General features: G+C 47.7%; 45 protein-coding genes (2 of these 45 running past the window's edge). 9 read left to right on the forward strand and 36 right to left on the reverse strand.

What is annotated here, in order from left to right:
- The 15 genes from AC50YO_RS17460 to AC50YO_RS17530 all read right to left on the reverse strand — a co-directional run.
- Nucleotides 1–453: the 5' portion of a Fur family transcriptional regulator gene (locus AC50YO_RS17460; protein ID WP_494849105.1), read on the reverse strand. It extends 27 nt beyond the left edge of the window; 453 of the gene's 480 nt are visible here — the first part of the coding sequence; the start codon lies at nucleotides 451–453; its stop codon lies beyond the left edge, outside the window.
- Between the two features lie 51 nt (nucleotides 454–504).
- Nucleotides 505–1,374 carry a 5'-3' exonuclease gene (locus tag AC50YO_RS17465; RefSeq protein ID WP_494849108.1) on the reverse strand — a complete coding sequence of 290 codons (870 nt, stop codon included), beginning with the start codon at nucleotides 1,372–1,374 and terminating at the stop codon, nucleotides 505–507.
- A gap of 26 nt (nucleotides 1,375–1,400) precedes the next feature.
- The gene (locus AC50YO_RS17470) at nucleotides 1,401–2,609 is read right to left on the reverse strand and encodes an aminotransferase class I/II-fold pyridoxal phosphate-dependent enzyme (RefSeq protein ID WP_494849261.1); all 1,209 of its coding nucleotides are present in this window, start codon (nucleotides 2,607–2,609) and stop codon (nucleotides 1,401–1,403) included.
- A gap of 7 nt (nucleotides 2,610–2,616) precedes the next feature.
- Nucleotides 2,617–2,979 carry an arsenate reductase family protein gene (locus AC50YO_RS17475; protein WP_494849110.1) on the reverse strand — a complete coding sequence of 121 codons (363 nt, stop codon included), beginning with the start codon at nucleotides 2,977–2,979 and terminating at the stop codon, nucleotides 2,617–2,619.
- Between the two features lie 620 nt (nucleotides 2,980–3,599).
- Nucleotides 3,600–4,547, reverse strand: coding sequence for an RluA family pseudouridine synthase (locus AC50YO_RS17480; protein WP_494849112.1), 948 nt, complete (start codon nucleotides 4,545–4,547; stop codon nucleotides 3,600–3,602).
- A complete protein-coding gene (locus AC50YO_RS17485) occupies nucleotides 4,544–5,116 on the reverse strand; it encodes a cob(I)yrinic acid a,c-diamide adenosyltransferase (RefSeq protein WP_494849114.1) in 573 nt (190 codons plus the stop codon). Before AC50YO_RS17485 ends, AC50YO_RS17480 begins: the two co-directional genes overlap by 4 nt.
- 215 nt (nucleotides 5,117–5,331) lie before the next feature.
- Nucleotides 5,332–6,546: an aminotransferase class I/II-fold pyridoxal phosphate-dependent enzyme gene (locus AC50YO_RS17490; protein ID WP_494849263.1), complete on the reverse strand. Its 1,215-nt coding sequence runs from the start codon at nucleotides 6,544–6,546 to the stop codon at nucleotides 5,332–5,334.
- A 13-nt stretch (nucleotides 6,547–6,559) separates the two neighbouring features.
- A complete protein-coding gene (locus AC50YO_RS17495; protein WP_494849116.1) occupies nucleotides 6,560–7,051 on the reverse strand; it encodes an Lrp/AsnC family transcriptional regulator in 492 nt (163 codons plus the stop codon).
- A 107-nt stretch (nucleotides 7,052–7,158) separates the two neighbouring features.
- Nucleotides 7,159–7,557, reverse strand: coding sequence for a spore coat protein (locus AC50YO_RS17500; protein ID WP_494849118.1), 399 nt, complete (start codon nucleotides 7,555–7,557; stop codon nucleotides 7,159–7,161).
- Nucleotides 7,558–7,581: 24 nt separating this feature from the next.
- A complete protein-coding gene (locus AC50YO_RS17505; protein WP_494849120.1) occupies nucleotides 7,582–7,806 on the reverse strand; it encodes a hypothetical protein in 225 nt (74 codons plus the stop codon).
- 100 nt (nucleotides 7,807–7,906) lie between these two features.
- The gene (locus AC50YO_RS17510) at nucleotides 7,907–9,058 is read right to left on the reverse strand and encodes a Ger(x)C family spore germination protein (protein WP_494849123.1); all 1,152 of its coding nucleotides are present in this window, start codon (nucleotides 9,056–9,058) and stop codon (nucleotides 7,907–7,909) included.
- A complete protein-coding gene (locus AC50YO_RS17515; protein ID WP_494849125.1) occupies nucleotides 9,055–10,515 on the reverse strand; it encodes a spore germination protein in 1,461 nt (486 codons plus the stop codon). The genes AC50YO_RS17510 and AC50YO_RS17515 overlap by 4 nt, the downstream gene beginning before the upstream one ends.
- Nucleotides 10,512–11,627 (reverse strand): endospore germination permease, encoded by a 1,116-nt coding sequence (locus tag AC50YO_RS17520; RefSeq protein ID WP_494849127.1) that lies wholly within the window; start codon nucleotides 11,625–11,627, stop codon nucleotides 10,512–10,514. The genes AC50YO_RS17515 and AC50YO_RS17520 overlap by 4 nt, the downstream gene beginning before the upstream one ends.
- A 123-nt stretch (nucleotides 11,628–11,750) precedes the next feature.
- On the reverse strand, nucleotides 11,751–12,419 hold the full coding sequence (locus AC50YO_RS17525; RefSeq protein ID WP_494849129.1) for a DUF2642 domain-containing protein: 669 nt from the start codon (nucleotides 12,417–12,419) through the stop codon (nucleotides 11,751–11,753).
- A 102-nt stretch (nucleotides 12,420–12,521) separates the two neighbouring features.
- Complete coding sequence (locus AC50YO_RS17530; protein ID WP_494849131.1) at nucleotides 12,522–13,334, reverse strand: hypothetical protein; 813 nt, start codon at nucleotides 13,332–13,334, stop codon at nucleotides 12,522–12,524.
- Nucleotides 13,335–14,118: 784 nt separating this feature from the next.
- Between AC50YO_RS17530 and AC50YO_RS17535 the strand changes: the two genes are divergently transcribed.
- Complete coding sequence (locus AC50YO_RS17535) at nucleotides 14,119–15,186, forward strand: CotH kinase family protein (protein WP_494849133.1); 1,068 nt, start codon at nucleotides 14,119–14,121, stop codon at nucleotides 15,184–15,186.
- A 657-nt stretch (nucleotides 15,187–15,843) separates the two neighbouring features.
- On the opposite strand, the gene cysK is transcribed toward AC50YO_RS17535, so the two are convergent.
- The 5 genes from cysK to AC50YO_RS17560 form a co-directional block, all read right to left on the reverse strand.
- Nucleotides 15,844–16,758, reverse strand: a complete 915-nt coding sequence (gene cysK, locus AC50YO_RS17540; protein WP_494849135.1) for a cysteine synthase A — start codon at nucleotides 16,756–16,758, stop codon at nucleotides 15,844–15,846.
- A gap of 16 nt (nucleotides 16,759–16,774) precedes the next feature.
- Nucleotides 16,775–18,076 (reverse strand): MFS transporter, encoded by a 1,302-nt coding sequence (locus AC50YO_RS17545; protein ID WP_494849136.1) that lies wholly within the window; start codon nucleotides 18,074–18,076, stop codon nucleotides 16,775–16,777.
- A gap of 127 nt (nucleotides 18,077–18,203) precedes the next feature.
- Nucleotides 18,204–18,716: a hypothetical protein gene (locus tag AC50YO_RS17550; protein ID WP_494849139.1), complete on the reverse strand. Its 513-nt coding sequence runs from the start codon at nucleotides 18,714–18,716 to the stop codon at nucleotides 18,204–18,206.
- Nucleotides 18,717–18,833: 117 nt separating this feature from the next.
- On the reverse strand, nucleotides 18,834–19,250 hold the full coding sequence (locus tag AC50YO_RS17555; RefSeq protein WP_494849142.1) for a DUF350 domain-containing protein: 417 nt from the start codon (nucleotides 19,248–19,250) through the stop codon (nucleotides 18,834–18,836).
- Between the two features lie 47 nt (nucleotides 19,251–19,297).
- Nucleotides 19,298–21,664 (reverse strand): endonuclease MutS2, encoded by a 2,367-nt coding sequence (locus AC50YO_RS17560; protein WP_494849144.1) that lies wholly within the window; start codon nucleotides 21,662–21,664, stop codon nucleotides 19,298–19,300.
- A 163-nt stretch (nucleotides 21,665–21,827) separates the two neighbouring features.
- Between AC50YO_RS17560 and AC50YO_RS17565 the strand changes: the two genes are divergently transcribed.
- The 3 genes from AC50YO_RS17565 (at nucleotide 21,828) to AC50YO_RS17575 (ending at nucleotide 23,567) form a co-directional block, all read left to right on the forward strand.
- Nucleotides 21,828–22,187, forward strand: coding sequence for a phage holin family protein (locus AC50YO_RS17565; RefSeq protein WP_494849146.1), 360 nt, complete (start codon nucleotides 21,828–21,830; stop codon nucleotides 22,185–22,187).
- A 154-nt stretch (nucleotides 22,188–22,341) separates the two neighbouring features.
- Nucleotides 22,342–22,719 (forward strand): cupredoxin domain-containing protein, encoded by a 378-nt coding sequence (locus AC50YO_RS17570; protein WP_494849148.1) that lies wholly within the window; start codon nucleotides 22,342–22,344, stop codon nucleotides 22,717–22,719.
- Nucleotides 22,720–22,886: 167 nt separating this feature from the next.
- A complete protein-coding gene (locus tag AC50YO_RS17575; protein ID WP_494849149.1) occupies nucleotides 22,887–23,567 on the forward strand; it encodes an SDR family NAD(P)-dependent oxidoreductase in 681 nt (226 codons plus the stop codon).
- Between the two features lie 65 nt (nucleotides 23,568–23,632).
- Here the strand turns inward: AC50YO_RS17575 and AC50YO_RS17580 are convergent, their stop codons facing one another.
- The 4 genes from AC50YO_RS17580 to AC50YO_RS17595 all read right to left on the reverse strand — a co-directional run bounded on the left by AC50YO_RS17580 (nucleotide 23,633) and on the right by AC50YO_RS17595 (nucleotide 31,018).
- Nucleotides 23,633–26,527 carry a hypothetical protein gene (locus tag AC50YO_RS17580; protein ID WP_494849150.1) on the reverse strand — a complete coding sequence of 965 codons (2,895 nt, stop codon included), beginning with the start codon at nucleotides 26,525–26,527 and terminating at the stop codon, nucleotides 23,633–23,635.
- 155 nt (nucleotides 26,528–26,682) lie between these two features.
- Nucleotides 26,683–29,127, reverse strand: a complete 2,445-nt coding sequence (gene pheT, locus AC50YO_RS17585; protein WP_494849152.1) for a phenylalanine--tRNA ligase subunit beta — start codon at nucleotides 29,125–29,127, stop codon at nucleotides 26,683–26,685.
- 23 nt (nucleotides 29,128–29,150) lie between these two features.
- Entirely contained in the window at nucleotides 29,151–30,182 is a 1,032-nt protein-coding gene (gene pheS, locus AC50YO_RS17590; RefSeq protein ID WP_494849154.1) for a phenylalanine--tRNA ligase subunit alpha, read from the reverse strand.
- Nucleotides 30,183–30,568: 386 nt separating this feature from the next.
- Entirely contained in the window at nucleotides 30,569–31,018 is a 450-nt protein-coding gene (locus AC50YO_RS17595; protein WP_494849156.1) for a DinB family protein, read from the reverse strand.
- Nucleotides 31,019–31,219: 201 nt separating this feature from the next.
- On the opposite strand from AC50YO_RS17595, the gene AC50YO_RS17600 reads away from it, so the two are divergent.
- From AC50YO_RS17600 to AC50YO_RS17610, 3 genes are all read left to right on the forward strand, one after another.
- Nucleotides 31,220–31,744, forward strand: a complete 525-nt coding sequence (locus AC50YO_RS17600; RefSeq protein ID WP_494849158.1) for a hypothetical protein — start codon at nucleotides 31,220–31,222, stop codon at nucleotides 31,742–31,744.
- 145 nt (nucleotides 31,745–31,889) lie between these two features.
- Nucleotides 31,890–32,441 (forward strand): TetR/AcrR family transcriptional regulator, encoded by a 552-nt coding sequence (locus tag AC50YO_RS17605; RefSeq protein ID WP_494849160.1) that lies wholly within the window; start codon nucleotides 31,890–31,892, stop codon nucleotides 32,439–32,441.
- The gene (locus tag AC50YO_RS17610) at nucleotides 32,441–32,812 is read left to right on the forward strand and encodes a DMT family transporter (RefSeq protein ID WP_494849162.1); all 372 of its coding nucleotides are present in this window, start codon (nucleotides 32,441–32,443) and stop codon (nucleotides 32,810–32,812) included. Before AC50YO_RS17605 ends, AC50YO_RS17610 begins: the two co-directional genes overlap by 1 nt.
- Nucleotides 32,813–32,910: 98 nt before the next feature.
- Here AC50YO_RS17610 and AC50YO_RS17615 read toward each other — a convergent pair whose 3' ends face one another.
- The 3 genes from AC50YO_RS17615 to AC50YO_RS17625 are packed head-to-tail and all read right to left on the reverse strand — an operon-like array spanning nucleotide 32,911 to nucleotide 39,325.
- The gene (locus AC50YO_RS17615; RefSeq protein WP_494849164.1) at nucleotides 32,911–35,940 is read right to left on the reverse strand and encodes an Npt1/Npt2 family nucleotide transporter; all 3,030 of its coding nucleotides are present in this window, start codon (nucleotides 35,938–35,940) and stop codon (nucleotides 32,911–32,913) included.
- Nucleotides 35,941–35,989: 49 nt separating this feature from the next.
- The gene (locus AC50YO_RS17620) at nucleotides 35,990–36,493 is read right to left on the reverse strand and encodes a GNAT family N-acetyltransferase (protein WP_494849265.1); all 504 of its coding nucleotides are present in this window, start codon (nucleotides 36,491–36,493) and stop codon (nucleotides 35,990–35,992) included.
- A gap of 48 nt (nucleotides 36,494–36,541) precedes the next feature.
- Entirely contained in the window at nucleotides 36,542–39,325 is a 2,784-nt protein-coding gene (locus AC50YO_RS17625) for an adenylate/guanylate cyclase domain-containing protein (RefSeq protein ID WP_494849167.1), read from the reverse strand.
- Between the two features lie 135 nt (nucleotides 39,326–39,460).
- Between AC50YO_RS17625 and AC50YO_RS17630 the strand changes: the two genes are divergently transcribed.
- Together AC50YO_RS17630 and AC50YO_RS17635 are read left to right on the forward strand one after the other, a co-directional pair.
- On the forward strand, nucleotides 39,461–39,895 hold the full coding sequence (locus AC50YO_RS17630; RefSeq protein WP_494849168.1) for a DUF4280 domain-containing protein: 435 nt from the start codon (nucleotides 39,461–39,463) through the stop codon (nucleotides 39,893–39,895).
- A gap of 1 nt (nucleotide 39,896) precedes the next feature.
- On the forward strand, nucleotides 39,897–41,696 hold the full coding sequence (locus AC50YO_RS17635) for an MORN repeat-containing protein (protein ID WP_494849170.1): 1,800 nt from the start codon (nucleotides 39,897–39,899) through the stop codon (nucleotides 41,694–41,696).
- A gap of 62 nt (nucleotides 41,697–41,758) precedes the next feature.
- Here AC50YO_RS17635 and AC50YO_RS17640 read toward each other — a convergent pair whose 3' ends face one another.
- The 9 genes in view from AC50YO_RS17640 to AC50YO_RS17680 are tightly spaced (at most 37 nt apart) and all read right to left on the reverse strand, a layout consistent with a single transcriptional unit that may run on beyond the window.
- On the reverse strand, nucleotides 41,759–43,417 hold the full coding sequence (locus AC50YO_RS17640; protein ID WP_494849173.1) for a hypothetical protein: 1,659 nt from the start codon (nucleotides 43,415–43,417) through the stop codon (nucleotides 41,759–41,761).
- 36 nt (nucleotides 43,418–43,453) lie between these two features.
- The gene (locus AC50YO_RS17645; RefSeq protein WP_494849175.1) at nucleotides 43,454–45,532 is read right to left on the reverse strand and encodes a phage tail protein; all 2,079 of its coding nucleotides are present in this window, start codon (nucleotides 45,530–45,532) and stop codon (nucleotides 43,454–43,456) included.
- 37 nt (nucleotides 45,533–45,569) lie between these two features.
- The gene (locus AC50YO_RS17650; RefSeq protein WP_494849176.1) at nucleotides 45,570–47,828 is read right to left on the reverse strand and encodes a putative baseplate assembly protein; all 2,259 of its coding nucleotides are present in this window, start codon (nucleotides 47,826–47,828) and stop codon (nucleotides 45,570–45,572) included.
- A 21-nt stretch (nucleotides 47,829–47,849) separates the two neighbouring features.
- On the reverse strand, nucleotides 47,850–50,936 hold the full coding sequence (locus AC50YO_RS17655; protein WP_494849177.1) for a baseplate J/gp47 family protein: 3,087 nt from the start codon (nucleotides 50,934–50,936) through the stop codon (nucleotides 47,850–47,852).
- A gap of 25 nt (nucleotides 50,937–50,961) precedes the next feature.
- Nucleotides 50,962–51,381 carry a GPW/gp25 family protein gene (locus AC50YO_RS17660; RefSeq protein ID WP_494849266.1) on the reverse strand — a complete coding sequence of 140 codons (420 nt, stop codon included), beginning with the start codon at nucleotides 51,379–51,381 and terminating at the stop codon, nucleotides 50,962–50,964.
- A complete protein-coding gene (locus tag AC50YO_RS17665; RefSeq protein WP_494849178.1) occupies nucleotides 51,381–52,112 on the reverse strand; it encodes a phage baseplate assembly protein V in 732 nt (243 codons plus the stop codon). Before AC50YO_RS17665 ends, AC50YO_RS17660 begins: the two co-directional genes overlap by 1 nt.
- The gene (locus AC50YO_RS17670; protein ID WP_494849180.1) at nucleotides 52,109–53,197 is read right to left on the reverse strand and encodes a phage late control D family protein; all 1,089 of its coding nucleotides are present in this window, start codon (nucleotides 53,195–53,197) and stop codon (nucleotides 52,109–52,111) included. Before AC50YO_RS17670 ends, AC50YO_RS17665 begins: the two co-directional genes overlap by 4 nt.
- Before the next feature lie 4 nt (nucleotides 53,198–53,201).
- Nucleotides 53,202–53,828, reverse strand: coding sequence for a CIS tube protein (locus AC50YO_RS17675; protein WP_494849182.1), 627 nt, complete (start codon nucleotides 53,826–53,828; stop codon nucleotides 53,202–53,204).
- Nucleotides 53,829–53,854: 26 nt separating this feature from the next.
- Nucleotides 53,855–57,671, reverse strand: partial view of a hypothetical protein gene (locus AC50YO_RS17680; protein ID WP_494849183.1) — the 3' portion only. The gene runs 674 nt beyond the window's last position; only the last 3,817 of its 4,491 coding nucleotides appear in the window; the start codon falls outside the window, past its right edge — the gene reads right to left on this strand; its stop codon occupies nucleotides 53,855–53,857.

Consider the following 57,671-nt stretch of genomic DNA (forward strand, 5'->3'; position numbering starts at 1 on the left):
ACATCTGCCTTTTCGGCATTTATGATACTTGCCAGTGAAATCAAGGCGATGATCCAGCACCTTGAAGCCTAGCTCGCGTTCAAGGCGTTCCTCAAGCTCCTGCAGCCAGTCCTCTTCTATTTCTTGCAATGAACCGCATACTTGACAGATTAGATGATGATGCATATGTTCATGATTGGCATCACGAAGATCAAATCGCGCGACGTTGTCGCCAAAATTCATTTTGGCGACAATTTGCAGCTCTGCCAGCAGCTCAAGCGTACGATAGACCGTAGCGAGGCCAATCTCCGGATACTTCTCTTTGACCAGCATATATACATTCTCAGCGCTAAGATGCTCCTCGGCATGCTCGAGCAGCACGCTTACTATTTTTTCCCTTTGGGTTGTGAGCTTATATCCATTGGCGATCAGAGACCGATTGATCCGCTCTAGTTCTGAAGCTAAATTCATCATCCAGTATTCCTCCTTAATGAGGCGTGGCATTCCATATCAATCATAGCTTGTTTAACTGATCAGCTTGAGCAGGCTTTCGAATTCAAGCTCTTTGAACCTTTTCTCGGCTGACTCTCGGCTGATTTGAAGAACGCATTCATGCAAGTTGCAGCTTACTGGCGTATCTTGCTTGATTGTAGCCAATGCTTTCGATAGAATAAGCATCTCTCTATCTGCTTCTATCTTCTTCCTAACGGATGGAGAAATCAAGTCCAAATTATCAAGAACCTCTTCCACCGTAGCAAACTGCTGCAATAGCTTGAGTGCTGTTTTCTCCCCAATACCGCGCACGCCAGGATAATTATCACTCGTATCTCCCATAAAGCCCTTCAAATCTATCATTTGAGCAGGGGTTATCTGCTTCTCTTCCCATAATAGAGCTGGCGTATACAAGCAATAATTCGATCTGCCTTTTTTCATAATCGATACCGATACTTGATCCGATAACAATTGAAGCATGTCATGATCACCTGTCAATATAACAACTTCCGATTCCCCGCTAATAAGAGCCGCCAAGGTACCAATGCAATCATCAGCTTCATAATGATGTAGACCCAAGTTGGAAATCCCTAATGAGGTAACGACATCCTTAACCAAGTCGAACTGTGAAATCAGCTCTTCAGGAGGTGCCACTCGATTCGATTTGTATTGATCAAACAACTCGCTGCGGAAGGTCTTGCTTCCCATATCCCAGCAGCAAATAATATGAGTCGGGCTATATTCTTTAATGGCATCAAATAAATATTGAATAAAGCCATATACCGCGTTTGTAGGCAGCCCGGTTGCTGTCTTTCTAATATATCCGCCATAGGAGGTTGCATAAAATCCCCTAAATAAAAGAGCCATCCCATCGACGATCAACGTTTTCTTTGGTTCTATCATATAAGCTCACTCTCCACATTCTATAACTAACACCCTCTAATGAAGCTTCCAATCCGTCTTGCTGCTTCGAGCAGCCTTTCCTCATCTTCAACCAATGCAATCCTGACGTAGCCTTCTCCTTCACTGCCGAAGGCTTCTCCAGGAATGACAGCAACCCCGATTCGTTCGAGCATTTCCTGGGAAATTCGACGGGAGGTCCATGGCTCAGACAAGCTCCACGCCATATTAGGCAAGGCGGCCCATATGAACATCGTGCCCTTTGGCTTTGCAACCTCCCAGCCCTCTTTACGAAGCGCCTCGATAAATAAGTCCCGCCGGCGCTCATATAAATGTCCTGCCTTCGGAGGCTTCTCTTTGTCCGACATAGCTTCTTTCAACGCAACGACTCCAGCCTCTTGAATAGCCGCGAATACGCCGTAATCAATGTTGCCTTTCAGCTCCCGCAGCGCACCTACAGCTTCTCGATTACCCGCTAGAAAACCAATACGGCAGCCTGCCATATTAAAGCTTTTTGACAACGAATGAAATTCAACAGCACCATCCAGAGCACCTGGCACTTCTAATATACTAGGCGGCTCAACACTATCGAATGCCATTTCGGAATAAGCCGCATCATGAACCACCAGCACGCCATGCTCACGAGCCTTGACCAGAACCCGCTCGAAAAAGCTCAAATCCGCAATAGCAGATATAGGATTGCCCGGATAGTTCAGCAAAATAAATTTGGCGCGATCCCAGACTTCATCCGGAATCCTATCCAAATTCGGCAAATAATCATTGTCCGCTCTCAGCGGCATCAAATAAGGCTCTACTCCAGCAAGGGCAAGCGCTGCTGTATAGATGGGGTAACCAGGATCAGGAACAAGCGCAATATCACCTGCATTGCATAATGCCATAGCCAGATGGGCCAATCCATCCTGAGAACCCATAAGCGAGACTATTTCCTCTACGGGATCTACCTTTACTCCGAACCGATAATCCATCCAAGCGGCAGCTTGCTCACGAAAAGCCTTGCTTCCATGTGAACCCGGATAAGCATAGACATCAGAGCGAAGAGCAGCATCACTAAGCGCCTTTCTTACAGCAGCGGTAGGCGGCTTATCAGGGCTCCCGATACCAAGATCAATAATATCTGCTCCTGATTGAATCGCCTGCTGCTTCCACTGCGCCACCTCTGTAAAAATAGAAGAGCCTAGCTGCGATAACCGATCGGAACGCCATTGCTTCGCCTGCATGACTGAATCACCCATTCCACTCTTGTTCAAATTGTTCTTCCTTGTATCCAACAGTCACTTTTGTACCGTCTGTCACGATAGGGCGCTTGATAAGCATGCCATTGGATGCGAGCAATTCATACTGCTGATCTTCACTCATCGTATCCAGCTTGTCCTTCAGCCCCAGCGAGCGGTATACATCACCAGATGTATTGAAAAATTTCTTCCGATCCAATCCGCTCTTAGCTACCAGCTGCTTCAGCTCATCCGCAGTAGGTGTCTCCTCAACAATATGCTTCAGCTCAACCTCATTGCCCTTCGCTTGCAATGATTTCACTGCTGATCGGCATGTGCCGCATTTGGGATATTGATAGATCGTTACTTTACTCATCTCTTATGTTCCTCCTCCAAAGCTTTGTAGTGCATAACTGACTTCATGAGCTTGCACTTCGTTTTGCTGAATATCATTCAGCCCGTGTAGTTTCTATATAGCTTTACTGTGGAAATTCACTATTTAATGTTAGCCTTATCGACACAACTGCATGAATCTATCAAATTTTAGTGTAAGTCACTAGAGATACTTCTGCGAATCTATTTCACCATTTAGAGTAATCCATAAGTGCTAGACGACTCACAGTAATGATAAAAGATATCTGTGATTCGTTTTCACGGATTAGTGAAGACAGCTTCACATAACCAACTGTTTTACGGCCTTCAATGACGGATAGCGTAACCAGGGCCCATTATTCAAGATGTGAGCTTCTCCAAACATGAACCTAGACTCACTATTGCTCCTTTTCACCTGCAAATCCAGACAAATAGAGAAATTCACTTCACTTATTAGAGAAAGACTTCGCCATCTTACTAGCCGAGTATTTGAATGCTCACTCTTACTGCTCAATTGCTTGTCTAATCCAAGCTGATTAGTCAGTTCTATCCGTTGTCGGCTGATTAGTCAACTAATTGACAGCTAATAATAAGCTCAGTGAACTCTGACATTCCAAGTCCAAATTATAGTGACACACTGCCCAAAAGCTGCTCAAGGTTAACAAGCTCCTTCGGCAGGCTAGCCGTCCACTCCATCCATTCCTTCGTAATAGGATGCGTAAGCCCTAGCGTCTCCGCATGCAAGGCTTGGCGGCCTACTGCCGCTTCCCATGCTGGTGCCTTCACCGAATCCGGCGCATACATTCCGTCACCGATCAATGGACAGCCAATATGCAGCATATGGACCCGTATCTGATGGGTTCGTCCGGTTTCCAGCTTCACCTTCACCATCGCTGCATCGCCGTTGCCGAATACAGCCGCAGTCTTATAATGAGTCACTGACGGGTAGCCTATTGGTGTAACGATTCGGACATGCGGCTGGTCTGGATCACGATCAATAGGGGCATCCACTGTCCCTTCCATTCGTTCGGGGCTGCCGTACACATAAGCACGATACAGCTTCATAATTGTACCTGCCTGCAACTGATCAGACAGCTGCTGATGAATATAAGGGTTTTTGGCGATAGCTACGAGGCCCGATGTATCTTCATCCAAACGATGCACTGGCCTGAATCTCACGCGTTCACCCTTTGCTTTCCAATGCTGTACCACTCCATTAGCCAGTGTACCTGTATAATGACCATGCGTAGGATGAACGACAATACCAGCAGGCTTGTTCACAATCAACAAGTACTCATCCTCAAAAACGATATCAATCGGAATAAGCTCAGGCAAAATGTCCTCAGACGTTTCCTGCTCCATCCGAATAACAATCTGATCCCCTTCAGCAACCTTAGCTGACGTATAGGCTCTTACCCCATTGACGGTAATACCTTCCTCAGTCAGCTTGAGACGGGACATCAACGTTCGTGATACACCAAGTCTGCGCTTGAGCAAAGTCCTCACCTCAAGTCCTTGCTCCTCAGCGCCAACATCTATAACAAGCGGTCTATAATAGCGATCCTCTGTCATTTTTTCGGTTTGCGGAACACTTCCGCGCTCCTTACATACTCCGTATCGGGAACGCCAAGCTTGGCGTTCGCCACTCTTGCAGCTGCGAAGAAAAAGTCCGAGAGCCTGTTCAAATATTTACTTACTTCAGCATTAACCGGATGCTCTGCCATAAGCGTTACAACCCGTCTCTCCGCACGTCGACATACCGTACGACATACATGCAAAAGAGCGGATACACTACTCCCGCCTGGGAGAATGAAACGGGTTAGCTCAGGCGCCTCAGCGATATATTGATCGATAATCGTCTCGAGCTTCAACGCTGGCTCCTCCGTTACCTTAAGTGGTGCTCCTGGTACCGCATAAGCCAGATCCGAGCCGCAATCAAACAATTCTTGTTGAATATCGATTAGAAGCTCGGTCAGCTCCTTAAGCTCCTGATGCTTGGCCGCCTCCGCTGCTGCTTGACCAACGAAACAGTTCAGCTCATCAATGGTGCCATAGGCTTCAACGCGAATATCATCCTTACGGACACGTCCGCCGATCAATGAGGTTTGACCGCTGTCACCTGTTCGAGTATATAATTTCATGGGTATTCCACTCCCCGTTAGTTACTTCATAATCATTTATGATACTACTATAACACAAATAAGTGCTTTCTCTCGCCATTGCCTTATACTTTCCAACTGTTGTGACCCCAGAGTTTTCTTGAAGAATCTCGAATGAAATCAGCCATTCCCACAAAAAAATCAGCAAGCTTGCAGGAAAGGAGATCCTACTGGCTTGCTGACTGATTATAAGAGTCCTACTTCAGCTTATGCACGAATTGTCCAATTCTATCTAGCGCTTCCGTTAGCTGAGTTATTGATGTTGCGTAGGAGCAGCGCAGATGTCCCTCGCCGCCAAGGCCAAATACATCGCCTGGCACTGCCGCAACATTGCCCTCTTCAAGAAGACGCTGTGCGAACTGCTCGGAGGTCAGACCCGTTGACTGAATGGAAGGAAAAGCATAGAACGCGCCTTCCGGCTCATGGCAATCGAGGCCGATCTCGCGGAATCCTTGTACAACAAGACGCCGCCGCTGATTGTATGATTCCATCATTTTGTCCTTCTCTTCCAGTCCATGCGGAGTCAGAGCTTCCAAAGCAGCATATTGCCCCATAATCGGAGCGCACATAACTGTATATTGATGAACCTTCAGCATCGCGCCAATCAGTTCAGGATGACCGCATGCATAGCCCATGCGCCAGCCTGTCATCGCAAAAGCTTTGGAGAAGCCGCTGACGAGGATCGTTCTATCCTTCATGCCCGGCATAGCAGCAAAGCTAACATGCTTCGAACCATAGGTCAGCTCCGCATAGATCTCATCGGAAATAACGATCAGATCATTGTCCTCTACGACCTTGGCAATCGGCAGCCAATCCTCATAGGTCATGATGCCGCCTGTAGGATTACTAGGATAGCATAGAATAAGAACTTTGGACTTCGGCGTGATAGCTGCTTGCAGCGATTCCGCCTTCAGCTTGAAATTATCCTTGGCAAAAGTCTCAATCCCAACTGCACGGCCACCGCTCAATGTAGTAATTGGCGAATAAGATATGTAGCATGGTTCTGGAATCATAATTTCGTCGCCCGGCGAGATTAACACTCGCAGAGCCAGGTCAATCGCTTCACTTCCGCCGACCGTAACTAATATCTCATCAGCAGGATTATAATCTACTGCGAACTGATCATGCAGATATTGACCGATCGCGCCTCGCAGCTCAGGCATGCCTGCATTGGAGGTATACTGAGTCTTGCCTTTCTCTAACGCGTAGACAGCCGCATCGCGGACATGCCAAGGCGTTACATAATCAGGCTCGCCAACTCCAAGCGTTATCACATCTTTACGTGTGCTCACCAAATCAAAAAAGCGTCTTATTCCAGACGGTTTGATTCCCCGTGCCAGTGGTGACAAATAATCCATCATCGATTGGCGATCTGCCGGGTTAGAGGTTAATATTCCTTTATCCTTTATCATTGCCATCACCCTTTTACGGCGAAATCATCAAACGATGGTCACCTTCATGCTCCTCGAAGATAATTCCGTCTTGTTTATATTTTTTTAATATAAAATTCGTCTTGGTCGACAATACTTTGTCGATAGGAGATAATTTATTCGAAACAAAAGAGGCAACCTCTTTCAAGCTTTTCCCTTCGATCTCCACAAGCAGATCATAGGCTCCAGACATTAAGTACACAGACTTCACTTCAGGATATAAATAAATGCGTTCGGCGATGCCTTCAAAGCCCCGTCCGCGCTCTGGTGTAATTTGAACCTCAATAAGTGCCGTAACCTTCTCGTCATCCACCTTGCTCCAGTTCACAACTGTAGCATATTTGACGATGATATGATCATTCTCTAGTACGGTAATCGCCTGCTTCACTTCCTCCACTGGCTTATCAAGCATGGTGGCAATCAGCTCTGCATCCCGTCTCGCGTCTTCCTTAAGCAATTCCAACACTTTTAACTGTAATTCGTTCATCGCCAATCTCCTTCCAATACGCCTGTGGTATACAGATAATATTACAACGAATCGGAATTTCCTGCAAAGAAAAAAACGAAAGACCCCGAAGGGTCTTAGCATACTCCTTACATATAATACGGCTGATGGGACTGCTGATTGTTCTGATGCTGCGGCTGCTGATATTGACCATACTGGATATTGTTCGAATTGCCGCCAATTCGCTGTTGAAGAAATTGAGCAGTCTTTTGCTGCGTCTGTTGATATTCCTTCGTTTGTTTATCAATCTCTTGGCGTAATGCGGGAGAAGCTGTACTATACATATTCTGCGATTGCATCGCTTGGAACAAGCTTCCTTGAAGCTTCAATGTGCTGCTAAGCAAATTCGTGAACAGCTGGCGAACTTCTGGACAAGCTGCTTCCGTAGCAGCCGTCGCATATTCGCGGACAACTCGCTTCAGATCAGACAATACCGTATAAGCCAAATCCTCATCCGGCAATGCTTGCTGTGATTGTTGTTGGTACATACGTTATCCCTCCTTTGGATAGTGCTATTGCTGAGGCTGTGTAGGTGCCAAGCTTTGATGCTGCTGCAGCGCCTGCATCAAAGTCTGGTAATGCTGTTGATGGGTATGGAGCTCATTCAAGCCTGCTTGTCGAAGCGTCGGATTGGTGGATGCTGTCGCCAGAATCGTACATTGCTTAATGAGCAAATCCTCATTAGACAGCGAATCAGCGATATACTCCAATTCCTTTGCCGTGATTGGTTTCAACATGGTCCATTCTCCTTTATGCCAAAGTTCAAGCCACACCTATTATGAGCCCGTCATTCTTGTTTTATGTATCTGCAAAACGCCTATCAACAATTTGAAGACATCAGCCTCCCCCCTGAATCTCGATCTCCCCAAAATGCCTAATATGACAATTCACTTCAATTGTTAAATCCTCCGGTGAAAGCTTCCAATCCTTTTTCTTTAATTGCTTCCACTTGCCATAGTGATAGCGATACAGCACATGCTCTAGCGAGAATAAATCCCTGTTTGCTTTTAACCCTTTTAAATATGTATCTTCAATTTGTTTTTTTACAATCTTGTTAACTACTTGCGGCAACTGCTCATGGCTAATCGTTGAGTCCCACTCTACAACATGCCCCTTCAATTCCAACAAGAGCTTGAACTCAGGTTCATCGCCAGACCATACGGCTTTGACAGTCATATGCGACTTCTCAATGATCACGGAAGCGAGCTGCTTGTCTTCCTTGATTGTGACTACTCGCCGCTTAAAGTTTTCATTCATCCAACCTAGTCCTTCAACCTGATCCCTATGAAAAAAAGTCGCGCCCGTATCATCATAAAAGGAAAATACTCCTTCAACGACAGACAGGTTCATTGCTTTTTTATTATTTCTCCAATCCTGATCTCTTGACACAATGGCTGGCAGCAATGAGGTCATAGCCGGTTCAGTTGCACTTCTGATAAAGGTCTGCATCGTTAACGGATCAACGAAGCTGTTCTGCTCCTGTTCAATTATTGGAGAATATAATGTACTTGTCAAAGCTGTCGATTCAAAAAAAGTATCCAATTCAAACAGCTTTTGAATATCTGAACGCAGGCCAAAAATATTAGAGGTGAATCGAGTAGATCGCATACGATTAATCCCATCTATAATGGGCCTTATTTCTTTAAATGCTCTTTCTTGAATGACAACTGACTTAAGATGATCGAAGCTCAAGTAGTACTGGGAAGTGTCCATTAACGAAAACAAGGCATCGAACATCGAGTCCCCTGATTTTTTTCCTATCCATAGAGGGCTTCTGATTGTCGTAGGGCTCTCCGTCTTGGCAATGGAACTGAAGGATATGACTTGTGCATAGACGACAAACTGATTATTTACATAATCTACCCCCAGCGCGGAGACATAGCTCACATCCTGCAGGTCCACCTCATCCCAACATCCTGTCGTAATGCTCAGCATACTAATAATGAGCAGCAGCTTCAGCCATTTTCTTATTGCTTGAACAGCATTCATAATCTGCCTCCAGGCCGGCGCTTCTTCCATGGCTTCTGCATTAAGGATGAGACTAGCATCTTCCATTTGATCGGTGCCAACGGGAATAGGTAAGGTCTGCCGAAAGACTCAAGCGAGCAAATATAAATCAGCAAGCCAAAGATAGAGATAAAAAAGCCGAATATCCCCAAAATTGAAGACATTAACAAAATGACAAAACGAAGAATACTGACCGTCCCGCTTAGGGACTGATTCACTAACGTAAATGTCGCTACGGCTGTAATCGCTGCTGTCACTAGCATCGTCGGAGATGTTAGGCCTGCCCGTATAGCTGCATCACCGATAATAAGCCCGCCTACAACAGAGACCGTCTGACCGACAGGACGGGGCAGCCGTACCCCCGCTTCCCTGAAGAGCTCGAACATCGCAAGCATGAGGAACATCTCCATCGTTGACGAAATCGGCAAACCAATTCGAGAAATCGTTACGGTCGCTAGTAAAGTAAACGGAACCTGATCGGTATTAAACGCAGACAACGCAATCCAGAATCCTGGAAGAAAAAGGGCTAGGCATAGACCTACGTAACGAAGCAGCCGCTCCAAAGAAACGAAATAATACGGAAGATGGTCATCTTCCGGTGACTTGGTCAGCAATGTCAAGCTTGCGGGAGCTATAATAACTGTAGGCGATCCGTCAACAAAGTAAGTCACTCTGCCCCTTAACATGGAGTGAACGACATAATCGGGCCGCCCAATGTAGTCCACTAATGGAAATAAGCTATATGGACGGTCCGAAATAAGCTCCTCCAATTCGGAAGAGCCATGAAGAGCCTTAATATGAATGGAACGAAGCCTTCGTCTAGCCTCTTCAACCAATTGCGAATCGGCTTCACTCTTCAAGTACATAAGAGCAACCTCTGTCTGCGTATCCGACCCAATCTTCCAATATTCACAATGCAGATCGGGGGTACGCAGCCTTCTGCGCACTAAGGCAACATTGACTGATAATTTCTCTACAAATCCGTCACGCGGGCCTTTGAGAGACAGCTCCATAGAAGATTCTTCCGGCTGTCTTCCCGGCTGGCTCGATATGTCGAATTCATAGACATGACCACTTTCTTTATGAATGACAAGTACGCTTCCTGAGAACAGACAAGCATAGAAATTCTGCTCATCCTCCTTCGTATCCAAAGGCAACTGGTTGCCTAAGGAGCCGGGATGCACCGCCGACGGATGCTGCGAGGCTTGTTCAAAGGTGTTGCTTTCATATCTTAGCCGATCCGCGAGCTTATCAAGCTGCGGGCACAGTGCTATGTACATTGTCTGCATATCGACCATACCCGCACAAGACAGAAGCTGGAATAGCTCCTTCTCCTCACCTGCGGTTATTTCTTGGAGAATGACGTCTTCGGAGCCCTTCAGCGTCTCTATAATTCGAGCAATTCGTTCCTTTCTTTTAACCTGCTCCTTGTCCCTCATCCCTTTTGTCCCCCTTTATTCATCAATGGTTGTTTGGCCTTTAAGAACGACACTGCCCAAAGGAGCAGAAGTATAAAGAGGAATATGATCCAGGAGATTGAAAAATAAAGCTCCATGATCCGTTTGAATTGCAGCATGTTACGCAGCATGAGATGGGTAGCTGTAATTAGGAGGATAATGCTGGCAGCCGATCCAATCCAACGATGCTTCAGCTTATGAAAAGGGCTGAATTCTGTAATCAGATATATCGGTACAGCTATTCGAACGAATGCTCCAGCTAACCATTGATAGACGGCAAAAAAATCAACATGCTCGAAATATTTCCCTATCTTCACTAAGCGCCATTGTGAAAAGGCAGAGAAATGAAGCGATTTAGCCTGTACCGGTCCAAATTCCGTAATCGCTCCGATTGTTGGTCCGATCGTCAGCAGCATGAGAGTTAGGGAAAGCAGCAGCAGCTGCCACTTTTTGAATCTTCCTTTCACATGATGCTGAATAAGCAATAATAAAGTCAGCTCCATAAAGGAAGACAAGCTATACATGACTCCCTTAAGCACAGGCATAAGACCCGTTTCCAGCATCGGAAGCAAATATCGGTAATCTTTTGCCGGCATGTTCGCTGTCATAACAAAGTCACCTAATACCACTACAATCGGCAATAAAATGCAGGATACATAAGCGATCGTTCTAAGCCCCGATATTGCAGCGAACAAACATACGAGGCATAATACGATGCTGATCACAAGCGGAGGAGTTCGAGGCAAATAAGTTGCTGTAGTCCAAGATACGACATCGACCAAGGTCTCGAAGGCAATAATGAACAGCATCAGAATAATGATCAGCATAATGATCCACACAACAAAAGAAGGAATATGCTGTTTACGCATCCATTGATTAATCGGCTGACCGTTCATTTTTATCAATACACGATGCAGGGGAAAAGCAGCGATCGGCAGTGCAATAATAATCGCTACAGGAATGCATAACCATGCATCTCTCTGAGCTACATCCAATAATAGCGGCACTACCATAACATGATTCACGAGCCCAACAGTTAGAAGAATAATCATAACGGCAGGCCATAGCCCGAATGGTTTGATTGTCGAGTTCATCTTGGTTGTTCACATCCTTCTTTCCCAGCTTTCCCCATGAGCAAAAAAGTAATGCACGCCAATAGAAATCAAAGAGCGCCCTTCAGCTTCACCGTAATGGCAATCCTGAGGACGCTCTATTGTTTAAGGCACGTGAACCGTTTTGACATGGCTAAAATGCAAATAGACACCGTTACCGTTCGCATTAGCAAGCTCAATCATATTCTGATCAACATTTTTGAGAATTCCAGTTTTATTCGGATTCCCTCCAAGATCAAGCACCACGAACTTCCCAATAAGCTTGCGAAGCTGCTGATCATACGTTCTTGCAAGCGTTAGAGGAGATGGTTTTAACGGGAATTGCTCTGCAGTTAACGTATAGGGCGTTACGTCAGGATTATAGGGGATCAAATACTTCAGGTGATGCAATGAGACAATTACACTGTGATAAACCGGGGAATAGAATACGAAGAAATCATTCATAACGGTTGTAACATAGCCATGAATAGACTGGTTGCCCGTAATATAGAGTTCAGAGAACATGCCTTTGGCATTCATTAATATTTTGCGATAAGAAATAGGGTCCGAATAAGGCTCGAATGGCAATTCAGGCAGGTCAACGGTTAAATCCTCCGAGTGTGTTGAGGGTCTAAGCTGCTGTAAATGAACTAATGGCACATATAAAAATTGAGACCCGTTATGCATAACTAGTATATCTTGACCAAATTCAATTAATTTCCCGCGTATAGGGTTCATCTTCCCTGCTATCTCTACTTCGACTTGCTGGTCTATCAGCGGATGGCGGTTTTTCATGAAATCAGCCTCCTTTCACCCAAGCTTTCTTCCAAATTCGCTATAGTAGAGCCGGGCATGGCATAGCTGCCGACCCGGCTCTGTTGCTAATCCTCTTTAATCCTATCTTTTGCCGCCGGAGCGGCTGCCTCCCGTACGGTTGCCTCCTGTGCGGTTACGACCAGAGCGATTGCCTCCTGTACGGCTGCCTCCCGTGCGACGGTTGTCGCCGGAACGATCGCCTCCCGTGCGGTTGCCTCCTGTTTGATCATTTCTGTTTCTATTTTTGTTCTTATTATCGTTCTTATTATTGTTCTTATTTTTATCTTTATTGTTGTCATTGTTATTGCTCTTGTTATTGTTATTGCTCTTGTTATTGTTGTTTCCACCTGTGCGATCTCCGCCTGTACGGTCGCCACCAGATTTGCCTGCTTTTTTGATCGATTTAATATGCTCAGTTGCTACTTGAATAACTTGGCGATTATCAACCAGCTTAATAGAATCTTTGCATATTTCAGTCAAGAATCCCTCTAGCTTCTCAGGTCCGCCCCAGTTCACTTGTACGAACTCTTGATTAAAGGCTTTGATTACCCCTTGGAAGCTGTTTGCTCTGATGAAGTCGCGTTGCCGTCCTGAGCTTTTTTGATGCTGAAGCTCACTTACACTCTTTACATGCTCAAGATTAACATAGACAATTCCCTCTTTTGTGCTTACTACAAGGTAATCCGCTGGAATGGCGAGAAGCTTCCCTTCGATGGAGTCTGGGCCTCCTCTATTAATTTTCACATTTTTCCCTATTAATTCTTTGAAGCAATCACGTTTAGCATCTTTATTGCTGCTTTTATGATCACTTTTGTGCTCGTTTCTGCGACCGCTTCTGTGGTTGTTACTATTATTAGACTGTCCTGCAAACGGATATTGGCAAAAATAACTCATGAATGAATCCCTCCGATAATTTCTTAATTAATGGTTATTAAATTAACAGCTACCCGACAGTGGACATTTGAACAATTCCTTATGGTTCAGCTTGTTATGCTGGCATCCCTCCAACACCTGATTCACTTCATCTATCATGGGAGACGATATGTAATATATTTATATGTATCCCGCATACAAGAGGTACTAGATTAGTATCTATTTTTCAAAGAATAAGAGCTTAACCCATACATTAGTAGATTCAACACATAAGCTATGTTATCCGAGTTTAAGGAGGAGATTAAATGTCAGATCAAAAAACTGTAGAAGAACAAAACCTTTCGGGTGGACATCACTCAGGAGGCTCCCATGGTCACCGTACCGGAGGTTCCCGTGGCAACCGCACTGGCGGCTCTCGTGGCAACCGCACTGGTGGCTCCCCTGGTAATCGCACTGGCGGCTCCCGTGGCAACCGCACTGGTGGTTCCCCTGGTAATCGCACTGGTGGCTCCCGTGGCAACCGCACTGGCGGCTCTCGCGGCAACCGCACTGGCGGCTCCCGTGGCAACCGTACTGGTGGTTCCCCTGGTAATCGCACTGGCGGCTCTCGCGGCAACCGCACTGGTGGCTCCCGTGGCAACCGCACTGGCGGCTCCCCTGGCAACCGTTCTGGCAGATAAGTCTTCTCGAACTAATTAGCTTCAGGGGCAAATGGTATCAAAACTCAAGCGAGCGGAATAGGGTAATAAGAACAAAAGCCTATCGTATACGATAGGCTTTATCTTTTGCCCAAGGGGTGCGTATTATGGAGGAGCTTCCGCTTAGAAAAATAACGATAAATGCCGCAGATCTTATTGCCTTGAAAGAGGATGCTTGGAATAGAGCGTTTAAACCCATAACGATTGAAATGTCCGGAAAAACCTACACAGCCATGTTCGGTATACGTGGGGGCCATACGCGCAATTACAATAAGAAGTCATTCGAAGTTAGAATTGATGGGGGCAAGACGTTTCATTGGAACGCGGAGTTCGATGATCCCTCCATGATTCGCAATGCTCTTTCCTTTCACTTCTTCAATCAAATAGGTGTACCTTCGCCAGAAACTCAGCATATCCAGGTCGAAATAAACGGACAGCCGCAAGGCGTATATTTGGAAATTGAATCGGTGGATAAAAGGTTTTTCGAGAAACGGGGCATCCATTACCGCTCTATCGTATATGCCGTTAATGACAGCGCCGATTTCAGTCTAATCGATCCCATTACCAAGGATAAGAAGACCTCACTATTTGACGGGTATGAGCTTGTTCAAGGGAAGGAGAAGACGAAGCTGCGTCTCGTTCGATTCGTGCGAGGCATTAATAATCTGTCTGGCAAAAGACTGGTTGAGCTTACAGCCAAACGATTAGATGTGAAACAATACTTACTATGGCTGGCAGGCGCCGTATTAACGGGCAATTATGATGGATTTGATCAAAATTATGCCTTGTATGAACACAGAGCAACAGGAAAATATCGAATTATTCCTTGGGACTACGAGGGAACCTGGGGCAGAAATTGTTATGGAAAGCCTTGTGGGAGTGATCTCGTCCGTTTCGTTGGCTATAACAAGCTGACAAGCAAGCTCTTTACTTTTGCTTCTTGCCGCAAAACATACAAACTCATTATGAAGCGCTTATTAAATACCTCCTTTACAGAGGATAAAATTGATTTCACTGTCACCCGTATGTACGATCAGATCACCCCTGCCATACGTGATGATTTTACGAGAAAAAGCAGCTTTACCACATATCTGAATGAACCTTCCTTTATTCTTCACTATGTCAGAGAAAGGCGCGAAATTATTCAAGAGGCCTTAAAAGAATGGAACAATTAACAGATTCAATCAAAGAAGTTATCAAAAAGGTTCGCGAGCTTATAAATACGATAGCGAAAATATAGTAAAGCAGTGCAGGAGGTTCTACTCCTGTGCTGCTTTTTTCTATTCTCAGCTATGACAATATAAGAAAAACATCAACCGCGATAGCGGCATCCTCACCAATCTGTGAGGCTATACTCATCCATATAGCCTGCTCACCCGACATGACAAGCGTTGTATGAGCCTAACCTCATCCCTCAAGAACCTAGCTTCCTGAGATATGAGGTTATCCTCATATCTCAGAGGATTTCTCTCCACTCACGACAATGATGTGAGCTACCCTTCATACCTTAATGATCTTCCTTCACAGCGCCAAGAAAATGAGCAGTCATGCGTTCTAATCCTTCTATCGAGCTCATTAATCAGCTACAGAGAAGTTACTTTATAGCACACTGCTTCAAACTATGAGCGGATTAAGTAGGTTGCCGCCATAACAAAATTTGAATGAATGAAAACTCGTAACCAACGAGAATCTATCCCCTAAGCAGAATAGCAAATGAATCCTTTAAACAAACAGAACGAACCTTCGAAACCACGGTTAAAGTGGATACGAAGGCTCTATCATTACTCATTATTAAGCATAAAGTGAAACCATTATACAAACATGGCTATCGGTTAAATATCCATGCTTAAATATCTCTCACCGGTATCTGGAGCAATACAGAGGACACGCTTGCCCTCTCCTAATCTGCTTGCTACCTGCATGGCAGCCCATACCGATGCCCCGGAGGAAGGTCCGAGCAATAATCCCTCCATACGGGCAAGATTACGCATCGTATTCAGAGCATCCTCATCCATCACCTGAATAATTTCGTCGTAGACGCTCACATTCAGTATCGCAGGTACAAATCCAGGACTTGTGCCGACCAGTTTATGCGGACCAGGCTGACCACCTGACAATACCGGTGATCCAGCTGGCTCTACCACTGCAACATGTATGCCAGGCAGAAGATTTTTCAACGTTTCCCCGGTACCTGTAACCGTACCTCCAGTACCTGAGGTGGCGATGAAGGCATCAAGCTTGCCTTCCATTTGCTGCACAATTTCGATTGCTGTTGTCGTGCGATGTATATCAGGATTCGCATGATTCTCGAATTGATTCGGAATATAGCTTCCAGGAATTTGTTGCTGCAGCTCCAAGGCTTTATTAATCGCTCCAGGCATCCGCTCCGCTGCCGGAGTCAAGACAACGTCCGCACCATATGCCTGTAACAGCTTGATCCGCTCGATCGACATATTATCTGGCATAACAAGAATCAGCTTATAGCCTTTTACGGCCGCATTCATCGCTAGCCCGATACCTGTATTGCCGCTTGTAGGCTCGATAATGGTGCTGCCCGGGCTAATATGCCCTTGCTTTTCTGCTTCTTGAATAAGGGAATAAGCTGCACGGTCCTTCACGCTGCCGCTAGGATTGAATCTCTCTAGCTTAACGTAGACATCGGCACTTCCTTCCTTAGCGAGCCTGTTGAGTTTAATTGCAGGTGTATCTCCAATCAAGTCTGTTATGCTATTGACTATCCGTGGCATGTTTAGCTGCTCCCCTTCACTTGTTGTCACTGGTGTTAATTAATTTGGCAGGCTCTAGAAAGGGCTTCATGAACCACCAGCCTAGAATGGGGACAATACCGACGATGAACATAAGCCAAACGATCGCTATGACGGAATCATTCTGGGGCAGTAAGATCAAATAACAAGAAAGCCCAATTAATCTGCCTGACGTAAGTGCCGCTTCCCGCAGAACGATGAACTCCTCGCGTTCCTTGGCGCTTTGCTCTGACTGGCCAATGAGGTCGAATACTCTCGACGTCATCGGGATGATATAAAGAGGCATAAACAACGATGTGCCTATACCGAATAGTATTAGAGTACCAAAGCTTACCTTCCAGAACAAGGGGGTTATAACTATTCCTATCATAATAGTCCCGATTAACATAGCAGCTTTACGGTTCTTTTTAGTAAGCCTTTTGCCAACCAACCAGAAGCTGATCAGAGCGACAAGTGATGTAATAAGCGTGTAGCTGCCCACCTTGCTTTCGTTAGAGGTAGCAGTATAAACAGTCAGGCCCACCAAAAACAAAAATACTCCTTCTCGTACCCCTTGAGCCATGATCGCCGGGAACATCCGCCTCCATGGATTTCCTTTCTCCGTTAGCTGCTTGATCCCATGTCCCCAACTGTAGCGAATAGGCTGAATGATCCGTTTCTTAAGCCAAAAACTAAAAAACATAGCCAGACCAAACACAACAAGCGACAGAGTGAATATTAGTTTATAGCCTTGCTCTCCATGCATGGATGTAATCAATTGACCCGATACCCAAGGAGCAATTATCCCTGCGCCTGATGCAAGCAAGCCTGCCCAGCCGTTGAAGCGGTCTCGATTATCCGGCTCCGTGATTTCGAAATAAATCACATTAAAAGCAATCCAATAAAACCCGAGTGCCATTCCATTAAGCATGCCTAACAGAACGCCATAATGAGGGGCTTGTCTGCCTAGCAGCAGCACCGTCAAATAAAATACCCCCGATAGCACAATGCCAAGACGGAGGCTGTTCATTTTATTATGTTCCTTTACCCATTTGCCAGCTAGCCAAAAGGTTAGTCCACTTGTCATATATTGTCCCAGCGTGTACCAACCAATTAACATATACGACTGGCTTGCTTTCCACAGGTATACAGGTACGAATGTACCGGATAAGGCAATCGCGGTTCCGAATAAAGCTTGAACTGTAAGTAATAAGATCGCTTGAGAGTCCAAAGTATTGGTTCCTCTTCCTGATCTGGAAGCTCCCATTGAACGGATAGCCGATTGCCGATTGCCCCTAACGCCATGCTTGCCCTGTTCCATAACGATTCCCCCTGTACGGCCGATCTACCCTATGTAAGCAGCAGGTTCTGTCGGTAGAAATTCGTTATGTAAGATGCCCCAAATAAAGGAGCAGCATGCCGTTAGAGAGCTTCCATTTACAGACAGATTACTCTTTGGGAGTAAGCAATTTAATCATTTGCTCACGATCATGCGTGCTTAATAGAGAGGATGTCGTGAAGCAAGACGGACAGACATACCACATTAGCTCCAAAGCGGCTGGAACTATAGCATGTCCAACAGCAGCATGTACTGTAGGCTTGAATTGCCCATCTATCATCTGCTTCCCTGTCTCCACCATATATTCTCGACAAGATGGGCATTCTGGAGCCTCTTCTTGTGCATCAATGACCTGCTGCAGAGTTGCCTCAACAGCGAGCCAAGAACGATTCGTATTACGGAAGCCTTCCTCTGGCTGTTTCCAGTCACTTTCCGTATCGTCTTCTTCAGCTTCCTCTTCATCCTTCTCTTGCAGGTCGTCATTAGGCTCTAAGCCGAATTGCACCGTACGATAACCATTCAATTCATTCTCACAATGCGGGCAATTCTCTTCCGGTCCCAATTCTTCATCCCATACAATTTCAGTCATGCACCACGGACAGACGATTTGCTTCTCTTCCATATCTGCACCTCCATGTTTAGTTGTTTATGATATAAATAACGCCCAGCGCAAAAAAAATGACGGCAACTACAAGCAATATGCCCCATAAATATTTCATGATAAGCTACCCTCCGACTACTATATAACTGCTCCTATGACATAGGATAGAGCCACCGAAATGACCATGGCGATAAAACCGACTGCTCGATTATCTCTCATGATTTCGTCATCAATTCGGAATACAGGTGTCAAAAATTCAAATAAAAAATAAGAAGCTAACAAAATGATAAAACCGAATGCACCTGTAAAAAGACTTTGATAGATCGAATCATTCGCTTCTATTGAAAATCTAAAAATATTGCAGATGCCGAATATTTTCCCGCTTGTCGCCATTGCTACTGCGAGATTGCCCCTCTTGATCTCCGCCCAGCAGCTATAGCGGGTCACTAATTCGAAGATAGACAAAAATACGATGAGCGAAAGCACAACAAGCGATACGTAGACGAGTGAAGCCGTATACGTATTGCCAAGCAGCCAATCAACCTCATATCCCATTCCTGATCACTCCTTACCAATTGGGACAAGAAAGCGCTGGCCGGAGCCTATTTCAGCTCCGCTACCGTTACGCCAGCCCCGCCTTCGCCATAGTTTCCAAGACGAAATGTTTTAACAAGACTATGCTTGCGCAAATATTGCTGAATCCCTGTGCGCAGGACACCTGTTCCTTTGCCATGGATAATATTCACTTGGCCTAAGCCGGATAAGTAAGACTCATCCAAGAAGCGATCCACTTCTATAATGGCATCTTCAAGATTCGTCCCACGAAGGTCAAGCTCCAATCTTAAGCTGTCTTCTTTGGAGCGTTTCAGACTGGCTGCCTGCTTCGGCTGCTGCTTCACTGTTGTTGTCGTTGCCTTAAGAAGCTCCAAATCATCAAGAGCCACCTTCATTTTCATAATGCCAAGCTGCACCATAGCCTCTGATCCGCTAATCTCAACGACGCTGCCCTTCTGATTAAGGCTGTAGACCATCACCTCATCACCAGGTCCGATCGGCTTCGGCTTCTTATCCGTCCCAGCAGAACGCTTCTTCTTGGTCAACAGCTCTGGTGCTGCCTGCTCCAGCTGGCGTCTTGCCTCGATTAGCTTATGCTCTTTGACGGATGCGCCTTCCTCCATGGCAAGCTTGCGCAAGTCTGCAATGATCTGCTCTGCTTCGCGTTTGGCCTTGGCTATAACTTCATGCGCTTCTTCCTGTGCCTTCAATAGCAGCTTATCGCGCTGCTCCTCGAAACGATTCAGCTCCGCCTCATGGCGAATGCGCTGTTCTTCCATTTCGCGGCGCAGCTTCTCAGCTGTATGTCGATCTGTCTCTGCACTGAGCCTGTCTTCCTCCAGAGAAGCAATCATGTTCTCGACACGTTGATCCTCATCGCTTACTTCTCCTCTTGCGACGTCGATAATCGAACGCTCCAAGCCCAGACGTTCAGCGATAGCGAATGCATTACTTCGTCCTGGAACGCCGACCAGCAAACGGTAAGTAGGACTAAGCGTCGCTACATCAAATTCCATGCTCGCATTAATTACACCTTTGCGATTATAGGCATAAGCCTTCAGCTCACTGTAATGAGTGGTCGCAACAATACGGCTGTCCAGTCGATGGATATGTTCCAGGATAGCAATGGCAAGCGCAGAGCCTTCCGCGGGGTCAGTACCAGCACCAAGCTCATCTAGCAGAATAAGGCTCTTGGAGGTTAATGATTTCAGAATGCGGATAATATTAGTCAGATGGCTGGAGAATGTACTCAAGCTCTGCTCAATACTCTGTTCATCACCGATATCCGCATAAATTGCATCAAACACACAAAGCTGACTGCCATCCTCGGCCGGCACGAATAAACCCGACATTGCCATCAAGCTAAGCAGTCCGATTGTTTTGAGCGATACTGTCTTGCCGCCCGTATTGGGTCCTGTCACAATAATTGCCGTATAGTTGTTCCCAAGCTCTACATCTAATGGGACAACCTTCTCTGAGTCAATTAATGGGTGACGGCCGCGCTTCAGCTTAAAGAAGCCTCTGTCATTCATACGCGGCAGTGTCGCTTTCATTCCATGTGCCATTCTCGCCTTCGCGAAGGCGAGATCCAATCTGCCCAGCAGCTCCAAATTGTACAGCAAATCATCCACATGCTCCGCCACACGTGCTGTCAGCTTCTGGAGAATCTTCTCAATTTCCCGCAGCTCTGCTGCCTGCAGCTCCCTAAGCTTATTATTCATTGCCACAATAGCTTCCGGTTCAATGAATAGCGTTGCGCCAGATCCGGATTGATCATGAACGATTCCGCCAAAATGCGAACGGTATTCCTGCTTTACTGGAATAACATAGCGATCATTACGCAAGGTTACGATTGAATCCTGCAGCATTTTTTGGACAGATGAAGAACGGATCATTTGCTCAAGCTTTTCTCTAACCCTCGCTTCACCATTGCGGAGCTCACGTCGAATAGAAGCCAGCTCCGGGCTCGCGCTATCCATCACTTCGCCTTGATCATCGACACAGTCAAATATGGCATCCTCCACATCCTTATGCTCCGACAACTGCTCTGCAGTCTGTTGAAGCAATGGAATCGGATCATCCTCATGCAGCACATCGATATGTTTCTTTACGCGCCTTGAACCTCTAGCTGTCGCAGCGATGTCGAGCAGCTCCGCGGGATTGAGCGTACCGCCAATTCGGGCCCGATGGAGCGATGAGCTAATATCGACAATTCCACCGAAGGGGGCATTGCCCTTCAAGCGATCCGCTTTATACGCTTCATCCGTCGCTTGCAGCATCAGCTTGACCGTCTCCAGATCGGAGCTTGGAGCCAGCTCTCCCGCTTCTTTTTTCCCTAGGGAAGTAGCGGCATGCTGTTCTAATTTATAGGTTATTTTATGATAATCAAGTGTTGATAAAATTTTACTATCCAATGTAACACTCCTCTCGCCCTCTTATTATAGCCGAACAATGGCCTTGATGCACGATCCGACTTTCACATCAGTACAGCGATACATGTTCTTACGGGAAATGGTCACAATAAGTAACGAATCAAGACGTTATTTCATAAGCTTCACACATACAGGAGGTTATACTATGAGTTTTCTTGGCCATGTTGTTCGGTTCATCGTATCCGCTCTTGTTCTTATGGTTGTCGGTTGGATTGTACCACAGTTCAGCGTAGGCGGATTCTGGAGCGCCTTGTTCCTTGCTCTGGTTATTGCAGCGCTGGGGTGGATTATCGAAGGCATATTCGGCAAAAGAGTTACACCCTTCGGGCGTGGCATTGTCGGCTTCCTCGCCAGTGCCGCAGTGATCTGGGTCGCTCAGTTCATCGTAGGCGGCGTGTCCGTGACATTGCTGGGTGCTATCCTTGCCGCTCTTGTCATCGGGATAATTGACCTCTTCATCCCAGTAAGCACACCTTATGAAGCAGGAAGAAGCAATCGCGATTAATATAAGCTTGGCATTCCCCCTTGCCGGTCGCTGTCGACCGGCTTTTTATTCATTATTTTGTCACCATGCGTCACTGCATTCCTACTGGGTATAAGTTACAATAGGGAGGAAAGAATGGATGAAGGAATAAACAATGAGAAAGGGGTCTACCATCTTGAAAAAATGGATTTTGTTCACCGCTATCTTCGCTCTTATCTTAGTAATAGCGGCATGCGGTTCAGGTACTAATTCTACACCTACAACAGGAGCTGGAATTGTAGAGCCGAACAGCGCTGCACCTGAGGTCGTCATCAAAGCGCAAAACTGGGAATTCGAGCAGACCGAATATAAAATCAAGCAAGGCGAAGAGGTTAACCTCAAGCTGGAGTCTATCGAAGGCATGCATGGTATCGCCATCTCCAAAACAAAAATCAAGCTGGGCCAGAATGAAACGAAGACCATCAAGCTTGATGCTGGGGAATATGTCATTAGCTGCAATATTCAATGTGGTACAGGCCATTCCCAAATGCAAGCGAAGTTGATTGTAGAATAATTACCTAATTATATCGAATCCTCATCTAGTCGGTCTTCATGGCCGGAACTGCGATGAGGATTTTTTATGCATATACACAAGCTCTCTTCTTATAAGATTATCTTAAGGATAATTCTCAAAAAAAATCGGATGGCTGCTTCCAGTACAACGCTAGAGGAGGAAACAACATGAGCTTATTACAAGGCCGCGTTGCCATTGTTAGCGGAGCAGGCGGCGGATTAGGGAGAGCCTCTGCACTAGCGTTCGCCAAGGAAGGGGCACTTGTTGCCCTGCTGGGACATTCAACGAGCGAATTAGAAGAGACTGCTCAGCTAATCAAGCAGCAGACTGGAAGCGAAGCCTTGAGCGTACCTACCGATATTCATATAGCAGAACAAATCAATAGTGCTGTTCAGCAAGTGCTGAAGCATTGGCAGAGGGTTCACATCCTGTTCAATAACCCCCCCCTATTCGAGCCTAGTGCAATTAACCAACTCACCGCTGAGGAATGGCGCACACAAATTGCCGCCAATTTGGCCGGTCCGTTTCTATTGACGCAAGCTGTTCTCCCTGAAATGAGAAGCGCGAAGTATGGAAGAATTATTACGATTACATCCGGAATATCCTCTAACGGGGCTGGCGGATACGCGGCATATAGCGCTGCAAAAGCAGAATTGGAATCATTCACTCGAACACTAGCTGATGAGGAGCATGAATATGGCATTCTTGCGAATCTATACAACCCTGGTGCATTACGTAACGATAGGCAAGCTACAGGCAAAGACCCTGCCGTTGTAACACCTGATCTCATCCGCCTAGCTAGTCTGCCGCTCGGAGGGCCAACAGGAACCTTGGTCAGCTACGGATAGTCTCCAAATAAACAGCAGCCTGTGACAATACCCATTAAGGGTGAAGTCGCAGGCTGCTATTCGGATTAGCTTTGCTCGATAAGCTCAATCCATTCATTATATTCGGTTTGGAGCTTCGTATATTCCTGTACAAGCTTCTCATGCTCTAGTGCCAAGTGCTGATGTGCATCGCGCAATTGGGCTACTTGCTCCGCAGCCTCATTCCGCTCTGACTCCAGGCGCTGCGTAAGCTCATCCAGCTGGCTGCTCCGCTGAGCTGCTGCCGCTGCTTCTGCTAGAGCTGCTTCCAGCTCTTCTTTCAACACTTCTGCCCCAGATAATTTCTGCTTCTCCTCTTGCAGCAAACGCTCCAGTGCCAGCTTCGCATCTTCAGACTGCTTCCGCTCTGCTTGAAGCTGCTGATTAAGCTGCTGCTCTCTTGCAGCAGCAGCTTCCACCTGCTGTGCCGCAATTCTTTCTCTTGCAGATGTATATTCAAGCTGCTCCATTAACTCCGTTTGTCGCTGGCTAAGCTCAGCAAGCTGTTCTTCCTGCTCTAGCTCACGCAGCTCGGCCTGGTCACTGACATCCTTCAATTGTTGCTGCTGGGCAAGCAACTGCTGATCAAGCTCCTCTTGCTTCACCAGGAGCTCTACATATTGATTCTCCGCTTCTCGTTTGCTCTCTATGTAGCTCTGCTCCAGCTCTTCCCGCTGCTTTTGCAATTGACGGATGCTTGCCTGCTTCTGCTCCTCCAATTGACGAACGCTTGCCTGCTTTTGTTCCTCTATTTGACGAAGGTTTGCTTCGTACTGCTTCTTCAATTGACGGTTTGCTTCTTGCTGCTCTTCTAATTGACGGACGCTTGCCTGCTTTTGTCCCTCTAATTGACGAAGGCTTGCTTGGTGCTGTTCTTCTATGCGACGAAGATTTGCTTCCTGCTGCTCCTTCAATTGACGGTTTGCTTCCTGCTGCTCCTTCAATTGACGGATGCTTGCCTGCTTTTGTTCCTCTAATTGAAGAAGGCTTGCTTGGTGCTGTTCTTCTATGTCACGAAGATTTGCTTCCTGCTGCTCCTTCAATTGACGATTTGCTTCCTGTTGCTCCTCTAATTGACGGACGTTTGCCTGCTGCTCTTCCAACTGACGGAGACTCGCTTGCTTTTGCTCTTCTAATTGACGAAGGCTTGCTTGACGCTGTTCTTCCATGCGACGAAGGCTTGCAGCCTTCTGCTCCTCCAATTGACGAGCACTTTCTTGCTTCTGTCCCTCTAACTGAGCAAGACCTGCTTGGCGTTGCTCATCAAGCTGACGGAGGCCCTCTTGCTTCAGTTCATCAAGCTCGAGCTCAAGCTCCTGACAACGACGCTCGGACTGTTCGAACTGCTCAAGATGCTGCAGCTGCAGTAATTCGGATTGCTCTCGATACTCCATCTCTAGCTGCTCATGAAGCTCATGACGCTGACGCTCAAGTGCCGCAAACTCCTCTTCATGCTGCTGCGCCAGATCCCGAAGCTGCTGTTCATAACGACTCTCAAGAGCTTGCTTAGATTGCTGCTCTTCCTGATATTGCTGCTCAAGCAGCTGATAGTTCGCTTCCTGTTGCTGACGCTGCTCTTCCAATCGTCCAGCATAATCCTGCTCTAGCTGCGTATAGCGCTCTTGATGCATGTTCTCAAGCTGTTCATAGCGCTCCCGATGGATGCGTTCCAGATTCAGCCGCTCATCTTCATGCTTGAGCTCAAGCTCAAGTTCTTTTTCTTCATAGAGACTGCTCATCTCCACAAGCTTTGCTTTCTCTTCCTCTAGCTGCTTGTGCTGCTGTTCATGCTCAGCCTGCAGCCGTTCCAGCAGTTCTTGCTGCTCCGAAGCTTGCTTCGCAGCGGCAGCCTGCTGCTCTAATAGCTTTGCCGCTTGCTGCTTCAATTGTCCACTTTGCGCTGTCGCTTGCTCATATTGCTGTGTCAGCTCCGCCAATTGCTCTTGAGCTTCCACTAGCTGCTCATCCCGTCCTTGAGATTCTTGCTCCAAGTTCGTCAAGGAAGCACGGAGAGCTTCCTCCTGCTCCATTGCCTGCATGAGATGATCATCAGCTGTTTGAATGCGCTGCTCGAATGCTGCTTTCTCCTGCTCCCAGCTCCGCTGAGCTTCGTCTGTCTTCGCCTGCAGCTTGGAGCGCTCTTCCAGCCAGCCTTGTCTGCGCCGCTCGAAATCAGACTTCAGCGTCTGCTCCAGCTTGGCTTGCTGCTCATTCCATTGCTTCTCCCGCTGTGCGGCTTGGCGCTGCTGTTCAGCTGCCGCATTGCTTGTCTCCTTAAGCCAATTCTGCTCTCGCTGCTCCCATTTGCTCTTCCAGCTCTTCTCAAGCTCCGTCAGCTTGGTTGTCAGCGCCTGCTCCTTCTGAGCCAGTGCAGTCGCCGCTTCCTCACGTGCAGCAGCAACTACAGCTGCGGAATTTGCTTGTTCCTTCGCAAGCTCTTCTGCCGATCGGGCTATTGCTTGCTCCAATTCGGCAGCTGCCTCCTCTTGTTGAAGCGCATGCAATTCCTCTGCTTCAGTCAGCTTAATGGCAAGCTCCTTCGCCGCTTGCTCCTGCAGCTCCGTTACCTTCACTTCCCACGCGGCCTCGCACTGCTCCAGATCACTCTGCCCTTTAACCTTCAACGCTTCCTTATCCGATTGCAGCTGTTCGACTAAGCGTTTTTCTTCTTCTAACTCCTGACCAAGAATAATCCGCTTAGCCTCAGCATCCTGCAGGCTATCATTTTCCCGCCTTAGACGGAATACTTCTTCTGTTATTTGCACAGCAGACAGCACTGCGAGCTTAGGCATATCAAGACGTGGATGCCCCTTGGCAAGCTTTTTCATGCTATCGTCAATTGCTCCAGCTACCATCTTCATGTAGTCTGCATTGGAATGACCTTTAAGTTTATACTGGTGTCCATATATATCAACCGTTACTATCGTTTGTTCATTATCCATTTAGGGTTATCCTCCTATTGTCTATCTCGCGTCTCTTAGGTGTATGAACCATGAAACTCATCATTCCCTATAGGGAGCGATACGCAGCAACAAAGAAAAAGCCGCATCAAAAGTTCTCAAGGAACTATTTCGATGCGGCTTTGGAGGTTTCCTGCCTACTTTCGCAATTCTGCTGCAAAAGATTGTTCAAACTCAGCTACAACTTTAGCATGCAGCTCCGTCACTTCTTCATCCGTCAGCGTGCGATCCGCATGTCGATAGACTAACGACAGTGCCACACTCTTCTTGCCTGCTCCCAGCTTTTCTCCAGTAAACACATCGAATACCTTAACAGATTCGAGTAATTCGCCTGCGATAGCCCATGCGGAAGATGTCAAATTAGCAGCTGGCACTGCAACGTCTAGTACAACAGCAATATCGCGCTGCATTGCCGGATAACGAGGAAGCGATTTGTATTCGATCGCGAATTGAGCCTGTTCATACAGCTCATCCAGTTCAATCTCAAGGACATAAGTGTCGTTAAGATCATTATCATGCTGCAAGGTAGGGTGCAGCTGACCAACATAACCAATCGTCTCAGGACCGCGAGCTGTGTCAATCACCACTGCTGCCGTTCTTCCTGGATGGAAGTTGGCAGGCTGTGCAGCCTCATAACGAACTTCTGCCGTTAATCCGAGTACCTCGAATACCGTTTCTAAGATTCCCTTTGCATCGTAGAAATCAACGGCTGCTGCCTTGCGATTCCACTGAGCATCAACACGATTACCGGTTAGAAGCGCGGCAAGGCGATGCTTCTCCTGCGGCAAACGAGTAAGCTGATCTTCATCCGTATGGAACACGCTGCCGATCTCAAAAATAGCTGCTGATTCATTCTTGCGATTGCGATTATAAGTCGCCGTCTCGATCAACTGAGCCAATAGCGTTGTACGCAGTACACTACGATCCTCACTCATCGGCATAGCAAGCTTAACCGGCTTTGCATCCTTGCTGATCAAATCTGGGAATAGGCCTGTGCGCTCTGGTCCTGTGAAGGAGTAGCTGACTACTTCGTGCACGCCAGCGTCAGTCAATCTTCTGCGAAGCTCACGACGTATCAGTTGAGGCTTCGTCAAGGAACCTGGCGTCACGTCACCGTTAATCGGCGTAGTAGGAATATTGTCGTAGCCATACAAGCGAGCTACCTCTTCGATTAAATCGACATCACGGGTAATATCTCCCCGGCGAGTTGGAACCTGTACGGTAAGTTCACCTGCATCCGTCACGCTATAACCGAAGTTCAGTCTTGTAAATATCGTCTCAACTTCAAGCTTAGACAGCTCCGTACCGAGGTAACGGTTAATTTTGTCCAGTGTAATTGCAAGTTCAACAGGCTTTGCTGCCTCATTGCGCTCCTCTACAACCCCTTCTGTAACAAGCCCATTAGCCAGTTCTGCTATAAGCGAAGCTGCTCGGTCAAGTGCTGGAAGGACACGCGCTGGATCAACTTCCTTCTCGAAGCGAACGCTCGATTCCGAACGAAGCCCCAGCTGCCGTGAAGTTTTGCGAACCGTACCTCCATCGAACTTGGCTGACTCTAGAAGAATATTGACCGTTTGGCCATTTACTTCTGAGTTCGCTCCACCCATAACGCCGGCAAGAGCGATTGGATTCACGCCATCTGTAATAACAAGCATATGCGGGTCCAAACGGCGTTCCTGATCATCCAGGGTAACCAGCGTTTCGCCCTCTTTCGCCAAACGAACGTCAATACGTCCGCTGCTTACAGCATCTGCATCAAAAGCATGAAGCGGCTGCCCATATTCCAGCATGACGAAATTCGTCACGTCCACGACGTTGCTGATCGGACGAATGCCGGCAGCGATCAAACGGTTCTGAAGCCAGAGCGGTGAAGGACCAACCTTCACTCCCTTAATATAGCGGGCACTGTAATGGGAGCATTGTTCCTTCGCGGTGATCGTTACTGCAATATGATCCTCCGTGCGGTCAGAAGCCAGATTGACCGCTGCCTCTGGCAGACGAACCTCACGGCCAGTCAAGGCGCCAATCTCATAAGCTACGCCCAGCATGCTGAGGCAATCCGCACGATTTGGTGTTAGATCCAGCTCCAGCACCTCGTCACCCAGGCCCAGCACCTCTCCGATTGGCTTGCCGATTGGTGTCGATTCCGGCAGAACAAGAATACCCTCCTGCTGCTCCTTAGGAAGCAGCTTATCATTAAGGCCAAGCTCCTTGGCCGAGCAGATCATCCCTTGCGATTCCACGCCGCGAAGCTTCGCACGCTTAATGTTCAGGTCTCCTGGCAGCTTAGCGCCTACTGTTGCAACTGGCACAAGCTGACCAGCATCTATGTTGCTTGCTCCGCATACGATCTGAAGCTCTTCTCCTGTACCAACATCGACCTTGCACACATTAAGCTTATCGGCATCAGGGTGCTTCTCCTTCGCAACTACATAACCGACAACCACGCCAGTGACCCCTTTGTTCCGGGACTCTATGCCATCAATTTCAATACCGCCGCGCGTCATTTTCTCAGCCAGCTCTTCTGCCGTATAACCGGATAGATCGATATATTCATTCAACCATTGATAGGATACCTTCATCGTTTTTTTCCCTTCCTTTCCCTTTACATTCTCGCGAATTGATTCAAGAACCGCAGATCATTCGTATAGAAATGACGAATATCATCAATACCGTATTTAAGTAGCGCAATACGTTCAACACCCATACCGAAGGCGAAGCCGCTCACCTCATTAGGGTCATAGCCTCCCATTTCGAGTACACGCGGATGCACCATACCGCTGCCCAGTATTTCGAGCCAGCCGGTCTGCTTGCACATCCGGCAGCCTTTGCCGCCGCACTGCACACAAGTGACATCAACCTCTGCACTTGGCTCCGTGAATGGGAAGAAGCTTGGACGAAGACGAATTTGCGCCTGTGAGCCGAACATTTGCTGTACGAATTGCAGGAGTGTTCCCTTCAAGTCACTCATCCGAATATTGGGGCCAATGACTAGACCTTCAATCTGATTAAATTGGAAGGAATGTGTTGCATCATCATCATCCCGGCGATACACCTTGCCTGGACAAATGACTTTAATAGGCTTGCCATTCATTCGCTGCATCGTTCTCACTTGAACAGGAGAAGTATGCGTACGCATGAGAATGTCATCCGTAATATAGAAAGAGTCCTGCATATCGCGGGCTGGATGATTTTTCGGCAAGTTAAGCGCTTCGAAGTTGAAGTAGTCGGTCTCGACCTCTGGGCCTTCGGCGATCGAATAACCCAGCCCAACGAAAATATCTTCAATCTCTTGTGCTACCTTATTGAGTGGATGTACCGCACCCGTTGGCAACGCTTTGCCCGGAAGAGATACGTCAATGGTCTCTTCACGCAGGCGATTCTCTGTCTCCGCTTGCAGAAAAGCATTTTGCTTCTCCTCGATAACCGCTTCTATCGCACCGCGCACATCATTGCCCACTTGGCCAATGATTGGACGCTCCTCAGCGCTCAATCCACCCATACCTCGCAGAATCTCAGTCAGGGCACCTTTTTTGCCTAAATATTTGACACGCAAATCATTCAACTGCTGCGGATTATCGACCTGCTGCAGCTCTTGCAGCGCTTCGCCCCGCAATGCCTCCAAACGTTCCTTCATCCTTGCTCGCCTCCATTAACATATTAGAAAACCTTCAAACAAAAAAAGGCCCTTTCTCCCCGCAAGGGACGAAAGAACCGTGGTACCACCCTAATTCGGATTGCCCGCCTGTCTATTGCTGGCGTGAACAATCCCTTAAGCCCATAACGGCGGGAACCGGACACTCCCTACTTGCTCACGGATATTGTTATTCCGCGGCTTATCAGGTGTCTGCTCCGGAGTGAACTTCAGCAGCCTAGTTTCGTAAAGACGCTCTCAATCAACGGCATCTTCTCCCTGGGCGAAAGCACTGCTTACTCTTCTCCATCTCAGCTTTGTACTATGAAACCATATTAATCTATATTATATGCAATTCCTATTCCGGTTGCAACAATGGACTATGAGAGTTACCTTACAAATAGAATAAAATCAGCGCTGCTTGGTTCAAAACCATCTGCTCGAAGCAGTGCGTTAATCTGCCCTCGATGATACTGTCCATGAAGAGCTACATGGGTTAAAATATCTCTTATCGAAGTCTTGAACGCCGTACCTTTACTATTGGTATAAGATAGGAGACTATCCAAATCCGTTTCCTCTAACTCAGTAAGCAGCGTGTTGAAACATTCTTCATTTTGTGTAATCAGTGCTGCACAGCTTGCTAGATCCCTCTCCGACCATATGGGCAATTGTGAGCTGTCCATTCCCTTCAATCTGGCTCCCCATACTTGCTCCGCTAAAAGAGTGTGCGAAAACAACCTATGTGCCTGTACGTTGTCAGTATCAGCCGCTCGCAACGCTTCTAGAATGCCTTTATTAGCCCAATTCAAATGCTCATACAGCTTCTGGATTGTTTTCATTGAATACCGCCTCCTTTTAATTACTCAACTTAATCAATCATTATTAAAATACGTTCACCTATAGACTTCAAAATTCCTGCTAATTTACATTGGTCTAATAGGTATTTTTTTTAAATAATCCAACCTGTATCTTATTGATAAAAAATACAAATCATTGTAAACTATTAGTTATATTAAATAATAAATTCTAGGTGGTCTATGATGAAAAATTTAAGAATTATCGTACTTATTTTGCTTTTGCTGACCATGGCTACAAATATCACATATGCTGAATCTACCGTTTCTACTTACGTTGAATCTACCGTTTCCGCCTTTGCCTCATCCGGCCAACAAAAACAATCAGACGCTTTTAAAGGGATGAACAAAATGGGCAAGGTAATCATTAACTCAAGTGGCGCAGCTTCCGGATATTATACGAAAGCATGCGGCGCAGCGGGCAATAGTCTAGGTGAACTTTTAGAAGTAGGCCCTGATGGGGGATCAATTTCGGTAGAATTTTATATGTCTTCCTCATGTACTTATTCTGTAGTTGTTGTCAGTGAAGGAGCCTTTTCCGCAGTTGGCACACTGAAAAACTACAATTCTTGTTACAAATGCCGACCATTTGGATTGGCACTTTTTTTTATGGACAGCTCTATAAGATGTAACGACGGCAGTGAGGCCACACCAGTAATAGACATGACCAGACGAATCCTTTTCACAAATACGAAACAGGAATCAGTTTGAATAGATGAAAACAAGCTATATCCATATTCCCTGAGCTTTATTTAGCTAGCTCCATGAGGCTACCGTTCTATGCGGACAGCCTTTTTTGTATCCAGCTTGATATAAAACCGTCCAGACGGTACAATAAAATAAAGGAGTTGAATAAATGAAGCCCACAAAAAAGGATCTTAAGAGAGAGCTAATTCTTAAAACAGTTTCCCAAATTGTAAATAACGAAGGTGTTGAAAAGTTAACATTAGAGGCTGTTGCTCGACAGGCAGGCATTAGTAAAGGGGGATTGCTGTATCATTTTCCCAACAAAGATTCTTTGATTCAAGGGGTTATTGAGCAGCTATCCCATAATTATGTCGAGGAGTTTAACAAGAGGGCAATTGACGATCCAAACCCAATAGGAAAGTGGACGAGGTCTTATATCGAAACATCGCTGACCGAAGAAAGCCACGTGAATGATCTATATACGGCGATATCAGCTGCTTACTTTACGAATCCTGAAATGCTGCAACAACTGCAGCACTCTTACTCTGAAATTCAGAATAAAATCGAGAATGATGAACTAGACCCTGTTCGTGCCACGCTTGTTCGTTTAGCAGTTGATGGGCTTTGGTTTGCAGAAATGTTTGGACTGGCTCCGCCCAAAGAAGACTTAAAGCATAAGGTTATTGAAAAATTAAGGGCAAGTCTCCAGGAGGTACAATAATGGCATATATATTTTTAGCAATCTCTATCATTGGCGAATTAATCGGTACATCGATGCTTAAAGCATCTCAAGGCTTTACCAAATTTTATCCAAGCCTCTTCACACTTGTCGCTTTTGGCTGTTCCTTCTTTTTTATCTCGCTTGCTCTCAAAACCCTTCCCTTAAATATAACTTATGCTATTTGGTCAGGAGTAGGAGCAGTAGCAACCGCATTTATTTCTGTGTTGATTTGGAAAGAAAAGATAAACACGGGAAGCATCGTTGGAATAGCTCTGATTGTTATTGGAGTAGTCGTATTAAACTTATTCGGAGCTGGACACGGCGAGACAAAGGATACGACAGCATCCACAAGTACAATGGTCCAGAAATAAGATAAAGCATATAGCAGATTGAACGAACGAAGAACGATAGTCCACCATTGAAGCGGCAGACCATCTGCCGCTTCGTCGTTAAATCGTCCAAGTCTAGCTTAAGAATCAATTCGCATCATCATCTCCTCCAGCAGCCTTATTCGTGCAAAGGATGCCCGAAGCAGACCAATCCCGATCTCTGGGTAGAGACGCACTAATCTCGCCACATCATCCCCGACAAGCTTAAGCAGCCGAGCGTCGCCAAGAAGCGATTGTGCAGATACCGTTGAAGACGAGCCATCAAGAGCTGAAGTGACGCCGCATACATCGCCAGACCCTAGTACACCTATCGTTCCTTCCCAGCCAGCAGCAGAAATGCTTGTCAGCTCCACATTACCTTCTACAATAACGAACATAGCCGGATTAGGCTCACCTTTGTGAAGCAGCTTCTCGTCCTCAGAGCTAACCATCTCTTCCGCAATGTTTGCGATGAGTCCCAGCTCCTCCAGTGATAGGTCAGCGAAATAGGGCACCTGCCGTAAAAATACGACTTTGTCCAATCGTCCCATCATATGATGCTCGCTCGTCATGCCTTGATCCTCCCCTGCCTCTGTTGCTGCGGCCATTTCCCGCCACCAGTCATCATTGCCCTCAAGGGCAGACCGAAGCAGCTCACGCGCCTCCTGCTCGGTCTTTATAGTCCTTTCGTCATTAACACCCTTCTCAAGAACACTTAGCAACTGCTGAGAAAGCCTCCGTTCCCCCACTCCTTCAGCCAGCACTTCCCATCCATTGCTCCGAATCTCTTCATCCGAATCATCGGATGCTTTGCGAATGGCATCTACAACCTGCTGATCTGCCAGACTCGCCAATATTGCCCATACGCCATCCAGTACCATCGTGCGTACCTCTAACCAGCGCATAGCCGACAAACGCGCCAGCCCCTCTTGTCCCACATAGCCAAATGCCGAAGAATAACTGCTTGCCTGCTCAAGCGAGGTCAATCTTTTCATAGCATCTTCAACCAGCAGGCTTCGAAGCTCTTTCTCGTCCAATAGCTTCGTCAAGGCTTGTATGGCTGCTGTCCAACGCTTGGGATGAGCGTCATTCAAGCTATGTACGAGAGGCTCTACGGCCTCTTCTCCCATATTAATCAAGCTATCCAGCGTCGTTCGGAACATCTCCTGATCCATCGTTGGCAGCCCATTCAGCAATGTAGGAATAATCGTTACAACCTTCAATCTCCCTAGACAAGCAATAGCTGCTACTCGGGCAGCCGGATGCGGTTCGATCACCAGCCTCTCCACCTGTGGCAAGAAAGCGACCAGCTTGAGGTCAGCAACAAGGCGGCAAATATAGACCGAGGCAGCACCGCCCTCTTCCAATATTTGCTCAATAACTTCTGCACAAGCCTCATAGCTCGGAGCGTGGTTGAATGAATACATTGCCCTCACGGCTTCAGCAACAACACTAGAATGTGAATCCAGCAGCTTTTGCCTCAAGAAGAAAAGCGCCTGAGACTCCATATGCTTCATTCTGCCGATTTGCCTAACCACCTCAGCACGGATCTCCGTATCTGGATCTTCCAGAAAAGCCGCGACCTTTGCCATCGCTGGCAGATCAGCCTTCTCCGGGTTCATCGCTCGAACTGCAGACGCACGTATCCGAGGGCTTGGATCGTCTACCAGCTTCAACAGCTCATATAAATCTTTCGGATTTTGCATCCTTCCAATAATCTGCAGAGCGATTTCCTTGGCGGAATCCGACTGATCCTCAAGCATGCTTTTGATTTTTGCTAATATGGCCGGATTGCTCACTAATTCATCGAATTGCTCTGCCATATCCTGTTCACCGATCACCTGTACACTATTAACGAGCTCACGCATGTAATACCTTCGGCCGAACCAGGCCAGCAGGAATAATGCCACGGAGCCTGCTAGTCCTGCGAGGGAGAGGAAGGTCCAAGACAGCCCAAATCCAGAATGCAGAAATTGCAAGCCTGCTCCCAGCAGAATGCCTGCTGAAGCGGCGATGCCCTGCGCTGCATAACGATAGCTGTCCCGCTTGGCTAACGGCAATATTTTGAAAAACAATTGATAGGAAGGCTCTGCCGAATAATAGAGCAGCAAATACAGCAGCATGTAGCCAACGGATATAGCAGCAAGAGCAGCCGAGGAATCCACTAACAGAACGGCGCCGACAAATGAAAGAACATATATACCAGCAATAGCCGTTAACATTTGGCTTGCCCCAAGACGTGCCATCAGCTTGCCTGACACCGTCTGCAGCAGAAAAGCAAGAACGAACAATACGGTCGTAATCTTGCCGAAGTAACGGCTGAATTCTTGTTCGCCCGGATAAGTAATTCTTGTCACGTTCAGAAATTCATATTCCATTAAAAAATATAAAGCTGGCATAAGCGTCATCAATAATATGATCGTCAATAGAAACGGAGAGCGCAGTGCATGACGGAATACCGCGCCAGTCGTGATGCCTGACTCTTCCTCGCCGCCACTATCCATTCTTAGGGACAACGGCACCAGATAACGATTAATCACCTTGTTATAATTCGGCCAAGCCAGGCAGAGCAGAATAGCCCCGAACACATATATAGCCTCCGGTCCAAAATAAAGACTGATAGCTTGTGCAAGAAGGCCCGCGGCAACGCCTCCGAGAGTAGCCGCACCGACGAATACCGGCATAAGGCGCTTGGCCTGCTGCGTAGGACAAGTATCAATGGCCAGACTCCATAGCAGAATCGTCTGCTGACGCACCACGAAGCTCGAACAAAGGAACAGCACGGGATAATACCAGAGCAGCTCTATATCTAACATCTGGAGCACGAGCAGTACAATCGCATTAATAGCTACGATGCCCAGCATTATGCCATACATAACCCGCATAAGTCTAGGCTTCGGCAGGTTAGCCGCGAGCCAGGAGAGCAGCCACGCCTCCAAGGGCAGAATAATGGCTTCAGCTGCGTATACATACGGGAGAAACTCACTTCCGAAACGTTGGTTGAAGAGCGTCATGAAGCTGTTATAATTCAACATCTCGGCAATTCCGCACAGGAAAAATACAGGTGCCATCATGAGCAGCTTGCGCTGATCCTCAGCACGGGCGCCAATCGCGCGCAGCAGTCGTTCCATGTTCATTTTGTCTCCATTCTAATTCCTTATCCCTGACTACTTTCCGCCCTCATTCACCGGACAGCTTACGATAATAGATCAGCCTGTCCTCACCGTCAAAATAATAATCTGGACAGCGGCCAACGAGCGAGAAGCCGCTGCGTTCAAACAACCGGCGGATTCCGTTATATTCAGGAAGATCACAAGTATACGTCACGATATACCGTGCATGTACCTTCGCTAGATAATCATTCATGACAGCGATTAGAGAGGAGGCAATACCGGTTTTGCGGTAATCCCGGTGAACGACGATATAGTCCCAGCTGTAGCCGCTCGTAAGCTGCTCATTTTCGGCTACAGCATTAATTGCGATAATGTCGCCTGACTCATTGACGGCATACCAGAAAATTAATTTCCCTTCAAGTGCCTGATAAGGAAGCTCACTAAAGTGGGCAAGTTCCCCAGGCGTATAGCGTGTATCATCGAACGAGCTATCCGATAATAAAAACTGAACAATCCGCTCAGCATCCTTTACCAAGGCAAGCTTGTCGATCTGATATTCTCCGGCAACCATCACGCGCTGCTCCCCCTCTTTCTCATTGCCTATTACGAAATGCGAGAGCTAGACTGCCAACGTGCCATTCCAGCCCTCGGTAGCGCCATTGCGATAATACTCATCGCACAAATAAAAATATAAGGTAGCTGTTTTATCGAAGCGATTCTGATTAATGACCTCTACGAATGCTTCTCTCGCATCGAAGAAACGGCCTAGCTGGCATAATAGAATCCCTCGCTCAAATAACGGCTTCGTCCGATCCTTCAACTGCCTTATAGCAGCTGAGTCACCCTCGTAGACATCAACTAGCTCGATCGGCTCATCCATGCCATCAATGTGTATGCGACCCAAATAACGGTGACGGAATCTCTCTGGTGATCGCAGTTGGTCAAAAAATAGCTTGCTTACGAGAATCGAGGCTCCCAATAGATCTGAAAGCGGCTCCAATGTTGCCGTCATATTGACATCATCAGAGATGACATTGCCTTCCATTCGCTGCTCTTCACCGACTATTCCGAGCATAAGTGGACCTTTGTGAATAGCGACGCCTAGATCCACTGTCTGGAAGCCTGACTGGACAAGATGCTCATTATAAGAGGAGAGCTCGCTTCTAATCGCCACTGCTGCACGAAGCGCATCATCCGGATTGGCAGGGAACAACGCCATGAAGCCTGCTCCCAAATATTTGCTAATCAAGCCTTCTTCTTGGCGGACATAGGGACTGAATCGCTTCAAAAACGAATTCATGAAGTCAAAATTCTGCTTCGGTGACAGCCTCTTCGAGAGCTGGTGGAAGGAACGAATATTGGCTACCATAACGGTCATATTCTGCTGTACTTGATCACCAAGATGAATATCCTGAATGCCCTTTTTACCCAAATATTTAAAGAATTGCTCGGGTACGAAACGATGTGAGGCTTCGCTGAAGGAAGTAATATCTTTGATGTAAGTGCGAATATGGCTCGCCATCAGGTTGAACTGCTCGCCAAGATCGCCGACCTCGTCTCTCGTACGGATCTTCACCTCTGCATTCCAATTGCCGTTGGTTATATCTGTAACGCTTTTGCGCAGCTTGCGCAAAGACGACAGCATCAAATAGGTAGTCGCAATAACAAGCGCGATAAGAACAAGGCTGATAATGGCAATATTCCTCACAATACTGTCATATATTTTTTGATTCGATTCATACAGTACCTTCAAATCGCGACCTGTCTCATAAATTCCTACTATTGCCCCTGAAGAGTCATATACAGGTCCTATCGCATAGAGCCATTTACCAGTAGCATCCTCCCAAGGATCAGGGTCTGTATAGACCTCGCCGGTCTTCAGAACAGCACTATTCGAACTGTTCAATTCGAACGGGCGATACATATTTACACCGTCATCATCATCCATCATGATGAACAGCTCCCCATTCTCATACTTGTACAGCGTGCTGTACAGCCCTTTGCGATTAGCAGGGTCTTCGCTTTCAAACAGAAAATCCATCTTCTTTTTAATCGTTTGATAGTCTTCATTCATATAATCATTAGGAGAAGTAAATTTATTCAAGAGATCCCCGTCAATAATGTTCTGCCCGTTGCGTGCAAGAAAGGAAAGCTGCCGCTGCATTTCATCCTCCATACGGCTAGAGAAGCTGTCATAGATGAAATTGCACAGCAATACCATGGATAAGATCAAAATAGGGACAAAAGCTACCATTTGCCTTACAAACAGCGGTATCCGGCGACGGAATAGATGGACATAGATTACTCTGGAAAGTATTACTAGCGTTACCAGAAGAACGATAGCAGCAGACCATGTAAGCCAGCCCATCCGCACGCTGTCCTTATCGAAGGCGACCTTATTGAAGACCATTGCTTGAGAAGCCTGTGCCTTCGTATTAATCACCCTGTCATCCAGAGCGATATGCAGCATGCCGCCTTCCCCTATTGTCAAATTCATTATTTCGATACTCTCGGCATTCTTTGCTTGGGACAACAGCGACTCCTCGCTATATTCAACTCGCAAATCGCCAGAATCCACAGCATTCATACTTATAACTGAATTAAGCAGACGGTCAATAAAGTAGAGTCTTCCATCCGAGCTCAATTGCAGCGCTTCGGGAAAATTTTTGAGCGTTCGATTCATGCCCTCAAGCGGATAGGCAAGCTCGCTCGCTCCTGCGGAGGTCACTTTATAAATAGCTCCCCGCTTCGTTGTGTAATAAATATGACCTAGCTCCCGCCCAACAATCTCAGACAAGAAGCGATTGCCCGGCACCTGAAACGTGAATACCTCCTGGGGCTCGCCGCCTTCCATCGGCAGTCGCTTTAAGTAGACGGACTGATTATCGTCAATAAAGAACAAGAGCGATTGCTCCTCTAATTGGAGCGACTTTATTCTGCCAATTCTTTTGTTCGTTCCATCACCGGGCAGAGCAAATAAGACAGTCCCTTCCGGATTGTCTTTGTTATAGCGAATAATTCGCTCTTCCTGTACATACAGGCCGTATTGGTCAAGCACTGTATCAAGCACATACAAGCTGCCGCCTGGACCTGCTACTGCTTCCGTAAAGTCATGTCTGCCGCTGCCTCCGGATGTTTGGCGAATTCGCTCCAGCAGAACGCCCTCGGCGTTCATATGTAAAATTTCCTGTCGTGAGTCACCAATGAGAACTAACCCGCCATTTGATTCCACCGATACCTTAGACAAATAAGAAAGAGCCTTTTCTTTGGCAAAAGGCATAGACGAGAGTCTGTCCAGGTTCGGATACAGCCACAGTCCAATGCTCACCGTTATGACAAGCAGCATCAATACACTCCATATGGGCTTTTTCATACGCACCATCGCTTTCATTTTCTGGATCATTCACTAATTCAATAGTACTACATGTCAATCTCTTTTACATCCATTTCCTTCTATATTTTTGGTGAAACTTGACGATTCTATCAGTTTTTTGTTGAACCCCCTACATGCATATAGTACTATTAATAATAGAAGAAAATGGTAGAGGCCAAGTCGTTATTCGGCTTCTTGCGGAAAGGGTATGTTATGGGCCAAATCGTATGTGGCGGTGCCGCCATGCAATGCTCCTTCGGAGCTGCTCCAAGCACTTTGCTTGTGCTGCCAGCCAACCGTGTACTAACCTCAATGCCTATCGCCAATATTATGGATAACAAGCCGATGGTTAATATTTTGCCTTTTGGCGTTTGTACTTCTTTAGGTAATCCCACAGTGGCTGCGGCTACAGCAGCTGCCTTTGGCGCATTGGTCCCCCAGCCTTGCATGCCCGTGATTCCTGCACCTTGGGTGCCGGGCTCGCCAACAGTCCTCGTCGCGAATATGCCTGCTCTTAATCAAACGTCCAAATGCATGTGCGCTTGGGGCGGAGTCATTCAGATCGTCAATCCTGGACAAATTGCTATACAGGTGCCCTAATATGATCGAACAAATTCTCAAGCCGATATTCAAGCCGGTCAAACGCATGATTATTACGCCCATCAAACGGGCGAAGACTTTACCTAAGCGCTTGCTCGCCATACTGCGCAAATTTCTCGTTACCGCTTTATTTGGGCCTTTACGTTCACTAGAGAATTATTTCCGAGTAGGAAGCTACTACATTGCCAAAAAATTTATTGCATTATTCATTATCATCACGCTGATCATTGTCTACATCGGCTTTATTAATCCGCCTACCTTTGTGAACAAGTGGTTTGGCCGTACACCGCATCTCACAGCCGCAGCTGCTGCTGAAGGCAGCTTCACAGGAGCCGCTACCGTAACGGATGCCGATGGCAATGTCTATAAAGGGCAATTGGAAAAAGGATTATCTACTGGCGTGGGCAAGCTCTTCTATCCGAACGGCAAGCTTCAATATCAAGGGGATTTCGCCAAAGGGATGAAGAGCGGCAGCGGCGAGCAGTATGATCAACAAGAGAAGCTCGTCTATCGTGGCGCTTTCGCAGATAATAAGTATGCGGGCACAGGGACGTTATTCTACCCCGATGGAACGACTCAATACGAGGGCGAATTCGCTGCCGGCTTATATGAAGGGGCGGGTACGGAATATTCACAGGAGGGCGGCATTACTTACACAGGCGCTTTTGCCAAGGGCGAGCGAACCGGCCAAGGCAAGCTTTATGGAAGCAACGGCATTCTGTTGTACGAAGGACTACTAAATGAGGGCAAGTATGAAGGAGCCGGCAAGCAATATCGCGAGGATGGAAGCCTGCTGTATGAAGGCATTTATCTAAACGGCATGCTCTCTGGCGCCGGCAAGGAATATTTCTCCTCTGGCATCGTGAAATACGAAGGCGCTTTTCTGTTAGGTCAGTATCACGGTACGGGCAGCTTGTTCAATGAGAGCGGATCAACGGTTTATACAGGAGCTTTCGCTTCTGGCCAGATGAACGGAGACGGTCAAGCATTCGTCGCCAACGGCACTGTCATCTATGCTGGCAAATTCCTGAACAACAAATATAACGGCATTGGCACACTATTCGATATGGATGGGGCACCTATTTATAAAGGCTACTTCCGGGAGGGCTCTTCTTATTTGGAAGGCTTCATCAGCATTTCGCAAGCGAAGCTTCAAGAAACATTGGGTGAGCCTGATGCTCCTCCTCCAGTTGAAGCTGTCCCGGAAGCGCCGCTTCCCCCGCAATCGGAGACTCCAGCAACTGAGAGCAACGACTCTGAAGAAGCTGTGCCTCCAGCAGACCCTAAGACAACGACTGCTATAGGGAATGCTCCTAATGCCGCCAGTAATGATAAGGCTTCTGTTAAAATTGCCAGCGGCGGCGGAGCTGACGAAGAAGCAGGCGAAGGCACAGGCAGCGATGTCAACGACGGAGAATCGGATTCTTCATCTGACACGGTTGACAATTGCACCGCTGCTGAGCTCAAAGCTTCAAGCGAGTGTACAAGCTCAGGCGACGGAGAGACTGATGCGGGGCAGCCGCTTACGCTGACTTACAGCGGCAGCCAAATGTCATTCTTGCTGAAGGTCGACCCTGACAATCCAGAAGCCTATTATGTGAAGCAATTGAACACATGGAACCGCAGTATCATGGACCAAACTCTCTCACGGCTGCAGGATGCCAAAGTAACCTCTATTAAAGAGAAACTCGATAACGGCAGACATAATCTTATATTCAAATCAGGTGATACCCTTCTCACCTTTACTTATAACAAGACAACACTCGTGCGATTGAATATTAGCTTCATTACGTCGAAATAACAAAAAACCTGAGTCCACTTGCAGAAGCATGTGAACTCAGGTTTTTTTAGTTATATCAAAGATTACGATTCTCTAGAAGAAGCTGCTTCTGCAATAGCATCCGCTAATCTCGGATCAAGGGAAGCTCCTTGTGTTCCCGACAAGCTCTTAAAGGCCCACCAACGGACCGATATAACGGATGCGGTAGTCTCCGTATCCCCTTGCAGCTTCATCCCGATCCGGAAGGTGCCTTTCTCTGGATAGACAATTGTACCTAATGAGACATTGGAAATGTCAGGCTCGTATTCTGTTCCCTTAAATACGCTGCTTTGCCCATAGTAGACTCGCTTGTTTGTCCCGCTGGAATCCAGAGCTACAGCTTCCTCCAACCCAACGACTACGGTTACCTGTCCTTCCCCAAGGCCATGATCGATTTCCTCGGAGACATAATTCTTTTTGCCCCGTGAGAAGAAGAAGCCTTCTGTTTTGCCCATCGACTCAAGAGCGACATCCATCGTTCCCGTCGCGATCTCATCATACAAAGCCTGTGGACGGGGAATGCCGAGCTTAAAGTCAAATTCATTCCGTTCGGGATGATAGGTTACATCCAGCGCAGCCTTCTCATCATATTCCAGGTCATAGGCCTCAGCATTTGCAAAAAATTTATGAAGCGCCTTCCCGTTTGAAGAGCCGCCTAGCCGCTGGAGCAATGCCGTGTTTTCAATAAATTCCCCGAACGGTACACGGTCAACCTTCTCAATCGCATAGGTGGGTCCCATTTGCCTGAGGCTGAGCTTCGCCAAACAAATATTTTGATCCGCTGACCCCTCCACCGCTTCTTCAAGGCTGCGATTATGCCAATCCAATAATATTTTGTGGGAGACAGGCTCTTCAAGCACCTCAATCGTGTGCTTCGCATTCGTATCAACCGGAATTCTCTCATCGCCAATGGTCAGCTTGGCAAGACGATTAGGAACGCTTAGCTGCGCACGAATTCCTGTCTCAAGCGGGGCTTTGACACTGTATACAAAAGAATATTCTGTCTCCTGCTTATCCGCAGGCTCCGTGAATCTCACCTTCGAATCATTCTGTCCGACAGGTATGAAGCCGATGGTCTCATACTCGAATTCAAAGGCAACACGAGGGGTCTGAAGCGTCTTCTCCACTACGAGCCGTACATCAACAATATCACCTGGGTTCACGTATTTAGGCATCCGCTGCGTAATTCGAACATGTTCATCTTGGTAGATAGTGATTACGTTTTCCAGTAATTTCACGAACTCGAACGAGGATGGGGCTGGTGCGTCCTCGACAATAGTAAGGCGATACGACTCCAGCATACGGTTATATTCACTAATTTCATCGGAACGAGCACTTGAATTGCCCACAGAATGGACTGGCTCTTTGCCTTTCTCATCATAGGAGAGGCAGAGATATACATTCTTCTTGTATTCATTATTCGTGAAGCCTTCAATCATGGACAGCTTCAACGTAACCGGAGCAGGTATAACGATTTCCCGCCCGATATAATCAATGGCGACGCCCATTTCAAGAGATATAGTCTGGTCATCGACAGCAGTAACCTGCATGCCTGTTACAACACCGCTGCCGAACAGCAGCCGGTTCAGCAATCTTCTTTTATCATTCACATATTTTTGCTCTGACTCGAAGTCACGAACCGTCAGCAGCTTTCCGTAAAAATAACGATTCCTCTCAAACGGGTACAGCCTCGATTTTTTCACCGCTTTCACTCTCCTTCAATCTATTAATCGTTTGTTTTATTCAAGCTCCGAATCCATTTCGAGTCTGGTGTATATGTCCATTCTATGCTCCATGCCAACATCAACAATCAATGTATCATTAGGCATCGCTTTATCCGGATTCAGCATGAGCAGGGAAGGCTTCGTCAATACGGTATTAATACCGATGTATGTATGCAGGTCCAAGTACATCCATGGCTGGAGCATTACGAGCCTTGCTTCTGTATAGGCTGGCTTCTGTTCTTCAAGCAGTTGCTCAATTACAACCCGCTCTTTCTCGGAAGGCACCTGCTCGGGATGCAGCAGAACGGTGAATGTATAGGGATCATCGCCGTATAATTGGTCGCTCAGTGCCCTTAGCTCCACATGATCCCGCATAGGCTTCGTTTGAAAATGTTCGATCAATAATGGCTTTTGCCCAGTATACGTCTCGATTGCTTTTTCAATGCCTAGCCTGGTTCCTCTATATTTGTACAGCTCTGGTGCTTCCCTTAGAAAAGCGAGTACCTGGTCATCACTCCAATAATCATCAGTTTCCAAGCCAATCCAGGAAGCCAGCCATTTCAGATGCTCACCATGGGCAAGCTCGATATCGAAATATTGTGACATATCGGCAATGTCATCCTCCACATCGGAGAAAAGCGTCCCGAACAAAGCAAGATAGCGTTCCAGAAAATCACGGCTCGCTGCATCCTCTTGATAGACAGCCGGCAAATAAGAGAGATAAGTATCTCGCGGAAAATAGATACGCAGACGCTGCAATAGCGGTGTATGCCGCTCTGTTCCGAGCCATTCAATCTTTAGCCAGAGGTATCGGCCCTTTGCACCGAAGAACAAAGCATCCTTGGGATTCACAACGGATTGCGACCATAGAGGCTCCAGTGCAGCCAGCTTCTCCCGATAGGAGTGTGTGTCATCTTCAATCCAATCATCTATCTTTGTATATTGGCCTCGCAGAAAGCAATGATCCTCATTTCTGCTGAAGTATGAGATGCGCAGCTGTGTTCCCTCTGGTACAAAAGCTTCCAGCATCATTTTATGCCAGATCGTATCAGACTCCGTACTATCAAACGCTCTCGATAACCATACTCCCTCGGGGACCCCCGTCTCCTGCATCATTAAGGTCTGCGGCTGAAGATTCAGGATAGTAACTGTTCCATCATCACCATTAAAAATGTAGATTCGATCCTGATGATCAATTAATAGTTGATCAGTCTTACAGCGAACACCGGTAATTCTGCCTAATAAATCACCATCTGCTCCTGCTTTGATGATGAAGCGATCATCTTCGCTTTCTTGATTAATTTCTCTAGAATCACCAATATAGAGGCAATTGCTGCTGTCGATGCATAGTCCAGCATAGGGCATTTGCGGAAATTCAAGACGAACATCCAGCTTGCCGCCAGACTGAAAAGAGAATAGCTTGGAAAACAAAGTATCAAAAATATAAAGATGATGTTCCGCAGACACGGATAAAAAATAGCTGCGGCTCAAATGATGAATTTTAGCGCGAACCCGTTGAATAAAAGCAGCGTCCTTCCATATGCCAAGCAGCTCCCCGCTATGGGAGAACCGCATAACTCCGAGCTGCCCGCCCTCGGGGACCACCGCTTCCTCCCCGCTCCCATCTACTTCAAGGGGGGTAAGCACATACAAGCAGTCTGCATCCGATGTAATGCCGAGCGGTACGAAGGGATGCCCTTGTATCTCACTTCCGGTACGTGTCCATAACGTCTGTCCATTCACAATATTATAGGCTGACAGCGTTCTTTCGACCGAGGCATCGGCGACAAATAGCAGATTGCCAGCCGCCGCTATCCGGGCCTTCTTCGTAAAGAAGCCATGCCCCTGCGTGAATAGCCTCTTATAGTCGGAATTACAACGATCATGAATCCACAAATCATCCCGCTCATCCAGCGCATATAGACGATCATGCTGACCCAATGCGATTTCCATTACTCTAACCTTGTCATTCGATTCTCCGAGCTGGATAATGCTGTGTACACCGTATTTATGATCGCGGCTTATGCCGAAGCCTCCCTGCGTCCAATCGAGGTTATACACCTGTGATCGTCGCCAATCCTCTTCACGATTCAATGAGAAAAAACGTTCCCCGTTCAGTCCTTTCCCCTCCTTACATATGCAAACGGCTGACTAATTCGATTTCATGAGCTCCCGAAAAAACCAAGCCATGCGGCGGTAAAATAAGGTCTCCACCCTTGCTCTTGCTGACATGCGGCCCATCCGCATCCAGCCAGAGATCCTGAATGAATATGATGCCATTCCTGCCGCTCAAAGCCTTGTAGATATCGCCCTTGTATACCGGTCGTCCGAAAGACCAGCCCTTGCTGTCCCCTTCTCCATCCAAAGGCTTGAGCACATTGCGGAGCGCCTCTACGATTGCTGGGCCTTCATCCACAAATTGCGGCTCTACCACAATAACAGCATGAACAGTAACCCGAATATAAACCGGCGGAATAATATGCAGCTCCGTTGTAATTAGACGACGGTTATCCAAATGCAGCTTAATCGTCTGCAAGAAGCCCTGACTTGGCTGGGGAGTATCGCTCTTGCTGAAGGGCACGACAACAACCGATACTTGACCAAGCGCCTTCTCTCTTGGATAATCAGCCAAGCCCGGTTTGAATAAGGGAATAGCATGGACTCTCGCGACCTTTACCCCAGGCGTTGACTTCACAATTTGCTCATAGTCTTGATCCGTAACAGCGCGGAAGGTTTCTTTGAGCTCCCGCTGCAGCCTCTGCAAAGTCTGAGACAGCGTCTCTGCTTCCCTTCCTCCCGCCGCATAATCAGGATTCATTACGGTTAGCTTGAGGCTCTGCTGCTGCTCATTCACCCATTCTGTTATCAGCTGCGGCTTCACATTGCCTCGTTCTCCTCCGCCAAGCTCACAGGTGATTAGACAAAGATTAAGATCAAGGCTGGCTTGAGGAATAGCTCCTCGCTCACCATTGCCAAAATGAATTAATCTAGCTTCTGGATCATATATGTAATGCCGATCGCCAGCAGTCGAGCGGTCAAAGCTGTCCACGCGTGTCCAATCCTGCCAATGGATCTCTCCAGTCACGCTTGGAATGCCTACCTGTAGACCAAGCGCATCTTTTTTCCGGCAAGGAAGCTCATATACCTCGAACGATTGACCTGGAAGCCCATTGCTCCGGCCCACCATACGATAGCTGACGAAATCCCGTGTGCTTGCAATTACTCGAACAATTGTACCTTTTCTTAGTGTCGTTTTATTAGAGCTATCTCCAAACTGAATACGTGCCTCTGCCAACGCATAGTCCCGGGTAACCGTATATTGTCTTCGGCTAATATTATTCTCTTGCTGTGAACTCAGGGACGCTTGAGCCTCTCTCCAATAAATCCAGCTCCCGTCTGATTCTTGAACTTGCACCCTTAATTCACCATACAGCGCCAAATACAGAGGGACCCTCACGATTTCATCCGGCTTGCCGTTCATGGTGAATGCCATTGCTTCTGATAAGGTATCTCTTTGAATTGCCCTTACCGTATGGAGCATCAGCGCTTTAAGGCGCGGCGCCATCTCATAACCCTCCTGCTCCACCGTGCAGCAAATCCAGTAACGGAACCGATCATTAGCCGGATGTACAATAATCGGAAGCATCCTGAGCGTATTTTTGAAGGTTATATTTCCATCCAGTGTAAAATGAAGCGTTTGATCCTCCAGAACCTCTATAGGCAGCCATCCTATAGCCCCTGTCGCTTCATCCATTCCATATACCTTCCATGACAGCCTTGCCGAAGGCTGTATGGCGCTGCGGTCCATCGAATCAGGCTCTTGCCCGTCACTCGGCTCGATTCCACCGTGTAATTTGACGTTAATCGTGATTTGCTCAGATACTTCAAGCTCACGGTCGAAGGAAACATACATTCTAGCTCCAGAAGCAGCATTTGCACCGAAGGGATAAAAGGTCACATTCAAATCATTGGAAGCTGTCACATCATTGGATTCCAGCTCAGTACGGCTAATGATCCGATCAAATGCAAGCGGAACAAGCGAAGCTGATTGGGTCAGCTCGAACATCTGCTCCTCAGCGAGCAGCTTCGTCCCACGCGGGAGAGTAACAGGCTTCCTGATATTCCCGAAGCGTACCTCTGCTGCCGCCGATTGAACATCCCTTGCCTGAACACCTAGCAGATCGACGAATTTCATCCGATTGCGATCCGGTATCCGGCTTAAATAATACCGCTGCATCTCCGTCAGCCATCCAAAAAGCTCCAGAAGCGTCATGCCCGGATCATGAGCATTCTCATCCGTCCATTCCGGTACCCGGTTTGGGATCATTCGCCTGGATTGATCGATAATATCTACATAGGTTCGATCATCGAGCGGAAGCTTAGGCAGCATATCTGTTTCCTCATCTCTTCATTAATTGGGGGCAGGTATGGCAGTAATTACATGCTGGCCATTCACAATAATGCCATGCGGCACCATTTGTCCTGGGTCCCATTCCTTGCCATACCCATTCTCAACCTTTACAACATGGATATACAGCCTCTCGATATAGAGCACCGATCGAATAGAATGCAAGAGCGAATGCAGAACCGAAACATGAAGTGCTTCTCCAATGTTCCAGCCATGCCCGTTAGCGTTGCCCATAATCGGGTCTAGAAACAAATTCAGCTTCGACAGGCAAGCCTCTTCCACTGGAAGGAGCTCGTCCATCGTTTGAACCGCTACTGTTGCATGTACCGATACTTCCAAATAGGCAGGCTCGATTACGCTAATGCTCCCACCGAGCGAGACTAGATTAGATGCTTGCTTTATAAGCTCTCGCTCAACGGTCTGTTTGAGCTCGGGAAATTGTGGAGTATCCGCTAATCCACCCGCTGGGAAAGCTACAACCGCAAGCGAGCCAGGTATCCGCTCCAATAATGCATTGCGATTGGACAGACATTTCACCTTAGCAATTTGCGGATAGGCCTCTCTTGCCAGCCACTCGATATCCTTCGAGGTTACAGCTCTGTTGCGATGCTTTAGCCTTTGCGGTCCCCGCAATAACACCTGCTCGATTTTCTCTGCATCGCCCCCGCCCCTGGCCGGCTCAGGATTAGATACCGCCGCAACGAAGGCAATAGGCAGCTGCATCCCTGTAATCTGATCAGGAGGAAGGTTGCCGCGCGAGCCCTCCGTCGTCTTGAACTCTACACTGACAAGACCAGCTATCTCCATAGAGGGCAATTTGCCATGAGTGCCATCTCCGAATTGTATAGAGCCGCCCACATGATCCACTGTATAGTGACGGTCATTCGGGCCCGATTCAGCAAGTGATTCGACACGCTCCCATCGTACCCAGAATCGTTGGACCGCCCCTTCGCCATCGAATTGGACCATGTAATTGTCCGGCTGATTCAATAGCTGCTCTCTCTCATATTGGGAGAAACGTTCTTTCTCATCCACCCATACCTCCTCCTCGATAAAGGAGGAGGGCGTTATCTGAATAAAACCATTGGCCGGTATCGTTATTTCTCGTTCTTGACTGAACTGCTGGCGCACAGATACCGCGTTCATATCCATTCGCTTGGCGATAGGGTGACCCGTCGTTAAATTGCCGATTTGTCGGTCTCGATTAACCGCTCGTATCCAATAACGCTCGCGTCCAAACAATCGGGCCAGCACCATTGCAGAAGGCCCTGCCCATCTCAGCTCTCCGCTTGATGTGAATGCGTCTGTCCCATCTGTTACTTTCAGCGGCGTCCATATTAACCGCCCATTCTCGTAACAAAGCGCCTCCCATTCCACCCAAGGCGGCATACCTCCAGAATTAAATCGACGCTCCAAAGTAAAATGCAAGCATAACGGCCCCTTCAATGGCGCTCGATCAAAAGAAGCATAGATGGCGGGCTGAGGGCAAGGAATCGGCTCGAAAATTCGAAAAGGCTCTCCTCCCTGTCTAATAGAAACGGTACGGTCTCGATTATCGGCATTGCTCCTTGTATATACGCTATCAGGTACAACTAGCGTTTGCGAAGTCTGCAAGTAGGATAAAGAAGGCGAGGCTAGCCAAGGAGACATATATTCCACTATTGCCGCGAGGATCGGGTCAATTTGTAGTACACGAGCTCGAATCCAATGATCATAGACCCCATTGACGAAAGTCTGCGACAGGTCAATCGGGCATATGAACTCTAGCGAATAGGAACGTTCTTGCTGCTCCGGCAAGTCTTCGAATAGCTGCTCGTATTGCTCACTCCCAGGAAGCATGGCCCAATTGTTTCCGTCCCAATACTCCCATTGAACCTTGCGAATTCGAACACGCGGGGGATCTTTCTCTTCGAATTCCGAAGTTCGCATAACCATCTTCCATTTCACTTCTGGATCGGGAGCCGTCCGAAGGCGGCTTGCTACAGCTTTGGCTGTAAAGGCAAAGCGCAGCCTGCTGTCTTTTTTGGTCAAAGCTTCCTCGCTAGAAACATAGAAGACAGAGTAGGGTACAAAATGCTCGCCAAATGGATGAAAGCCTTCTGGCAGCAGCTCTGTATCATTAAAAAATAAAGCAGTAGGCATAATTCCATTGGGGTCTGTAGATAAGTCATGCGAAGCTCGAAGCTGAAGCTTGTCCATCTCCAAATTTTGGCTTAGCAATGGCGAAGCTTTATGAGGAAGTTGTTTTACCGTACAGCGAATCCAGCGTCCAAGCACCCCTTCATGCTCTGTAACCTCCAACAGCCCTGCCTGCTGTTTGTGCAGCACGACTAAATTACCGACTGCTGTTGCAGAATCAAAGGGCTTCCAGACACCACCGGATGAATAAGTCCATTCCACATCGGATGATGCCAGCGCTGCTGCTAATCCTGGCTCTGAATAACGCTTGTCACTGTGCTGAATTTGCAGGTAGAAACGGCAAGGCCTGTCTACAAGGAATAGTTCATCATGCCTGAGATACAGGACATGCTCTTGCTCGTTGGGATATTGCTCCGTGTCAAATAATCGAACCGGTACTGCTTCTCCAGCACCCAGCCGTTGTCCATATTGCTCCGCAGCAATCGCGATACGATCACGTTCAGGATGGACATTAATCCATTCCATCAGCTTGGCTGGGGTTGCAGCTAAGCTGCACTCCGTCTCAAATACAAGCGGCTCTCCTCCATCCTGAACGGTCGCCATTAATGATAAGCCTGCAGGAATATAGACCGAATCTGCCGTTCCTTCGCTCAATGTAAAAACAACGGTCGCACGGGCCGGGCGAGGCGGCTGCTGCTTCACTTGAATAAGGTCAAGAAAGGCAAGAAAATGATTGACCGGCGCTTGATTCAACCTCTGCACCGTATCCTCCAGCATCTCTCCTACTAGATAAGCGAGCCCCGTTCCCGCATCCGGGTCATTATCAGAGAATCGCCATTCTGGCGTATAATGAGGCATCATCTCTTTCATCCGGGAGATAAAAGAGGCAAGATTATCCTTATTCATATTCGGTGGACGATGGCTAGCGCCCGCTTTCTCCCCGTGTTTCATCCCTGTTCTCTCCCGCTAATTCATGTTATTTCGTGCCTTCCCCCAAATAGAAAGGATAGACCTGATTAAATAAATTGTTCGTTGACCGCACCACATACGAGACTTTTAGAAGAACACGACCGGGATAAGAATCATCAGGCAATGCCTGAGCCTCCACATCTTTCACGCGCGGCTCCCAGTTGCGAATCGCTTCTTCCACATCGGTCGCTAGAAGCCGCATCGATGTCTCGTCTGTCGTGCCGAATACGAACTCTCTCAATCCACAACCAAAGTCGGGACGCATCAGCCTCTCTCCTTTGGAAGTATGCAGAATGATACGAATCGATTCTTGAATATCCTCTTCACCTTCAACCATGCGAATGCGACCGGTCGTTGCATCTACTTGCACAGGAAACTTCCAACCTTTTCCCAAGAACGAAGCTGTCATCTTGCTTCCGCCCTTCATCAATTAATTTTGACCATAGATCCTTTGAGCGATAATAAGCCGCTGGCCTTCAGTTCCATCATGCCTCCGGCTTCAAGCTTGAGGGACGCTTGAGCCTCCACTTTTACTTGGGCACCCTTAAGCGTTACTGATTTGGAGCCTTCAATCGTGACTTCCCCTTTACCGTTCATAACCAGCTTGGACGTTGTACCGGCTTTTACCGTTAACGTTCCAGAGCTTCCTCCGGTCATCACTATGGATTGCGCCTTGTCTTTGGTCTCTACCTTAATCGTATTCGTCTTCTCTTCCATTACGATGGTATTGCCATTGCTCGTTTTCAGCGTAATTTGACCCTCGCCCGATGTATCATGGAATGTAATCTCATGCCCGCTGCGGGTTTTAATCTGACGGACATCATTCTTCTCATGAGGTGTCGGCGGCTTGTCCACATCATTCCATAGGGCACCAATAACGACAGGAGAATCCAATCTTCCCATAAGAAAAGCGACCAACACTTCATCATTTACTTCGGGAATAAACAATGTACCTCTGGAGCCCCCGCCCATTAATGTTGCAATTCTAATCCAATCGGTCTGAAGATCTCCTTCCCGGAGAGGGAATTTCACCTTTACTCTCCCGAGTTTTTTCGGATCATTGTTAGCTGTAACAATGGCATTCCATACACCAGACAGTTGATCCGGAACCATTGAACGCGCCTGCTGGTCGAAAAACCCAGGAAACATCATATTCATATCGCATTCCCCTCCGTTTCGAATTGCGTCGTATACCCGCTTTCAGCATCGAGCCGATGTGTCGCTTTTGTAATGCGCAGTGTCTGATCCAGCTTGCCGTTATTGCCTAATCCTTCTATACTGATCATCGCCCCCGGCATAATCTCCGGCAGACCGATGCTAGAACCAAATCCATGTACAAGCTGCCTAGCTTGACGCTCCAGCATAGAGGTAGCCAGCACCTGTGCCTCTGCCTGTGATCCTACCTGTGTATAGACAACTTCGACCTTATTGACTGAGAACTTACTGGCAAGCTTCGGTCCAGTTGAAGATTTGCCGCCTATTGCCGTCACGCTTTTGGCAACTGCTTCAACATGCTTCTTCGTAGCCACGTCATAACCGCGAACCTTTACCTCTGCCATTTGGCTAGAAGCATCCACCTGCAGCGTAAAGCTCTTCAAGCTTTTCCCATACTTTAGAGTAACGACGGGCGATGCTGTTTTGGGCTTCGTAAAATACAGCTTGGATGCCGACACATAGAAGTGGCGATCATTATCAACAGCGAGTGAGCGAATAAAATGATAATCACTGACACCAATCTGTTCAATTCTTGTCTTCTTATTCGTTGTTGCATCAATCACGGCTGACAAGCTGTACTTTCCTGCAATTTGCTGAACAACATCACTATCTTTTACATCCATCCATACCTTAGAATGCGAGGACTTCATCAGCATGAACGACCGATCCATTGCCGTAACTACGATGTTCGGGCTTCCGTTCTCCGGGTATTCCAATGAATATCCTGTAATGAGACCATCGAAGACAAGTGTCTTTTTATCTGCGTAGCCCATCTTCACCTGCAGGGATTTGCCGACATCAATCGTTGACCCAATCCACTGAAAACGCGTTTCATTCAGAACAAATCCATTAGTAATTGCAAATTTTACAACGTCGGCTTGAGGCTCGATGGTTAGCTCAACTTCCACCCATCCTATTGCCATATCGGATAATCGGGCTAGCTTTCCCTCTATCACAATGTCCGTCTCTGGCGCAACGAAGTTATTATATTTAGTCTCCAATGCATCAAAGCTCGTACCCGGTGCCATACAGTTACTCCAATCTCGGTATCGTTAATTTGCTCCCTGGCGTCAGATGACGAGGATTATCGATGCCATTCGCCTTGGCAATATGGCGCCATGCACCAGGGTCCTCATATTCATCAGCTGCCAGCATCCATAATTGATCGCCCAGCTTCACCGTCTTTTCCTTTGTTCGGTCTGCGGATTGTCTAGGAATTTTCTGGTACTGCTCTTTCATGGATTGCATGCTTTTGAATGTCACGTTAAGTGTCGCGCGTACAGGTACACCCGATTCAAGAAACATCGTGTACCGCTGCGTTATTTTCTCAATGACCCCTTTGAAATCAAGAGAGCCCCAAACAAATCTACACATCGGAGGCGCATGCAGATCAGAATCTACATCAATGATATTAACGATCTTGGATGTGTACTCCCTAACATCTGTACCGCTCTCGTAGGTATCAAAAAACAAATCCATCGTCAACGTTGTCCCGTTGCCTCCTATAAATTGGGCAATCGGCGTCTGAAGTCCCGGAACCTCACCAAATGAAAATTGGTTGCCAGAATCCAATACATATTCTGTTGGATTGAACAGTACATCCACAGATTCCTTTGATTTGCTCTTTAGAATAATGATTTGAGCTTTACTTAATGCCATAGATAGCTTCCTCCACATTCAGGCTACTAATATCCGCGCCGCCGCTGTTCTAATGTCATCTTTCTCTCCAGTGCTTTGTATACCTGATCAGCGATCGCCTGAGGATTTAATTGCGGCATTTTCATAATCATCTTCTGCAATTTCTCTGGATCAAGCTCCTGTGGCGCTTCAACCGTCACAATGCGCTCCGGTTCCTGCGAAGCAGTAGCATTAGCCCGGTGGGACAATGTTGGCATAGGCGGTGCGAACGAATGGGTTTCCTTGGAAGCAGCATTCATTCCTCCTGCAGCAGTCGATTGTTTGGCATGACGCAGCTGAATTGTATTCATAGGCTGTTGACCAGGATCCCTTGTCGCAGTAGACTTGATCGGCTGCATTAGCGACACCGATGAAGAAGTAGGCGAATGTGGTGCAACAGATTGTTGCTTTGCTTTTTGCTCCGGGGTTAACCGTCCACGCTCTTGCTTCACCAAATTCAACGCCGCTAATTTTTTCGAAATAACAGTTTCATGGGAGCCTGTTGCTTTATTCACGGCAATTTGGCGAGCCATTCCCCTCTTGTATCGCGGTTCATCCACCAGCGGGGTTGCTCCTGCTAGCTGCTTCTCTATTAATCCAATAGAAGCTTCGTTATGTAATGAAGTTATTCGCGACTCTGCTGCCGCCTGTGATCGCAATTGCGAGCTTAAATGGAGCTTCTTGTGCCTGTCTTGCTCTACTTGATGAGTGCGCTGGACCTTTAATTTACGAACTTGCACAATTGGTAAAGCGTCTGCTATAGGCTTTAGCTTCGTCACGAGCGTTGGCTCTACTTTGGAATCGTTTTTGTAATTTTGCTTTATCTCTAAGCTTGTCTGAGCCTCCATATGGAGAGGCTGCTTCAATCGAGTCTCCTCTTTATACAACTGGAGCTGGTTCAAAGGTACGCTCGGTTTGTTTGCCGATTGAAGATTCATTGATGCTTTGGGCGTACCTACAGCAAATTTTTCATCTTCTTGCTTGAATCCTAATGGTCTGCTTACATAGCGTCCAACAAAATGCTTTGATCCCCTGTCATGGAATCGATGCAGGACGATTGGTCGAGAAAGCTTCTCTCGGTTGATCTCGTTTATTTGCCGTGCAGTTGATTGGGGTATTAAGCTTCCTGTCGTATGTTCCTTATTAGCCCCATAGTGGCCCCCTACTCCAAGCTTGTCGTCACCAACTTGCTGGCTTACGGACTTCGAATGAAATCGCAGCTTCACATGCTCTTGCTTCGACAATCGCTGGAGTACGCTTCGCTTCGCTACTTCGACTTGCTGCTCCGCTACCCCCGCCGGCTTGCCACGCAGCTTCACATGCTCCTGCTTCGACAAGCGCTGGAGTACGCTTCGCTTCGCTACCTCACCTTGCTGCTCCGCTACCCCCGGCTTGCCACGCAGCTTCACATACTCTTGCTTCGACAACCGCTGGAGTACGCTTGGCTTCACTTGTTCGCCTTGCTGCTCTGCTACCTCCAGATTACCACGCAGCTTAATATGCTCCTGCTTCGACAATCGCTGAAGCACGCTTCGCTTCGCTAATTCACCTTGCTGCTCTGCTTCCCCCGGCTTGCCACGCAGCTTCACATGCTCTTGCTTCGACAATCGCTGGAATACGTTCGGTTTCGCTAATTCGCCTTGCTGCTCCGCTACCCCTGGCTTGCCGCGCAGCTTCACATGCTCTTGCTTCAACAATCGCTGGAGTATGCTCGGTTTCGCTAATTCGCCTTGCTGCTCCGCTACCCCTGGCTTGCCGCGCAGCTTCATATGCTCCTGCTCCGACAATCGCTGAAGTACGCTTCGCTTCGCTACTTCGCTTTCCTGCTCTGCTACCTCCAGCTTGCCACGCAGCTTTACATGCTCCTGCTTAGCCAATCGCTGAAGCACGCTTCGCTTCGCTAATTCAACTTGCTGCTCTGCTACCCCCGGCTTGCCACGCAGTTTCACATGCTCTTGCTTCGACAGTCGCTGGAGTACGCTCGGTTTCGCTTTTTCGCCTTGCTGCTCCGCTACCCCCGGCTTGCCACGCAGCTTCTCATGCTCTTGCTTCGCCAGTCGCTGGAGTACGATTTGCTTCGCTTTTTCGTCTTGCTGCTCCGCTTTCCCCGGCTTGCCACGCAGCTTCTCATGCTGCTGTTTCGCCAGCCTCTGAAGTACGCTTCGCTTCGCTATCTCACTTTGCTGCTCCGCTGCCCTCGGCTTGCCACGCAACTTCACATGCTCCTGCTTCGCCAGCCTCTGAAGTACGCTTCGCTTCGCTACCTCACCTTGCTGCTCCGCTACCACCGAATTGCCACGCAGCTTCACATGCTCCTGCTTCGCCAGCCTCTGAAGTACGCTTCGCTTCGCTACTTCGCCTTGCTGCTCCACTAACCCCGGCTTGCCACGCAGCTTCACATGCTCCTGCTTCGCCAGCCTCTGAAGTACGCTTCGCTTCGCTACTTCGCCTTGCTGCTCCACTAACCCCGGCTTGCCACGCAAATTCACATGCTCCTGCTTCGCCAGCCGCTGGAGTACACTTCGCTTCGCTACTTCGCCTTCCTGCTCCGCTACTCCCGGCTTACCCCGCAGCTTCACATGCTCCTGTTTCACCAGCAGCTGAAGTACGCTTCGCTTCGCTACTTCACTTTGCTGCTCTGCTACCCCCGGCTTGCCACGCAGCTTCACATGCTCCTGCTCTACCAACCGCTGTAGTACGCTTCGCTTCGCTACCTCACCTTGCTGCTCCGCTACCCCCGGCTTGCCACGCAGCTTCACATGCTCCTGCTCTACCAATCGCTGAAGTACGCTTCGCTTCGCTACCTCGCCTTCCTGCTCCGCTAACCCTGGCTTGCCGCGCAGCCCCACATGCTCCTGCTCTACCAATCGCTGAAGTACGCTTCGCTTCGCTACTTCGCCTTGCTGCTCTGCTAACCCCGGCTTGCCGCGCAGCCTCACATGCTCCTGCTCTACCAATCGCTGAAGTACGCTTCGCTTCGCTACTTCGCTTTCCTGCTCCGCTAACCCCGGCTTGCCGCGCAGCCTCACATGCTCCTGCTCTACCAATCGCTGAAGTACGCTTCGCTTCGCTACTTCGCCTTGCTGCTCCGCTAACCCCGGCTTGCCGCGCAGCCTCACATGCTCCTGCTCTACCAAGCGCTGAAGTACGCTTCGCTTCGCTACTTCGCCTTGCTGCTCTGCTAACCCCGGCTTGCCGCGCAGCCTCACATGCTCCTGCTCTACCAAGCGCTGAAGTACGCTTCGCTTCACTACTTCACCTTGCTGCTCTGCTACCCCCGCCTTGCCACGCAGCTTCACATGCTCCTGCTCCGCTAGCCTCTGAAGTACGCTCGGTTTCGCTTTTTCGCCTTGCTGCTCTGCTACCCCCGCCTTACCCCGCAGCTTCACATGCTCTTGCTTCGCCAACCGCTGAAGTACGCTTCGCTTCACTCCAGCGCCTTGCTGCTCCGCCGCCTTACCCCGCAGTCTCACATGCTTTGGAGCAGCATTACTTAGATCTGCATTGCCCAATGACTCAATAAAAGCTTCTTTCTTCTGTACCTTTACGCCTCGTCCTGCTGCCTGAAGTGGATCTATTCTCCCCACTGGTTGATTGGCCACAGTCAGCTGCAGCTTCTCTGTTGTAGCTTCAGAGCGCTCACTTTTTCTATTCCCCTGACTAACTTCCATCGAGCGAGATTTCATCATGAATGATGTCTTGCTTACTTGTTGCTTAATTGCCAGCATTCCGCGCAACTCTCTATCAGCAAGCTCATTCATTTGTTCTATTAATTGTACAAGCTTTGCTTTACTGCTTTGTTGATTGACCAGCTTAAATCTCGAT

The organism is Paenibacillus sp. J22P59 (assembly GCF_059383895.1).

Bases quoted from the DNA above. Each gene is read 5' to 3' on its own strand.
- AC50YO_RS17575 (WP_494849149.1), top strand. From the start codon at position 22,887: ATGAGCTTATTACAAGGCCGCGTTGCCATTGTTAGCGGAGCAGGCGGC.
- AC50YO_RS17650 (WP_494849176.1), bottom strand. From the start codon at position 47,828: ATGCTGCCTAAGCTTCCGCTCGATGATCGAACCTATGTAGATATTATC.
- AC50YO_RS17625 (WP_494849167.1), bottom strand. From the start codon at position 39,325: ATGATCCAGAAAATGAAAGCGATGGTGCGTATGAAAAAGCCCATATGG.
- AC50YO_RS17665 (WP_494849178.1), bottom strand. From the start codon at position 52,112: ATGAATATGATGTTTCCTGGGTTTTTCGACCAGCAGGCGCGTTCAATG.
- AC50YO_RS17555 (WP_494849142.1), bottom strand. From the start codon at position 19,250: ATGGGATATGAGGTTGATTGGCTGCTTGGCAATACGTATACGGCTTCA.
- AC50YO_RS17660 (WP_494849266.1), bottom strand. From the start codon at position 51,381: ATGAAGGGCGGAAGCAAGATGACAGCTTCGTTCTTGGGAAAAGGTTGG.
- AC50YO_RS17500 (WP_494849118.1), bottom strand. From the start codon at position 7,557: ATGTACCAACAACAATCACAGCAAGCATTGCCGGATGAGGATTTGGCT.
- pheT (WP_494849152.1), bottom strand. From the start codon at position 29,127: ATGAAGGTATCCTATCAATGGTTGAATGAATATATCGATCTATCCGGT.
- AC50YO_RS17595 (WP_494849156.1), bottom strand. From the start codon at position 31,018: ATGAAAACAATCCAGAAGCTGTATGAGCATTTGAATTGGGCTAATAAA.
- AC50YO_RS17510 (WP_494849123.1), bottom strand. From the start codon at position 9,058: ATGAATGCTGTTCAAGCAATAAGAAAATGGCTGAAGCTGCTGCTCATT.
- AC50YO_RS17530 (WP_494849131.1), bottom strand. From the start codon at position 13,334: ATGAGTTATTTTTGCCAATATCCGTTTGCAGGACAGTCTAATAATAGT.
- AC50YO_RS17470 (WP_494849261.1), bottom strand. From the start codon at position 2,609: ATGCAGGCGAAGCAATGGCGTTCCGATCGGTTATCGCAGCTAGGCTCT.
- AC50YO_RS17620 (WP_494849265.1), bottom strand. From the start codon at position 36,493: ATGGTTGCCGGAGAATATCAGATCGACAAGCTTGCCTTGGTAAAGGAT.
- AC50YO_RS17550 (WP_494849139.1), bottom strand. From the start codon at position 18,716: ATGGAAGAGAAGCAAATCGTCTGTCCGTGGTGCATGACTGAAATTGTA.
- AC50YO_RS17520 (WP_494849127.1), bottom strand. From the start codon at position 11,627: ATGAACTCGACAATCAAACCATTCGGGCTATGGCCTGCCGTTATGATT.
- AC50YO_RS17465 (WP_494849108.1), bottom strand. From the start codon at position 1,374: ATGATAGAACCAAAGAAAACGTTGATCGTCGATGGGATGGCTCTTTTA.
- AC50YO_RS17635 (WP_494849170.1), top strand. From the start codon at position 39,897: ATGATCGAACAAATTCTCAAGCCGATATTCAAGCCGGTCAAACGCATG.
- AC50YO_RS17485 (WP_494849114.1), bottom strand. From the start codon at position 5,116: ATGAAATTATATACTCGAACAGGTGACAGCGGTCAAACCTCATTGATC.
- pheS (WP_494849154.1), bottom strand. From the start codon at position 30,182: ATGAAGGAACGTTTGGAGGCATTGCGGGGCGAAGCGCTGCAAGAGCTG.
- AC50YO_RS17495 (WP_494849116.1), bottom strand. From the start codon at position 7,051: ATGAACGAATTACAGTTAAAAGTGTTGGAATTGCTTAAGGAAGACGCG.
- AC50YO_RS17525 (WP_494849129.1), bottom strand. From the start codon at position 12,419: ATGAAAAACCGCCATCCGCTGATAGACCAGCAAGTCGAAGTAGAGATA.
- AC50YO_RS17490 (WP_494849263.1), bottom strand. From the start codon at position 6,546: ATGATAAAGGATAAAGGAATATTAACCTCTAACCCGGCAGATCGCCAA.
- AC50YO_RS17545 (WP_494849136.1), bottom strand. From the start codon at position 18,076: ATGGAACAGGGCAAGCATGGCGTTAGGGGCAATCGGCAATCGGCTATC.
- cysK (WP_494849135.1), bottom strand. From the start codon at position 16,758: ATGCCACGGATAGTCAATAGCATAACAGACTTGATTGGAGATACACCT.
- AC50YO_RS17565 (WP_494849146.1), top strand. From the start codon at position 21,828: ATGAGTTTTCTTGGCCATGTTGTTCGGTTCATCGTATCCGCTCTTGTT.
- AC50YO_RS17515 (WP_494849125.1), bottom strand. From the start codon at position 10,515: ATGAGGGACAAGGAGCAGGTTAAAAGAAAGGAACGAATTGCTCGAATT.
- AC50YO_RS17605 (WP_494849160.1), top strand. From the start codon at position 31,890: ATGAAGCCCACAAAAAAGGATCTTAAGAGAGAGCTAATTCTTAAAACA.
- AC50YO_RS17475 (WP_494849110.1), bottom strand. From the start codon at position 2,979: ATGAGTAAAGTAACGATCTATCAATATCCCAAATGCGGCACATGCCGA.
- AC50YO_RS17670 (WP_494849180.1), bottom strand. From the start codon at position 53,197: ATGGCACCGGGTACGAGCTTTGATGCATTGGAGACTAAATATAATAAC.
- AC50YO_RS17610 (WP_494849162.1), top strand. From the start codon at position 32,441: ATGGCATATATATTTTTAGCAATCTCTATCATTGGCGAATTAATCGGT.
- AC50YO_RS17580 (WP_494849150.1), bottom strand. From the start codon at position 26,527: ATGGATAATGAACAAACGATAGTAACGGTTGATATATATGGACACCAG.
- AC50YO_RS17535 (WP_494849133.1), top strand. From the start codon at position 14,119: ATGGAGGAGCTTCCGCTTAGAAAAATAACGATAAATGCCGCAGATCTT.
- AC50YO_RS17675 (WP_494849182.1), bottom strand. From the start codon at position 53,828: ATGGCATTAAGTAAAGCTCAAATCATTATTCTAAAGAGCAAATCAAAG.
- AC50YO_RS17480 (WP_494849112.1), bottom strand. From the start codon at position 4,547: ATGACAGAGGATCGCTATTATAGACCGCTTGTTATAGATGTTGGCGCT.
- AC50YO_RS17655 (WP_494849177.1), bottom strand. From the start codon at position 50,936: ATGAAACACGGGGAGAAAGCGGGCGCTAGCCATCGTCCACCGAATATG.
- AC50YO_RS17615 (WP_494849164.1), bottom strand. From the start codon at position 35,940: ATGGAACGACTGCTGCGCGCGATTGGCGCCCGTGCTGAGGATCAGCGC.
- AC50YO_RS17630 (WP_494849168.1), top strand. From the start codon at position 39,461: ATGGTAGAGGCCAAGTCGTTATTCGGCTTCTTGCGGAAAGGGTATGTT.
- AC50YO_RS17505 (WP_494849120.1), bottom strand. From the start codon at position 7,806: ATGTTGAAACCAATCACGGCAAAGGAATTGGAGTATATCGCTGATTCG.
- AC50YO_RS17600 (WP_494849158.1), top strand. From the start codon at position 31,220: ATGAAAAATTTAAGAATTATCGTACTTATTTTGCTTTTGCTGACCATG.